Here is a 57,196-nt window from a genome sequence, read left to right as displayed (position 1 = left end):
GGCCAGCGCGCCGTGACCGTCTTCATCCGGGTATAGAAGCGAACCCCGTCCGGCCCGTGCATGTTGAGCGGCCCGAAGATGGAGCGCTTCCAGCCGCCAAAGCTGTGAAACGCCATCGGCACCGGAATGGGAACGTTCACCCCTACCATACCGACCTGCACCCGCGCCGTGAAGTCCCGCGCGGTGTCGCCGTCACAGGTAAAGATGGCGGTACCGTTGCCGTACTCGTGCTCGTTGATGAGGCGCAGCGCCGTCTCGTAGTCCGGCACCCGCACAATCGAGAGCACAGGGCCGAAGATCTCCTCGCGGTAGATGCGCATCTCGGGGGTCACCTGGTCAAACAGGCAGCCACCGATAAAGTAACCCTCGTCGTGGCTCAGCGTGCGACCATCGACCCGCAGCGTGGCCCCTTCGGCCACCCCCTGATCCACGTAGCCGCGCACCTTGGCCAGATGTTCCTTGCTGATGAGCGGTCCCATTTCGTTCTCCGGGCTCTGGCCCAGCCCCGGGCCTACCCGCAGGTTTTCCACCAACGGCGTCAGCTTGGCCACCAGCGCATCGGCGGTCTCGTCCCCCACCACCACGGCCACCGAGATCGCCATGCAGCGCTCACCCGCAGCCCCATAAGCAGCCCCCATCAGGGCGGAGACCGCCTGATCGAGGTCCGCATCCGGCATCACCACCATGTGATTCTTGGCGCCGCCCAACGCCTGCACCCGTTTGCCATGGGCCGAGGCGGTGGCATAGATATACTGGGCGATGGGGGTGGAGCCGACAAACGACACAGCACCCACTCGCGGGTCGGTCAGCAGCACATCCACCACCTCCTTGTCACCGTTCACCACGTTGAGCACGCCGTCCGGCAGACCGGCCTCCTTGAGCAGCTCGGCCATCCGCAGCGAGAGGGAGGGATCCTTCTCGGAGGGTTTGAGAATAAAGGTGTTGCCGCAGGCAATGGCGACCGGGAACATCCAGAGCGGCACCATGGCCGGGAAGTTGAACGGCGTGATACCGGCGCAAACCCCCACCGGCTGCATCATGGAGTAGCTGTCTACCCCGCGACCGACGTTGAGGGAGTGCTCCCCCTTGAGCAGATGGGGGATGCCGCAGGCAAACTCCACCACCTCCAGCCCGCGGGTCAGCTCACCCTGCGCATCGGAGAAGACCTTGCCGTGCTCGCGACTGATGAGCTGGGCCAGCTCGTCCCTGCGCTGCTCCATCAACTCCTTGAAGCGGAAAAAGACCCGGGCACGCACCAGCGGCGGGGTTTGCGACCAGTCGGCAAAGGTGCGCTCGGCGATGGCGATCGCATCCTGACACTCGGCGGCGCTGGAAAGCCCCACGCACCCCTGCTGCTTGCCACAAGCGGGATTGAAGATGGCCCCCTGGCGCTCGCTGCGACTCTCCTGCGGTTGGCCGTTGATGAAGTTGCTGACCCTGTATGTCATGTATCCTCCGTGATGACTGATGTCGTGGTGGCGCAGCGCTCGTCAAAACGAGGCAACGCAAGGCCCCGCCAGAGCGGGGCCACCAAATGGGTTAGGGTTGGGCCTGCAGGGCATCCTGCAGCAGGGTGAAGAGATCGTCGATCTGACTGCGCTCGATAATGAGGGGTGGCGACAGGGCGATGATGTCGCCGGTCACCCGGATCAGCGCACCTTTCTCGAAGCAGCGCACGAACACCTCGTAGGCGCGCTTGCCCGGCGCATCCGGCATGGACTCCAGCTCGATGCCCGCTACCAGCCCGTAGTTGCGCACATCCTTCACATGCTTGCAGCCCTTCAGCGAATGGGCCGCCTCCTCCCAGTAGCCTGCCAGATCGGCGGCGCGGCTGAGCAGGTTCTCGTTGCGATAGATCTCGAGGGTCGCCAGACCCGCAGCAGCAGCCACCGGATGACCGGAATAGGTGTAGCCGTGGAACAGCTCGATAGCCCCCTTGCCTGCCGCCATCATGTCGTCATAAATGTGCTTCTGCACCAGCACCGCCCCCATGGGGATGGCGCCGTTGGTCAGCCCCTTGGCGCAGGTGATCATGTCGGGGATGACATCGAACTCCTGGGCGGCGAAGGGGGAGCCGAGGCGACCGAAACCGGTGATCACCTCGTCAAAAATCAGCAGGATGCCGTGCTTGGTGCAGATCTCCCGCAGCCGCTTGAGGTAGCCTTTGGGCGGCATCAGCACGCCGGTACTGCCGGCGATGGGCTCGACGATCACCGCCGCAATATTGCTGGCATCGTGCAGGAAGACGATCTTCTCCAGCTCGTCGGCCAGCGCCACATCCTCCTCGGGCAGCCCTTTGGTGAAGGCATTCTTGGCGATGTTGAGGGTATGGGGCAGATGATCCACCCCGGTCAGCAGGGAACCAAACCACTTGCGGTTGCCGGGAATGCCCCCCACGGAGATGCCACCGAAGCCGACCCCGTGGTAACCACGCTCGCGGCCAATCAGCCGGGTGCGAGTGCCCTGACCGCGCGCCCGCTGCCAGGCCAGCGCGATTTTGAGAGCGGTATCGACCGACTCGGAGCCGGAGTTGGTATAGAAGACGTGGCCAAAACCCTTGGGAGCAATCTCCACCAGCTTGTTGGCCAGCTCGAACGGCAGCGGGTGGCCCATCTGGAAAGTGGGGGCAAAATCGAGGTGGGAAATCTGCTGAGAGACCGCCTCGGCAATCTCGCGCCGACCATGGCCCGCGTTGCAACACCAGAGTCCGGCTGTGCCATCCAGTATCTTGCGGCCATCCTCTGAGTGATAATACATCCCCTCCGCCGACTTCAGGATGCGCGGCGCCGCCTTGAACTGCTGGTTGGCGGTGAACGGCATCCAGAAGGCGGACATGTCGGAGGGGGTATTAATGTCGCTGATCGGTTTCATGGTCACCTCATCCTTAAGGTGTTTAGCAACTATCGGCCATTGCCTATTAAATTAAACACCTAAATCCTTAAAAAAGGGCTCATTATGGCCCTATCTGATCTCACCCCAGCTAGCTGTGCTGAACGGGGTGGTATAAGATATTTAACACAAATTTAATAATAGTAAACAGTCAAGGAGTGTCTATCGATGGATATCGGCCACCGCCTCAAGGCGGTTCGCACCAAAGCCGGCCTCTCCCAGCGCGAGCTGGCCAAACGCTCCGGCGTGACCAACGGATTCATCTCCCAGATCGAGAAAAATCAGGTGAGCCCGTCGGTTGCCTCCCTGCGCAAGGTGCTGGAAGGGATCCCCATGTCGCTGGCCAGCTTCTTTACCGACGAGACCGAAATGGACTCCGAAGTGGTCTTTCGCGCCGCCGATATGCCGGATCTCGGCACCCATCCCATCAGTTACCGACTGGTGGGCCACAGCCGTGCCAACCGCGCCATCGGCATGATGCAGGAGATCCTGCCTGCCGGAGCCGACACTGGTGACGACATGCTGAGCCACGAGGGTGAAGAGTGCGGCATCGTCATCAAGGGCGAGGTTGAGGTGACCGTCGGCGAGCAGATCTACCTGCTGACGCCGGGCGATGGCTACTACTTCGACAGCCGTACCCCCCACCGTTTTCGCAACGTGGGCGAGCAGGAGTGCGTGCTGATTTCAGCCAACACCCCCGCCAGTTTCTAACTGACGGGCATCGGTTAAAAACGGCTCAATGTTTAATGAATTGTTACAGAATGGATTTACAAGCGGCAAGATGTTTAGCATATTGATACGCAGATAGTGACTTTTGCCGGTTCAAGGAGTGAACATGAGTGACCTGACCCTGGCCCAGTGGCAACACAAGGCCTCCCACCTGACTCTGCCCTCGCAAGCCTTTATCGATGGCAGCTACCGGGATGCCATCAATGGCGCCACCTTCGACTGCATCAACCCGGCCAACGGCAAGCTGCTGACCAAAGTGGCCGCCTGCGACGCCGCCGATGCCGAGTTGGCGGTACAGGCCGCTCGTGCCGCATTCGATGACAAGCGCTGGAGCGGCCTGCCACCGAAACAGCGCAAGCAGATCCTACAGCGCTTCGCCGAACTGATGCGTCTCAACAAACTGGAACTGGCGCTGCTGGAGTCGCTGGACATGGGCAAACCCATCGGCGATGCCATGGGCTATGACGCTCCGGCCGCAGCCAACTGCATCGCCTGGAACGCCGAAGCGATCGACAAGATTTACGATCAGGTCGCACCGGTCGAGGAGTCCGCTCTGGCGCTGGTGACCCGCGAACCACTCGGGGTCGTCGCCGCCATCGTTCCCTGGAACTTCCCGCTGGTGATGGCCTGCTGGAAGCTGGGCCCGGCGCTCGCCACCGGCAACTCGGTCATTCTCAAGCCTTCCGAAAAGTCCCCCCTGACCGCCCTGCGCATCGCGGGTCTGGCCAAGGAGGCGGGCATTCCCGACGGCGTATTCAATGTGCTGCCGGGCTTCGGTCACACCGTCGGCGAGGCGCTGGCCATGCACATGGATGTGGACTGCATCACCTTCACCGGCTCCACCAAAATCGGCAAGCATCTGGTGGAGTGCTCCGGCAAGTCCAACCTCAAGCGCGCCTTTATGGAGTGCGGCGGCAAGAGCCCCAACATCATTCTGGCTGACGTGCCCGATCTGGATGCTGCCGCCAGAAGCGCCGCAGGTGCCATCTTCTACAACCAGGGCGAGGTATGTACCGCCGCCTCCCGGCTGCTGGTGCAAAACAGCATCAAGCCGCAATTTATGGAGCGACTGCTGGCCCATGCCCGCGAGTGGATCTCGGCCAACCCGCTCGACCCCGCTACCCGCATCGGCGCCATGGTGGATCACATCCAGATGGAGCAGGTGCTGCGCTATATCGAAATTGGCAAACAGGAGGGGGCCAAGCTGCTGCTGGGGGGCAACCGCACCAACACAGTGAGCGGCGGCTTCTATATCGAACCCACTATTTTCGATGAAGTCACTCCGCAGATGCGTATCTTCCGCGAGGAGATCTTCGGCCCGGTGCTGGCTGTGACCGGCTTCGATACGCTGGAGGAGGCTATCGCGCTCGGCAACGACACCGACTACGGACTGGCCGCGGCAATCTGGACGGCGGATCTCAACAAGGCGGTCAAGGGCTCACGCGCCCTGCGCGCCGGCACCGTCTTCGTCAACAACTGGGATGGCGGCGACATGACCATGCCGTTTGGCGGCTTCAAACAGTCCGGCAACGGTCGCGACAAGTCGTTGCACGCGCTGGAGAAATATACCGAGCTGAAAAGTACCTGGATCCAGCTCGAATAAGGGGATAAATAGCCATCATCATCAGCAAGGGGGGAGAAATCCCCCCTTTTGCATTTCGGTCTTCCATCAGGCGGCACAATCGATATAATCATCAAATAAGCAAGCCATTAAATATAAAGACAAAAATGCTATTTTTTCTGGGAAGTGTCCTGTTTCTGGTGATCGGTTTGCCCCTGCTCTTCTTCGTGCTGGGGCACGGCGAGGCCTACGTGACCTGGGGCCCCTGGATCTCCGCTATCGCCCTGATGCTGTGGCTGCTGATGGATGTGGACAAGATCCGCCGCGGTAAAGGCTGATCCCTCTCCTCCGCCAGACTTCGCTTTATTCGCTTCTTTCCCCGCACAAGGATCGCTACACTGATTTTTTGCGATGTTTTTCCAACATCCGCACTCCAGTGAAGGCTATCCGCATGTCGCAACAGACCCAGCGCGAGGGGATCATCTACGCCCTGAGCGCTTACACCCTTTGGGGCATAGCCCCGATCTATTTCAAAACCATTGCCGCCGTGCCGGCCATCGAGATCCTCACCCACAGGGTGATCTGGTCCTGCGCCCTGCTGATGGTGCTGGTACTGCTGGGCCGCCAGTGGCACAAGGTGCAGGCGGTACTGCGTCGGCCGAAAGTGCTGCTTACCCTCGCCTTTACCTCCTTCACGGTGGGGGGCAACTGGCTGCTCTTCATCTGGGCCATCAACAATGGCCATATGCTGGATGCCAGCCTCGGCTACTACATCAATCCGCTGTTCAACGTGCTGCTGGGCATGCTGTTTCTGAGCGAGAAGCTGCGCCGCCTGCAGTGGTGGGCGGTCGCCCTCGCCTTTATCGGGGTGGCAATCCAGCTCATCGCCTTCGGCTCCCTGCCCTGGATCGCGCTGGTGCTGGCGTCGAGCTTTGCTCTATATGGTCTGGTGCGCAAAAAGCTGGCCCTTGATGCACTCACCGGCCTGCTGCTGGAGACACTCATCATGCTGCCTGCGGCCGCCTTCTACCTGTGGGGCATCGCCGACAGCCCGACCAGCCACATGACGGAGAACAGCTGGCAGCTCAACCTGCTGCTGATCGCCGCCGGCGCCGTCACCACGGCTCCCCTGCTCTGCTTCACCGCGGCGGCCACCCGGCTCAAGCTCTCCACCCTGGGTTTCTTCCAGTACATAGGCCCCAGCATGATGTTCATCCTGGCCGTCACCCTTTACGGTGAGGCGCTGGCAATGGACAAGCTCATCACCTTCGCCTGCATCTGGAGCGCACTGGTGATCTTTACCCTGGATGGACTGCGCAACGGCAAGGCACCTGCAGCGGCAAGCAGCATAAATCCTTCAAAATCAAACCAGTAGATAACAAAACCATCAGCAGCGAGATGCCGTTTGCTCGCTTCATTCTTTGCTAAACCGGTAGCCTTGGATTCAATGAGGGAATAGGATCCGCACTCCCTATTCTCCATCCAGCTATAAGGATTAACGGTTATGAATCGAAAATGGTCGCTCCCCATCGTGGCAATCGCGGGGGGAGCGTTACTCTGGCTCGGCAACACCTTTGGTATGAAATGGGCTTTGATGGCCCTGATCGGATTCGGCTTCGGCTTCACCCTCTCCTTCAGCCGCTTCGGCATCGTGTTCGGTTGGCGCGAGATGCTGACCAAGCGCAACAGCTACTATGTGCGGGTTCACCTGCTCACCATCGCCATCGAAATTCTGCTGTTCACCACCTTCCTCTCCTTTAGTCACGCCCTGTTTGGCGATGCCATGGTGGGTAACGTGATGGCTATCGGCATTCCTTTCATCGTCGGTGCCTTCCTGTTCGGCATCGGCATGCAGCTGGCTGGCGTCTGTGCCACCGGTACTCTTTATTGCTGCGGCGAGGGACAACCCCGCTTCTGGCTGGTGCTGATCTGCTACGGCATCGGCACCCTCATCAGCAACCAGTTCCGCCCCGAACTGGAGGCCACCTTCTCCAGCCATGTGGTGCTGGCCAAGGATTTGACCGGCAATATCTGGAGCGGCATGGTGCTCAACCTGGCGCTGGTCGCCGCGCTGTTCCTGCTGTTTCGCAAGAGCGAACTCAAGCGCACCGGCGAGCTCAAGCCCCTCTTCAGCGGCGGCAACCTGTTCTGGCGCGATGGCCGCTTCACCGTGCTGACCGGCGGCATCATCATCGCAGTGCTCAACTCCACTGTCGTCGCCCTGCACGGCTCGGCCTGGACCATCACAGGCGCCGTCTATGACATGGCGCTGCGCTGCGCCTCTCTGTTCGGCCTGTTCGAGGGCAACCCCAAGCTGGCCCAGCCACTCTTCATCAATCCCATGGTCGGCATGTTCTGGCTCGGCATTCTGGGGGCCATGCTGGCGCGTTGCATCAGCGGTGGCGGCAACTTCGCCCCGATGCGGATCGGCAACAGTCTGGCCTCCATCCTCGGCGGCCTGCTGATGGGGATGGGCGCCATGTACAGCGCCTGCAACCTCGGCGGCTTCTTCGACGGCACCGCCTCCGGCAGCCTGCACGGCTGGGTCTGGATGCTGATGGCCCTCGCCGGCAGCCTGATCGGCATCCGTCTGCGCCCGCTGTTCAAGCTCTAAGCCACAGGCCGGTACTCGCCAACAAGGGAGTCGGGTCACACCAAATAGAGAGAGCCAGTCCGCTTGCGCGGGCTGGCTCTCTTTTTTCTGTCGCGCCGGGATCACTCCGGCCTTTTTGCTAACTCCTCATCAGAACCACTGGCCGTGGCGCTTGATGTAGATGGTCTTGACGGTCTGGGTCAGCCCCATGTAGGCCAGCATGGTGATCACCAGCCACATGAAGTACTTGGGCCCATCCAGAGTGATGAAGCCGAAGTGCTCAGCCACAGGCGAGAAGGGCAGGTAGCAGCCGATGGCAATGGCGATCGAGGTGGAGAGTAGTACCGGCAGGGTAGCGGTACTCTGCAGGAACGGGATCTTGCGGGTACGCAGCATATGTACCACCAGCGTCTGCGACACCAGCCCCTCGATAAACCAGCCGGAGTTCATGATGGCCTGACCGTTGATCAGCGGATCCATGCTGCCGTTGGCGGTGGCATAGAGGGCACCGGCACCGAACACGAACCACATCAGGCAGTAGGTGCTGATATCGAACACCGACGAGGTCGGGCCAAGCCACAGCATGAAGCGCTTGATGTTGCTCGCCTCCCACTTGCGCGGCCGCTTGAGGAACTCGGGATCCATCTTGTCCCACGGCAGCAGCATCTGGGAGACGTCATACACCAGATTCTGGATCAGCATCTGCATCGCCAGCATGGGTGCCCAGGGCAGCCAGGCGGAAGCGACCAGCACCGAAAAGACGTTGCCGAAGTTGGAGCTGGCGGTCATGTTGAGGTACTTCAAGATGTTGCCAAAGGTCTCGCGCCCCTTGATCACCCCCTCCTCCAGCACCATCAGGCTCTTCTCCAGCAGGATGATGTCGGCGGTCTCCTTGGCGATGTCGGCACCGCTGTCCACCGAGATCCCTACGTCCGCATCCCGCAGCGCCGGCGCGTCATTGATGCCGTCACCGAGGAAACCGACGGTGTTGCCGTTGGCCTGCAGCGCCTTCACCACCCGCGACTTCTGCAGCGGGGTGAGCTTGGCGAAGATGGTGGTCTGTTTGACCGCCTCGCACAGCGCCACGTCGTCCATCCCTTCGATATCCTTGCCGAGCAGCGGCACACCGGGCTCCAGCCCCACATCGCGACACACCTTGCTGGTGATGATGGGGTTGTCGCCGGTCAGCACCTTGACCACCACGCCATAGTCGTTCAGCGCGCGGATGGCAGGAGCAGCCGAATCCTTGGGCGGATCGAAGAAGGTGAGGAAGCCGCGCACCACCAGATTGACCTCATCACTGGTGCGATAGCTCTGCTTGCGCTCGCCCGCCGGGATCTCGCGGGTTGCCACGATCAGCACCCGATACCCCTCGGCGTTGAACTCCTCGCTCTGGCGCAGCAGGGCATGGCGATCGGCGTCGGTCAGTGCGCGGATCTCCTTGCCATCGGCGATATGGCCGGAGACGGCCAGCATCTCTTCCACCGCCCCCTTGGAGACCATCAGCTGCTGGCCCAGATCGTCCTGCACAATGACTGACAGGCGACGGCGCACGAAGTCGAACGGCAGCTCGTCCACCTTGCCATAGTTGGCCGGCTTGCAGCTCTCACCCAGGGCATCGGCGTGTTCGATCACCGCGATATCCATCAGGTTCTTCATGCCGCTCTGATGAAAGCTGTTGAGCCAGGCCAGCTGCAGGATCCGGTCGTCCCGATTGCCACGCACGTCGTAGTGGTGCTCGAGGATGATCTTGTCCTGAGTCAGGGTGCCGGTCTTGTCGGTGCAGAGCACATCCATGGCACCAAAGTTCTGCACCGAGTTGAGCCGCTTCACCACCACCTTGCGTTTGGCCATCGCCACCGCGCCCCGCGCCAGGTTGGCGGAGACAATCATCGGCAGCATCTCTGGGGTAAGGCCCACCGCCACTGCCAGCGCGAAGGTAAGTGCCGACATCCAGTCGCCACTGCTGATGCCGTTGAGCATAAAGACGATGGGCACCATCACCAGCATGAAGCGGATCAGCAGCCTGGTGACGCTGTTTACGCCGCGATCGAAGCTGGTCTCGATGCGCTTGTGACTCACCACATTGCGGGCCAGCGAACCGAAGTAGGTATCACTGCCGGTGGCCACCACCACAGCACGGGCTGTACCGCTCACCACGTTGGTACCCATAAAGCAGATGTTGGGCAGATCGAGCATGCCGACATCGCCAGCACCGGAGCCTTCCGCCGACTTGCCGGCCACAGCGCCCAGAGTGTCGTACTTCTCGACCGGCAGTGCTTCGCCGGTCAGCACAGCCTGGCTGATGAAGAGATCGCGGGATTCGATCAGCTTGATGTCAGCCGGGATCATGTCCCCCGCCTGCAGGTGCACAATGTCACCGACCACCAGCTCGGTCATCGCCACCTCCTTGCGCTGGGGTGTCGCCCCCGGCGAGGGACGGCGCTGCACGGTGGCGGTATTGCGTACCAGTGACTTGAGCGCCTCGGCCGCCTTGGCGGAGCGATACTCCTGCCAGAAACGGAGCAGACCGCTCAGGCTGACCATCACGCCGAGGATAATCACCTTGACCCAATCCTCGTCACCCGGCTCGGCCATCAGTACATCCATGACGTAGCTGACCAGACCCAGCGCGATCAGCACCATTACAAAGGGGTTCTTGAACGCCTGCAGCAGCTGGATCAGCGCATGGGGCGGCTTGTCGTGATTCACCTCGTTGAGACCGAACTCGGCCAGCCGATTGGCTGCCTCGGTCGCGGTCAGACCGTCGATGTTGCTGCGCACGGCGGTGAGGGTGTACTCGAGGGATTTGTCGGCCTCGTCGAGCACCCGGGAGGAGATTTTCTCTCTCTGCGTGCCCGGCGCAACAAAGCCCTTCTGCTTGTGCCGGCTGGCGGTATGTTGTTGTTTCATGACTCTTTATCCTGATTTTTACGCGCAAGCGGGCCCCGTCGCGGGCTTGGCCTGGCGTCAGTACTGATATCGAAGGCTGTGAACCCAACACGCTGTCGATGCGCTCAATCGCCGCGCACGGGGCGGCCCGTCAGACAAATGTCTGCCGTCGCGCTAACCAGCATGGTTGGGTCAGATCAGGGGTCAGGACACCGCATCCCGTCCCCGCAGGGGGATCAGGAGTGGGGAGGCGTGGACCCCGAGGGTCGAGGTTTGGGCTCTTCGGTCATCGGTTTTCCTCCGAGTTTGCCAGGGCACATGGCCGGATACGGGTATCCGCCAGCAGTGCCAGTAAGTGATAACGAAAATCAGGATAACAATTGCGAACTACAAGATAATTGCGCGAGTCAAATAATGTCAGGCGTGTTTCATTTGGCCATTCACAGAAAAGTGACAGGCCATGAAATATATTTCGGCGGAAAATCAAAACCACCAAATATATATTTCACACACATCCAAGATATATTTATTCGCAACCACGCCTATCGAAAACAGAGCCGTTTTCAATATGGTGGAATTCATCTTGTTATTCGACGCCCGCTCGCGCCCCGGCTGCTCAACGGCCAGTCAGATGCTGCTCGACGGCAACACGGACTTGCGGCGCAACAGGGGCGACGATGAAGCGTGCGATTACATGATTCGCGAGGCGGTGCGGCTCGCAGATGAGCGGAACAATCCGGTTTGCAACGACAATCCCTGTTAAAACGGGGCTTTAGCTGTTGCGGGAGTCAGTGGTGACTCATTGAAATGCTGCACTCTAATGCTACGTTCGAGCAATCAGAGTGAGGAGGAAAAGAGAGAATATTCGGCCTCAGCTCTGGTAAACCCGCATCGCGATTTGCAATCGGCTACAACTGTCGCAGTCCATAATATTCATCCATCTGTTGATAACACGCAGGGATTCTAACCAAAAGGCTCTGCGGGAGCAAAGTTTAAATCGATATTTTTTCATCTATTTATTTCCCTCCCATATCACCGATATTTTCCATATCGAAAATATTCGCTGATTCATTGTCTTGCACGACCTGTTGTCCATAAAAAAACGGGAGGCCAGGCTTCCCGCTTTTCTTGTCATCTTATTGAGCCGGATGGGAAACCCCTTCCAGATGGACTTCGACCCGGCGATCCGGTGCCAGACAGGCGATCAGCGCCTGTTTGGAGTGGCTGGCGCAGTTGCTGCCGGTTACCGGATTGGCCTTGCCACGCCCCTCGACCCGAACCTTGTCGGCATAGAGTCCCTTGGCCACCAGATAGCTGGCCACACTCTGGGCCCGCTTCTCGGAGAGGGCGAGGTTGTAATTGTCTGAGCCGATACGGTCGGTATAGCCGATCACCGTTGCCACCCCGTCCTTCGGATTGGCTGCCACGATCTGGCTGAACAGAGCGTCGAGTGCCTCGCTGGCGGCCGGCTTGAGGGTCGCCTTGTTGAACTCGAACAGCACGTCGGAACTCAGGCTGAACTCCTTGGGTGCCACCACCACGGCTGGCGCCGGGGCGGCAACTACCGGAGCTGGAGCCGGAGCGGCCTCCCCTTGCTGGCCGAAACGATAGAGCATGCCGAACGCCAGCAAGCCGTTGTCCAGCTCGATGCCTGAACGATCGATGGAGGTGTCGCCCAGCGGGGTGGTGTATTGGTACTCCAGACGCGCCGCCCAGTTCTGGTCGATGGTGTACTCGGCCCCCAGCGCCCCGACAAAGGCGGCACCATGTTTCTTGCCGGTATAGCTCGATCCGCCAAAGCTGATCTTGCTATCCGTCCAGGCATAGCCGCCACCCAGGCGACCATAGAGATCAAGGGTACCGGTCGCCGGGAAGCTGATCTTCATAGTGGCCTGCACCAGCTGGCTCTTCGCCTCGCCATCGAGTGTCGTCACCCCGCTGCCGCCACTCATCTTGTACTTGCCGAGCCAATCGTAGCCCAGTTCAAAACCGAGATTGGGATTGAGCTGGTAACCGGCGAATGCACCCAACCCCAGATCGTTCTTGTCCTCACTGTTGTTGCCTACAGCATTGAAGGCACTGGCGATATCCTGGTTTTTATCTACACCGTAGTAGTTGGACCAACCGGCCTTGCCACCGGCATACCAGGTATTGTCCTGAGCAGCCGCCTGCACGGCGCCCGCAGCCAGCAATCCACCGACCAACACGGCAAGCATCGATTTATTCATGTTCAGCCTCTGCAATAAGTCGTTTAGGCGCCTGAATGCGCACTCTCCCTGTGTGAAGCCGTCAGGCGGCCTCGCCGCATTCAGGTTATCCCATCCACTGCCAGCCTCAAATGACCAAGCCATCAGGAGTGTGAGCTTGCCTGCATTATCTGCGCTAAAAACAGCCAGTTAGCGGCCTGCCAATAAAAAAGGGAGGCCAACGCCTCCCTCCTTCTTCATCGCGATCGTGCCATCAACTGGCCAGAAACAGCCGGTAGGCGGGGTCGTCGCTCACCTCTTTCCAGCCGTAGCCAATCTCGTGCAGGTAGTCGTGGAAGGCGGCCACGTCCTCGTCCGGCAGCTCGAAGGCACAGAGCACCCGGCCGTAGTCGGCACCGTGGTTGCGGTAGTGGAACAGGCTGATGTTCCAGCGGCAACCCAAGGTCTCGAGAAAACGCATCAAGGCGCCAGGCTGCTCCGGAAACTTGAAGCTATAGAGCCGTTCACCGAGGGGCCGGGCCGGGCGGCCGCCAATCATGTAGCGCACGTGGTTCTTGGCCAGCTCGCTCTCGGTCATATTGACTACCGGGTAGCCGTTGCCACCGAGCTGATCGATGATCTGCCCGAGCTCCTCGTCACCGCCGGTGAGGCGCACCGAGACGAACAGCGACGCCTGCTCGGCATCCGCATAGCGATAGTTGAACTCGGTTACCATGCGCGGCCCGAGCTGACGGCAGAAGTCGAGGAAGGCCCCCTTGCGCTCGGGGATGGTCACCGCCAGCATGCCCTCACGCTTCTCGCCAATCTCGCAGCGCTCCGACACGTAACGCAGGCTGTGGAAGTTGACGTTGGCACCGGAGAGAATGGCCGCCATCCGCCCCCCTTTGATCTGCTCCCGCTCGCTGTAGGCCTTGAGGCCGGCCAGCGACAGGGCCCCCGACGGCTCGGCGATGGCGCGGCAGTCATCGAAGATGTCTTTGAGCGCGGCGCAGATCTGGTCGTTGGAGACTGTCACCACCTCGTCCAGATACTGGTTGCACAGGCGGAAGGTCTCCTCGCCGATGCGCTTGACCGCCACCCCGTCCGCAAACAGCGAGACCCGCTCCAGATTGACCGGCTCGCCCGCTGCCAGCGCAGCCTTGAGGCAGGCGGAACCCTCCGCCTCCACCCCGATCACCTTCACATCCGGCAGCAGCTGTTTGATGTAGACCGCCACCCCGGCGGCCAAGCCGCCGCCGCCCACCGGCACGAACACGTGGGTGAGGTGGGTATCCTGCTCCAGCAGCTCTTTGCCGATGGTGCCCTGCCCGGCGATCACCTCGACGTCGTCAAACGGCGGGATCAGGGTGTAGCCCTCCAGCTCGGAGAGGCGGCGACTCTCGCCGTAGGCCTCGTCGAAGCTGTTGCCAAACAGCATGACGTTGCCGCCCTGACGGCGCACCGCATCGATCTTGATGTCCGGCGTGGTCTTGGGCATCACGATGATCGCCTTGATACCGAGCTTGGCGGCCGACAGGGCGACCCCCTGCGCGTGGTTGCCGGCGGAGGCGGCGATGACGCCGCGCGCCTTCTGCTCTTCGGTCAGGGTAGCGATCTTGTGGTAGGCACCGCGCAGCTTGAAGGAGTGGACCGGTTGCAGATCCTCCCGCTTCAGGCTGACGTGGTTGCCGAGCCGCTCGGAGAGTTTCTTCAGGGTTTGCAATGGGGTGACCCGCGCCGCCTCATAGACAGGGGAGAGCAGCACCTTGCGTAGATAATCAGCCGCAGAGACCATGATTTATTCCCCCAGCATCGAGCGATCGCGCACCGCGCCCTTGTCGGCGCTGGTGGCGAACATGGCGTAGGCGCGCAGGGCAAAGGAGACCTGACGCTGGCGATCGAGCGGCTTCCAGCCACGGGCCTCGACGGCGACGCGGCGGGCGGCCAGCACGCTGTCAGCCACCTCCAGCACCATGCTGCGAGCCGGGATGTCGATGTTGATGATGTCGCCATCCTCCACCAGACCGATAGTGCCGCCGGAAGCGGCCTCCGGCGAGACGTGGCCGATGGAGAGGCCCGAGGTGCCGCCGGAGAAACGGCCATCGGTGATCAGGGCACACGCCTTGCCGAGGCCCATGGATTTCAGATAGGTGGTGGGGTAGAGCATCTCCTGCATGCCGGGGCCCCCTTTCGGCCCTTCGTAGCGGATCACCACTACTTCACCTGCTTTCACTGTGCCGTCGAGGATGCCGTTCACCGCACTCTCCTGACTCTCGAATACCCGGGCCGGGCCACGGAAGGTGAGGTTCTCCTCATCCACACCGGCCGTCTTGACGATGGCGCCATTGACCGCGAGGTTGCCAGAGAGCACCGCAAGACCGCCCTCCTGGCTGTAGGCGTTGTCCAGCGAGCGGATGCACCCTTCGGCTCTGTCCAGATCCAGCTCCGGCCAGCGGCAATCCTGGCTGAACGCCTTGGTGGTGCGGATACCGGCCGGGCCAGCGCGATAGAAGTCCACCACCTCCTGACTGGGCTGGCGGCTGACATCATATTCATTGAGCTGTTCGACGAGGGAGCAACCCAGCACGGTACGGGCATCCCCATGCACCAGACCCGCTTTCTCCAGCTGGCCCAGAATGGCCACTACGCCACCGGCGCGGTGCACATCTTCCATATGATATTTCTGGGTGGAGGGCGCCACCTTGCAGAGCTGCGGCACCTTGCGGGACATGCGGTCGATATCGGCCATGGTGAAGTCGACGCCCGCCTCCTGCGCCGCTGCCAGCAGGTGCAGCACGGTATTGGTGGAGCCACCCATGGCGATGTCGAGCGCCATGGCGTTCTCGAACGCAGCCTTGGTGGCGATGTTGCGCGGCAGTGCCGAGGCATCGTCCTGCTCATACCAGCGCTTGGCCAGAGTCACGATGCGCTGACCCGCCAGCTTGAACAGCTGCTCGCGGTCGCTGTGGGTAGCCAGCATGGAGCCGTTGCCCGGCTGGGAAAGGCCGAGCGCCTCGGTCAGACAGTTCATGGAGTTGGCGGTGAACATGCCGGAACAGGAGCCGCAGGTGGGGCAGGCGCTGCGCTCCACCTGTTCGCTCTGGGAATCCGACACCTTGGGGTCGGCGCCCTGAATCATGGCGTCCACCAGATCCAGCTTGATGATCTGGTCGGAGAGCTTGGTCTTGCCCGCTTCCATCGGGCCGCCGGAGACAAAAATGACCGGGATATTGATACGCAGGGCCGCCATCAGCATCCCCGGGGTGATCTTGTCGCAGTTGGAGATGCAGACCATGGCGTCGGCGCAGTGGGCGTTGACCATATACTCCACCGAATCGGCAATCAGCTCGCGCGATGGCAGGGAGTAGAGCATGCCGCCGTGGCCCATGGCGATGCCGTCATCCACGGCGATGGTGTTGAACTCCTTGGCAACGCCGCCAGCGGCTTCAATCTCGCGCGCCACCAGCTGACCCAGATCCTTGAGGTGGACGTGACCCGGCACAAACTGGGTAAAGGAGTTGACCACGGCGATGATGGGTTTGCCGAAATCCTGATCGGTCATTCCGGTGGCACGCCACAGGGCGCGGGCCCCGGCCATGTTACGTCCGTGGGTGGTGGTGGCGGATCTCAACTTCGGCATGTCTCTACTCCCTGAATGCCCATATGGGCTCGATGCGTTATGCGGTGATGATACGAGTGGATCGGAATCGATCCTGGTGAAGGCTCCTCTGGGAAGCGCTCACCGGAAGCGACTCGGGGAGGCACTGCGCCTCCCCTCTCTCATCAGTCGTTGACGGGCGTCAGCCAGCCCCACTTGTCTTCGGTCTTGCCATTGAACAGGCCGAAGAAGGCGTTCTGCAACTGCTCGGTCACCGGGCCACGGCTGCCAGCGCCCACCTTCATCCGATCAACGGAGCGCACCGGGGTCACCTCGGCGGCGGTGCCGGTCATAAAGATCTCGTCTGCAACGTACAGCGCCTCACGGGGCAGCGCCTGCTCGCGCACCTCGTAACCCAAGTCACGCGCCAGCGTCATGATGGTGTCACGAGTGATGCCGGGCAGAATGGCGGCGGTAGCGGGCGGGGTAAACAGCACGCCGTTCTTCACCAGGAAAAGGTTCTCCCCCGCCCCTTCGCTCAGGTAGCCGTTCACGTCCAGCGCCAGCCCCTCGGCGAAGCCGTTGCGTTTGGCCTCGCGGCTGATCAGCTGGGAAGAGAGGTAGTTGCCGCCTGCCTTGGCGCCGGTGGGAATGGTGTTGGGAGCGAGCCGGTTCCATGAGGTGACGCACACATCCACCCCGTTTTTCAGCCCCTCTTCCCCCAGATAAGCGCCCCACGGCAGGGCAGCCACCATCAGGTCAGCCTTGGCATCCAGCGGCGGATGCAGCCCCAGCCCCACGTTGCCGACAAAGGCCAGCGGGCGCAGGTAGCCGCTCTTCAGGCCGTTCTCGCGCACCACAGTGCGGCAGGCTTCATTCACTTCGGACTCGCTGTAGGGGACGTCCATCCAGTAAATCTTGGCGGAGTCGAACAGGCGGCGGGTGTGCTCCTGCAGACGGAAGATGCAGGTGCCCTTGGGGGTATCGTAGGCGCGTACCCCCTCGAACACCGAGGAGCCGTAGTGCAAGGCGTGGCTCATCACGTGCACCTGGGCATCCTGCCAAGGCACCAGTTTGCCGTTGAACCAGATGTATTGGGGGTGAGTGGCGGATTGGGAAGGCTGTGACATTGGCTTGGCTCCTTAAGCTCTGATCCGGGGTTGCTGTTCCAGTGCATCGACCCGGGAGACGTCCACCAGCTTCACCAGCTGGCTCCACAACTGCTGGATGGGACGCACCGACTCGACAGTAACCGTGATCCGCAGCTGTTGGCAATCCTGCTCCATATTCAAGGCGCAGAGATTGAAGCCGCGGTGGCGCACCACCCGCAACACCCGCTCCATCACTTCGGGTCTGGGCTGGGCGTGGATATGCAGGGTGTGCTGTGCAAATGCTGGCTGGGCAAGGGTGTGCGGGTTCATGGGCGTTGCTCCATCATCTTGTGGTTGGCGACTCCCGGCGGAACCAGGGGCCAGACGTTTTCTTCCTCTGAAATAGCCACATGCAGCAGATAGGCGCCTTCGCTTGCCAGCAGGCGATCGAGGGCACCGGCTATCTGCTCCTTGCATGTGATGGTTTCGCCGGGGATGCCGAAAGCAGCAGCCAGGGCGACGAAATCGGGGTTGTCGGAAAGGATGGTCTCGCTGTAGCGGCCGTCGAAGAATAGTTCCTGCCACTGGCGCACCATGCCGAGGCGCTGGTTGTCCAGCAGCACCATCTTCACCTTGAGTTGGGCGCGGCGGATGGTGCCGAGCTCTTGCACGTTCATCATGAAAGAGCCATCACCGCTCACCAGCACCACTTCATCCTCCGGGCGCGACATCTTGGCCCCGATGGCGGCCGGCAGACCGAAGCCCATGGTGCCGAGACCGGCGCTGGAGAGGTGGTTGCGCGGACTGGTGAAGCGCATGTGCTGGGCGACCCACATCTGGTGCTGACCCACGTCGCAGGCGACCACGCTGCTCTCCGGCAACTTGGCAGATAGCTGTTTGAGCAAAGCCGGAGCGTAGATGGCCTGACCCGGATGGTCGTAGCGAAAGGCATATTCGCGGGCCATGGCGGCGCAGTGTCCACGCCAGGGGACGATGTCGAGAGTCATGGCGAGGCGTGGCAACACCTGCTTGAGATCCGTGGTGATACCCACCTCGGCGGCGCGGCGCTTGCCAAACTCGGCGGCATCCACATCGAGATGGATCACCTTGGCCTCGGGGGCAAACTCCTCCAGCTTGCCGGTCACCCGATCATCGAAACGGGCGCCCACCACCAGCAGCAGATCGCACTGCTGCACCGCATAGTTGGCCGCCTTGGTGCCGTGCATGCCGAGCATGCCCAGATAAACGGTACTGTCGGGGTCGAGCGCGCCGATCCCCTTGAGAGTGGTGACCGCTGGCATGCCGGTGGCGGCGGCAAAGTCACGCAACTGCTGCTCGGCATTGGCCATGCCTACTCCGCCACCGACGTAAAGCACCGGACGCTCGGCGGCAGCCAGCAGGGTGCGGGCTGCGGTCAACTCCGAGAGGTTGAGCGCCTCCGGCTCCTCCACCGCAAACAGCGGGCTCTGGGGCGGCACGGCGGCCAGCTGCACATCCTTGGGGAGATCGATCAGCACAGGCCCGGGGCGCCCTTCGGTGGCGATGGCAAAAGCTTCTGCCAGCACCCGCCCCAGATCGGCGGCATCGGTCACCATGAAGGAGTGCTTGGTGCAGGAGAGGGACATGCCGAGCACGTCGACCTCCTGAAACGCATCGGTGCCGATGGCGGAACAGGGTACCTGCCCGCTGATGGCCACCAACGGCACCGAGTCGAGCAGCGCCTCCGCCAGACCGGTCACCAGATTGGTGGCGCCGGGGCCGGAGGTAGCAATGCAGACTCCCACCTGACCGGAGGCGCGGGCATAACCCACCGCCGCCATGGCGGCACCCTGCTCGTGGCGACAAAGCTGATGGGCCAGACCACCGTCATACAGGGCATCGTAGACCGGCATGATGGCCCCGCCCGGGTAACCAAACACCTGGGTCACCCCCTGTTTCTTGAGAGCCTGTACCAAAAACTGCGCGCCGTTCATGTGGAAAATCCTGTCCTTTGGTCGAAAAAAAACCCCCGGGCTGTAAGGCTCGGGGGTCGCTTGTTTCGTTCTGTCCGGTGGTGGGTCTATCCCTTGTTCCGTGCAGCTAAACGAGCCCCGAGCGGTGAGATAATAATCACCACTAGGACCACAATAATGCTGACGAAACGGGAGGCCATGTTCATAGTTACAACCGGAAATCCTGTGAAATTGGGGCGGTTTCTACCGCGAATGGCTATTAGAACTAGCACGGTGATTTTTATTGGGCAAGCCTTTTTTCTGTGACAACCCACTGATTTTGGCTATTCCCCAGCCGGAACTCTGGAATAAAAAACCAACAACAAGCAGTTAGTCAGAACATATATCAACTCAAGGACGGGATTTATGTCATTAGCTGTGGTTTATAGCCGTGCCAGCCTCGGGATCGCGGCCCCGCAAGTTACAGTGGAAGTTCACCTCTCCAATGGCCTGCCCGCCTTCAACATGGTCGGCCTGCCGGAAACCTCGGTGAAGGAGTCGCGGGATCGGGTGCGCAGCGCCCTGCTCAACGGCAATTTCGAGTTTCCGAGCAAACACATCACGGTCAATCTGGCCCCCGCTGATCTACCCAAGGAGGGGGGCCGTTTCGATCTGGCCATCGCCATTGGGATTCTCGCTGCTTCCAAACAAATACCTGCAAAATACCTGCTCGATCACGAATTTTTAGGCGAATTGGCCCTGACCGGCGAAATTCGCCCCGTGCTCGGGGTGCTACCCGCCGTGCTCGCCTGCCGCGATGCGGGACGCACCCTGCTGGTACCGCGGGAGAACGGCCCCGAAGCCTCCCTGATTCAGGATGCCGAGGTGCGCACCGCCCACCAACTGCTGGCCGTCACCGCCTGGCTGGCCGGCCAGTACGAGCTGCCACTGCCGGCTCAACTAAGCGCGGAGAGCCTGCCCGATGTACCGGATCTGCAGGATGTGATCGGCCAGTCACAGGCCAAGCGGGCGCTGGAGATCGCAGCCGCCGGCAGCCACAACCTGCTGTTCATCGGCCCGCCCGGCACCGGCAAGAGCATGTTGGCCAGCCGTCTGCCCGGCATTCTGCCGCCGCTGAACGAGCAGGAAGCGCAGCAGACTGCCGCCATCCACTCCATCGGAGGTCTCACCCCGCGCGCCGGTCACTGGCACCACAGACCCTATCGCACCCCGCACCACAGCGCCTCGGCGGTGGCGCTGGTGGGCGGTGGCAGCCACCCGCGGCCCGGCGAAATATCGCTGGCCCACAACGGAGTACTGTTTCTCGACGAGCTGCCCGAGTTCGAGCGCAAGGTGCTCGACTCCCTGCGCGAGCCACTGGAGACGGGCCATATCACCATCAGCCGGGCCGCCCGTCAGGTGGATTTCCCCGCCCGCTTCCAGCTGGTGGGCGCCATGAATCCCAGCCCCTGTGGCCACTATGGCGATGGCCAGACCCGCTCCAGCCCGGATCAGATCTTGCGCTACCTCGGCAAACTCTCCGGCCCCTTTCTCGACCGCTTCGACCTGACGGTGGAGGTGCCACTGCTGCCCAAGGGGAGTCTGACCGGCAAGGCGGAGCGGGGGGAGTCGAGCCGGCAGATCCGTGATCGGGTGCTGGCGGCACGGGAGCGGATGCTGAGCCGCAACGGCAAGCTCAACAATCTGCTGGATAGCCGCGAGATAGAGGATATTTGCCGACTATCACCGCAAGATGCCGAATTTTTGGAAGGTGCCATCCAGAAGCTGGGGCTCAGTATCCGGGCCTGGCACCGCATCCTGCGGGTATCTCGTACCATCGCCGATCTGGCCGGGCAACCCGCTATCGGCAAGGAGCATCTTATCGAGGCGCTCGGCTACCGTGCCATGGATCGGCTGCTATCGCGACTGCGCAGCAGCTGACAGAAGGGAAAGGGTGAGTCCAACCCCGTAACGGCTCTGAATGGTCTCACGGGCCATCGGCTGATATTATGGCCACAGATCTGACCACTTGATGGCCCTTTATCGACAGCAAGACGGACCCGACTCATGCCCAACAAGCTGATAGAGCGACTGCGCGGCAGCCTCTCCACCCTGCTCTATTTTTTCAACACCCTCTTCTGGTTTGTTCCCATCTTCTCGCTGGGTCTGCTCAAACTTCTGCTCCCCATCAAGGGGTGGCGTACCCTCTGCAACTGGCTGCTGGATGGCTGTGCCAGCTGCTGGATAGGTTTCAACAATCTGATCCAGAAAACCATCATCAGAACCCCTTTCGATGTGGTCGGAGTGGACAAAGGGTGCCGGAATGAGTGGTATATGGTGATTGCCAACCATCAATCCTGGGTCGACATACTGGTACTGCAGCGGGTTTTTAACCAAAAAATTCCCTTCCTGAAGTTTTTCCTCAAGAAAGAGCTGATTTGGGTACCTTTTCTCGGTCTGGCATGGTGGGCGCTCGACTTCCCCTTCATGCGGCGATATTCCAGGAAATTTCTGGAAAAGCATCCCCATCTGAAGGGAAAAGACATAGAGACAACCCGTAAAGCCTGTGCCCGGTTCCGCCACATTCCAGTGAGTGTGATGAACTTCGTCGAAGGCACCCGCTTCACCAAGGGCAAACATCAGAAGCAGGGTTCGCCCTATCGTCACCTGCTCCATCCGCGCGCAGGCGGCATCGCCTTTACTCTGGCCGCCATGGGTGACCAGTTGCATCAACTGGTGGATGTCACCATCGCCTACCCGGACGGCATTCCCAGCTACTGGGATTTCATGTGCGGCCGGGTCGGGCAAATCAAGGTTCAGATCCGCTATTTGCCGATCGACCGCAAACTGGTGGGGGATTACTTCAATGACCCCGAGTTCCAACAAGAGTTTCAGCAGTGGCTGAACGGGATCTGGCACGAGAAGGACCAGACCCTGAACCAGCTGCTGGCAACCAAGGCGCAGTAAACACTCATGTTATCCATGCTTCCCGGCCCGCTGGTGCTGCTCATCAGCGCCGGCCTGACCATTCTCTTTACCGCCTTGTGCGCCAGCCTGATCCTGCTGGTTTCGCTGGCCAAACTGCTGCTGCCGGTGCCAGCCTTTGGCCGCGCCTGCAGCCGCCTCAACAACCGCTTCATGCGCCTGTGGCTGGCCTGCAACGCGCTGGTGATCCGCCTCACCACCCGCATCGACTGGCAGGTGGAAGACAGCACCCGGCTGCGCAAGGATGGCTGGTATCTCATCATCAGCAACCACATGAGCTGGACCGACATCGTGGTGCTCGGCCACCTGTTCCGGGATCGGCTGCCGGTGCCCAAGTTCTTCATGAAGCACGAGCTCATCTACATCCCGCTGCTGGGGCTCGCCTGCTGGGGGCTCGATATGCCCTTTATGCGCCGCTACTCACGGGAATTCCTGCTGCGCAACCCGCACCTGCGCGGCAAGGATATCGAGACCACCCGCAATGCCTGCGAGAAGTTTCGCCACATCCCCACTACCGTCATCAATTTCGTGGAAGGGACCCGTTTCACCGAGCAGAAACGGGATGCGGCCCGCTCCCGCTATCGTCACCTGATGCCGCCCAAAGCGGCAGGACTGGCCTTTACGCTGGCCGCCATGGGCGAGCAGTTTGACAGCTTGATCAACGTCACCATCCGCTATCCGGACAACGCCGAGACCCCGTTCAAGGACTTCCTGATGGGGCGGGTAAAACGCATTCAGGTACGGATCGAGGAGCTGCCGGTGGATGAGGCGCTGATAGGGGATTACTTCAACGACAAGCAGTTCAAGCGCGGTTTTCAGGAGTGGCTAAACCAGCGCTGGCAGGAGAAGGACGAGGTGCTGGAGGGATGGCAGAACGGTCAGGCGCCGCTGCCGGTGGCCGCCAAATCCGGGGATGAATCCAAAGAGAGCGCAGAAGCCAACTCGGCCAACTGATCCTCGGAGAACACTGCAATACCGTGGCGGCGCAGCAGGGCGGTGGTCTTGCCCTCACCCGCCACAGAAACACCTTCGAAGCGGCCGTTATAGATACGGCCGCTGCCACATGAGGGGCTCCCCTCTTTCAGCAGGGCGAAGCGAATACCCTGCGCCTGACAGATTTCCAGCGCCAGCTCGGCGCCGCGGTCAAACTCTTCAGTCACATCCAGCCCGCTCGCCGTCACTACCCGATCGCCCTGCCGCTCGGCAGGAGGGCGCGGGGTCGGCAGACCGCCCGCCACTTCGGGGCAAAAGGCCAAGACCCGCCCCTCGGCACCCAGCTCACTCAGCCAGTCGCTGACGATCCCCTTGCTTTGACCATCGTAGCGCACCGGCTGACCCAGCAGACAGGCGCTTACCAGCACTCGAACAGGGGATGCGCTCATGCTTCCGCTCCGTGCATCACCTGATCGAACATCACACAGCAGGGGCTTTCCATCCTGTAGAGAATGGCGGGGCGCTGTTTGCCGGTACGCTTGCGGCCGGTATCCACCAGAATGTCGGCGCGATGGATCCGCTTGCGAAAGGCGGCCGTATTCATGGGGGTTTGCAGGATGATCTCGAAGGCACGCTGCACCTCGGAGAGGGTGAATTCGGTGCCAAGCAGTTGCAGCGGCAGGGTGCTGTAGCGGCTCTTGATGCGCAGTCGCTCCAGCCCCTTGGCGATGAGCTGGAGATGGTCGAAGGCGAGGCTCATGCCCGGCAGGGTCGAAACCGGATGCCAGCAACCGTGGCGGGTCTCCACTTCAGGCGCCACCAGACAGAGGTAAACCAGGGTGGTGGACCAGCCACGGGGATCCCGCTCCAGATTGCCGAGAGTACAGACCTGCTCGCTGTAGCAGTCACCCAGCCCCCACTCCGCCAGCAGGCGGCGCTGGGCGGCGTCCAGATCCCGGTCCAGCGTCTCGTCGATACGGAGGGCAGGCAGTTGCCAGCAGTTGGCAAAAGGGGGGCGATCGCGGGTCTCGAGCAGCAGTTCGAGCCGCTCCTCATGCAACCGCAGCACCACCATATCCAGACTCATTCTCAGCATCCCGATCGCCCTGCTCGCCTTCCATTAATGTTTGGTAGATAATATCACACGAATAGTATGTGCAGGAGCCAATCATGGGAACCGTCGCCAGTCTGGATATTGATGCGCAGAAGGGCTTTACCCCTCTCTGCCCGAACGAACTGCCCGTCGCGGGCGGGGATGATATTGTGGCGGCCCTCAACGCTCAGGCCACCCTCGCCAGCCTGCGCATCGGCAGCAAGGATGCCCACCCCGCCAATGCGGTCTGGGTGGCCAGCGAGCCTGCTACCATGCTGCAACCGCTTGATTTTCCTAACGCCGATCTCACCTGGCCGGTACACTGCGTCCCCGGCAGCAAGGGATTCGAGCTGCTCGACGGCCTGCCCGCCCCTATCGATTACGACTTCTTCATCTGGAAGGGAGTCGAGCCTGACCTGCACCCCTATGGCACCTGTTTCCACGATCTGGCCGAGCGCCGCAGTACCGGCCTCATCGAATTCCTGCAAGCCCGTGGTGTCACCACTGTGCTGGTCGGCGGCCTCGCCACCGACTACTGCGTCAAGACCAGCGTGCTGCAACTGCGCCGCGCCGGTTTCCGGGTGATCGTCCACCTCGATGCCTGCCGTGGCATTGCGCCCAAGACGATTGCCAGCGCCCACACCCAGATGATCGAGGCTGGCGCCGAACTGGCCCAGACCCTGACCGATGTTCAACGCCTGCTGGACGCCTGATATGCCCCCTATCCTAACCAGCCTGCTCGACACCGACGCCTACAAGCTGCACATGCAGCAAGCGGTGTTTCATCGCTATCCGGATGCCGAGGTGGTGGCTGAATTCCACAGCCGCAACGAAGAGGACCTGCTGCCCATGATGGGGCAGATCGAGGAGCAACTGCGCCTCGCCGGCTCCCTGCGGCTGACCAAATCCGAGCACCACTTTCTGGCCGAGCGCCCCTTCTTCACCCCTGACTACCTCGACCATCTGCGCCGCAAGCCGCTCGACGCCTCCCTGCTGAAGGTGTTCGAACAGGATGGCCGCATCAATGTGCGGGTCGAGGGGCCGTGGCAGGATGTGATCCTGTGGGAGATCCCGGTGCTCGCCATCATCAGCGAGATGCGCAACCGCTTCCGCTACCCCCAGTTTGGCGTCAGCCACGCGCTGGAGCGGCTAGATCAGAAGCTCGACAAGCTGGAGCGAGAGCTGAGTCGCGACGAGATGAGCGAGTTCAACCTCATCGACTTCGGCACCCGCCGCCGCTTCTCCCACGCGGTACAGGATGCCGTGGTGGGTCGCCTCAAGGAGCGGCTGCCGGCATTTCGCGGCACCAGCAACTACATGCTGGCCCAGAAGTACCAGCTGCCTGCCGTCGGCACCCAGGCCCACGAGTGGTTCCAGGCGCACCAGCAGCTCGGCTTCCCGCTGGAGCACAGCCAGCGCGCCGCCCTCACCAGCTGGCTGGACGAGTTCACCGACCATCTCGGCATCGCGCTGACCGACTGCATCACCATGGATGCCTTCCTGCGCGACTTCGACTTCGAGCTGGCCAGCCGCTATCAGGGCTTGCGCCACGACTCCGGCGATCCTGTGGTATGGGGCGAGAAGGCGATCAGCCACTATCAGCGCCTCGGTATCGACCCTGCCGAGAAGACCCTGGTCTTCTCCGACGGCCTCAATCTCGACAAGGCGGTCGAACTGTTCCGCCACTTCCGCGGCCGAATCAACACCAGCTTCGGCATCGGCACCAAGCTCACCTGCGACCTGCCCGGCGTCAGCCCGATGAACATCGTGTTCAAGCTGATCGAGTGCAATGGCGGCCCGGTTGCCAAGATCTCCGACAGCCCGGGCAAGACCCTCTGCCGGGATGCGGAGTTTATCCGCAACCTCAAGCAAGCGTTCCACGTCGGGGTCTGACCTGCCAGATTGCCAGAAAACAAAAAGCCCGCCGGTTTGCACCGGCGGGCTTTTTATCGATTCAAGAGTGATCAGTCTTTCTTGGCCAGCAGGAATTTCACCAGCTGGTTGAACTGCTCCTGAGAGGAGATGGATTCAATTTTGATCATGTACTTGCCGTTCACCAGGAAGGCAGGTACGCCACGGATGTTGTAGCTCTCCATGTTGCGATCGAACTGGGAGACCATGCCGGACACGGCGAAGCTGTCGACGGCGCCGTCAAACTCTTCGGCCGGTACACCGTTAGCGACGAAGAGCTGCTTCACGTCATCGCGGCTCATCGGCGGCTGACGCTGAACATGGATCTTGTTGAAGATGGCCGGGGTCAGCTTGGCTTCGGCGTTGAGCAGGCTGGCAACGGCGTAGGCACGCTGCATCTCCGGGCCCATTTCACGGCCGAGGAAACCGACCGGGTTCTTCTTCAGGGTGACACCCTTGGGCAGCTCGGCTTTCATCTGCTCGACGATCGGTTCAAAGGTGGCGCAGTGCGGGCAGTAGTAGGAGAAGAACTCCATCACTTCCGGCTGGGCGGTACCAGTCTGTTTCACCACATCGTAGTTGACGCCTTCCTTGAACTCGGGGGCGGCGTGAACCATGGGGATCATCAGCATGGCAGCAAGGAAAAATAGGATTTTTTTCATGATGTTTCCTGTTAAGGGATCACTGTGAGGCACGCCCGGCGAACCGAAGCAGTGCCAAGCCTATTGCGTCACCTCTGCCCAGTCAATGGCCAGAACAGGAGATTGAGTCCCTCTTGCCGCTCATTTCCTCCCCTCGCTGCCGACCGGTGATCAGGAGCGGCGACAGCCCGCGCATAACCGCTGCTGACTCATCCCTCAGCCACTCCGGCCAGCTGGCTCACCAGCCGGGCGTCAGGGTGAGCGGCGGAGCCTTGAGCGCCTCCAGCTGGTCGTGCAGGGTCGCTATCTGCTGACGCCAGTAGTGATCGGTATTGAACCAGGGGAAGTGACGGGGGAAGGCCGGGTCTTCCCAGCGCCGTGCCAGCCAGGTCATGTAGTGGACGATGCGCATCGCCCGCAGCGGCTCGATGAGCGCCAGCTCGCGCGAATCGAACTCCATGAACTCCTCGTAGCCAGCCAGCAGGGTGTCGAGCTGGATCAACTGCTCGTTGCGCTCGCCATTCAGCATCATCCAGAGATCCTGAACGGCAGGGCCGGTGCGGCAATCATCGAGGTCGACAAACATGGGGCCATCGCGCCAGAGGATGTTGCCCGGGTGGCAGTCACCATGCAGGGAGATCTGCGCCACATCGAGGGTCATGGCGTCGCTGACATGCTTGATCAGCTCGTCCAGCACCCCGAAGAACTGCTTGGCCAGCCCGCTTGGCAACCACTCGCCAGACGCCAGCAGCTGACGCGGCTCGTGCAGCATGCTATCCACGTCGAGACGAACCCGGTGGTGGAACGGCTTGCTGGCTCCGAGTTGATGGATGCGGCCAAGATAGCGCCCCACCCACTCCAGCTGGTCGAGGTTGTCCACCTCGAACTGGCGTCCCCCGACGCTCTGCCAGATGGCAAACGGGTAGCCCTCATGCTCCAGCAGGGTCTCGCCGGCAAAGGCGAGCGGCGCGGCGACCGGGATCTCCTCCTCACAGAGGCGGGCGGCAAACTCGTGCTCTTCGAGGATCTGGGCCCGGCTCCAGCGGCCGGGTCGGTAGAACTTCACCACATAGCGGCGACGATCCTCATCCTGAAACTGGTAGACCCGGTTTTCGTAGCTGTTGAGCTCGATAAGACCGGAGTCGAGCCGCAGACCGCTGAGATCCAGCGCATCCATGATGAGGTCGGGAGTGAGATCGGAATAGTTGAAACGCATGTCATCCACCATAAGAAAGGGGCGCCGTTGCGCCCCATTCTATCACTACTGCCCGCCATTGCCGTGCATGGCGGCAGGCCAGACCGTTACAACCGGCCGATAAACTTGCTGCCCTGACGCAGGTTGCCCTTGCTGTCATCAGGGGCGGCCCCTTCCCGCTTGAGCACGAACTGGATATCCAGCGTCGGCCGCTTCAGGTTGTAGGGATCCACCGCCAGACTGACCGGCAGGGTGTAGATCTCGCCCGCCTTCAGAGTCACTTCACGGGGGCCGAACCACTGATACTCGGGCAGCCCCTCCACATCCAGCTGGTAGGTCTGGGGTTGCAGGGTCTTGTTGAGGATCTTGAGGGTATAGGTGTTCTCGATAAGCCCGTCGTTGTTCTCGCGGAACAGCTGGTTGCGATCCCGCAGGATATCGAGCCCCATCGGCATGATGGACATGGCGTTGTAGGCAAACACCCCCAGCATGGTGGCCATCACCAGGCCATAACCAATCAGCTTGGGCCGCGCCACATGGGTAGAGTCGTTGGCCAGCTTGTGCTCGGTGGTGTAGCTGATGAGCCCCTTCGGATAACCCATCCGCTCCATGGTCTGGTCACAGGCGTCGACGCAGGCGCCGCAGTTGATGCACTCGTACTGCAGACCGTCACGGATATCGATACCGGTCGGGCAGACCTGCACGCAGAGGTCGCAGTCGATGCAATCACCCAGCCCCAGCGCCTTGTAATCGGCCTTGCGCGAGCGGGCACCGCGGGTCTCGCCCCGCTTGGGGTCATAGCCGACGATGAAGGTGTCCTTGTCGAACATGGCGGACTGGAAGCGGGCATAGGGGCACATGTGGATACACATGATGGCGCGCATCCAGCCGGCGTTGCCGTAGGTGATGATGGTGAAGAAACTCACCCAGAACAGCACCCAGCCGCTTGCCTTGAGGGTCAGCACATCCGGCACCAGCCGGGTCACATCCTGGAAGTAGGCGACAAAGGTCAGGCCGGTGACCAGCGAGATGAGCAGCCAGGCCAGATGCTTGGCCCCCTTGCGAGCCAGCTTCTCGCCGCTCCAGGGGGCTTCGTCCAGCTTGCGCCGCTTGTTGGCCGGCCCCTCCAGCTTCTCTTCGAACCAGATGAACATGAAGGTCCAGACCGTCTGCGGGCAGAGATAACCACACCAGACCCGACCGAGGAAGGTGGTAATAAAGAAAAGCCCGAAGGCGGCGATCATGAAGAGCCAGGCGAGCAGGGTCAGATCCTGCGGCCAGATGGTGGCACCAAAGACGTGGAACTGCTGATGGCCGAGGTCGAACAGCACCGCCTGTCGCCCCTCGTAGCGCAGCCAGGGCAGCAGCACGAAGAGGGCAACGAAGAACCAGCCCATCCCTTTGCGCACCCGCTGCCAGTAACCGGTCTGGGCCCGGACGTAGATACGGTTGCCGGGGTTGAATCTGTCATCGCTGGCTTTGAACGTATTGGGGTTGAAAGTCCCGGTTACGCTCTTGTCGGTGACATCCTTGATATCGATTTTCTCGTGATCGGCCATTACAAGACATCGCTCCCTTATTTGTTATGGAGCGGATTATATCTTAAACAACCTGCTAATTGTGTGGATTAGATGTATCTAATATTGGGGTTGGATCGCAAATTTCGGCAACAAAAAAGCACATCACCTTGCGGTGATGTGCTTCTGTTAAAGATTCACTTGATTCCGCGCGCCTTGAGCAGTGCCTCTTTGAAATCGGGCACATGATCCTTGGCCAGACCCGGGATCATCGCTTGCTTGTCGGATTCCCGCATCTTGAGGTGATAGATCAGCATGTCGTCGGTCAGCTCGGACAGGGGACCTTCAAAACCCGCTTCTTCGGCCAGTTTGGCAACAAACTGCACCAGGCTGAGATCCTGTTCCTTGATCCAGGCAGGCTGCAACAACTCCAGCAGCTCTTCGATACGATGACATTGCATAGACAACCTCTTTAATCTGTCTGTATTAACTCAGGCAACCTTACCCATCAAGGCTACTTCGATTCGATCCCGCCCATTATGCTTGGCCTGATAGAGGGCCGCATCCGCTTTTTGGATCAAATCGGCGATTTTCATGCTGTTGTCCGGTATCAGAGTGGCAACACCAAAGCTACATGTGACCCGACCGGAGACCAGTGATTTCTGGTGCGGGATGGCCAGCTCCTTGAGGGATTGCCGCACATTGTCCGCCACCTGCAGCGCCCCCTGCATGCCGGTGCAGGGCAGCAGCAACGCAAACTCCTCGCCACCGTAACGGGCCGCCAGATCGTCCTCGCGCCGCTCCACCTCGGCCAGCAAACCAGCCACCTGTTGCAGGCAGTCATCCCCCAGCTGGTGACCATAGAGATCGTTGAACTGCTTGAAGTAATCCACATCCACCAGCACCAGTGACAGCGGTGCCCGGGCCCGGTGGCAGCGGCGCCAGGCGCGCTCCAGACAGTCGTCGAGATGGGCACGGTTGGCGATGCCGGTCAGGCCGTCGAGACGGGAGGTGAGGCGCAGATGTTCGGAAACCGCTTTCAGCTCTGCCACCAGTTCGGCGTTGGAGAAGCGGTGGTGGAGCGAGGCGATCTGATCCCGCCGCAGACGGCGCAGCAGGGTCGGCAAGAAGACGAAGAGGTAGCCCGCCAGCATGCAGGAGACAATCCGCTCCTGCTCATTGCCCGCCCCCAGCTCGAACAGCATGGCGCACCCGAGCGGCAACACGGCACCGTAGAGCGAGCGGCGACTGCCAAACAGCATGATGGCGCTGCCGGTGAGGATCAGGCTGGTGAGCATCATCATGGCCGCGCGATAGGTGTCGGGCAGCTTGTCCATGTAGAGCAGCACACCCAGCGCCCAGCTGATGGAGGTGATGGTCACCCCGATAAAGAGCTCCCGCTCCAGCAGGGGCAGCGGCGTCTGGTGCAATCTGGGCTGGCGCCAGCGCAGATGCCAGCCACGGCACAGCAGCAACAGCAACACCCCGACCAGCCACCCGAGCGCTTCACTGGCGGGCAGGTAGTCGTGAAAAAGCAGACTCCAGCCAAACGCCAGCAAGCCCAGACAGGGCAGACTGAACGAAGCATGGGTGTAGAGCTGGACCATGATGGCCTGCCTGACCTGACGTGTCACACTCTGGGTCAACTGAGTACTCCTGTACAAGAGCCAAGCAGTCTACCACTACCCCTCATTGAGCAACAATAAAGCGTTTTTTATTAAGCAGTTACTCAACCGCGCTCCAGCTCGTCGAGGATCGGGCACTCGGGGTTTTCATCCCCGTGACAGCAGCAGACCAGCCCCTCCAGCGAGCTGAGCATGGCCTGCAGCCCGGCGATGCGAGCCCGCAGATCGACGATCTTCTCCTGAGCCAGCTTCTTCACCTGGGCACTGGTTCTGTGCTCGTCACGGTAGAGCGCCAGCAGCTCCTGACACTCCTCCAGATTGAAGCCGGTCTCCCGCGCCCGCTTGACGAAACGCAGCTCGCGCAGGGCCGATTCGGTGTAGCTGCGGTAGCCGTTGTCGCTGCGCACCGGCGCCGAGATGAGGCCGATGCTCTCGTAGTAACGGATGGTTTTGGCGGTCAGTCCCGTGGCCTTGGCTACCTTGCTGATGTTCATGGATGACTCCTTAACGGTTCGATTCAGTGCTGACATTGTGGCTGACCTGGGCAAGTGCCCGTGGCTGCCAGCGTTTCAGTAACAGGGAATTGCTCAAAACTGTGATGCTGCTCAGGGCCATGGCCGCCCCCGCCAGCTCGGGGCTGAGGTAACCCAGTGCCGCCAGCGGAATGCCGATGATATTGAACACGAAGGCCCAGAACAGATTCTGCTGGATGGTGCGCCAGGTCGCCGCCGAGATATCGATGGCATCGGCCACCAGCCGCGGGTCGGATCGCATCAGGGTGATTGAAGCGGTCTCCATCGCCACATCGGAGCCGGAGCCCATGGCGATGCCGACATCCGCCGCCGCCAGCGCCGGGGCGTCGTTCACCCCGTCCCCCACCATGGCCACCAGCCCGCGGGTTTGCGCCCGCAGCGCCGCGACCTTCTCCACCTTGCCGGCTGGCAGCACGGAGTCGAAGGCCCCGTCCAGCCCCAGCTTGGCGGCGATATGGGCCACCGGCGCCGGTGCATCGCCGCTCACCAGCCAGCTGGCGATGCCGCGCTGGCGCAGGGTGGCGATGGCTTCCGGGCTCTCGGGGCGCAGGGTATCGGCCAGCGCCGCGATGCCGGCGACCGTGCCATCAACGGCAACCCAAACCCGGGTCGCGCCGTCGGCGGGCTGTTCATCCTGTTGCGGCTGCTCAATACCGAGCTGGGCCAGCAGGGAGCCATTGCCGATGGCGACCCTGTGGCCGGCGACCTGCCCCACTATGCCAGCACCGACCCGCACCTCGACAGCTTCTGGCTGGGGCAGCACTCCCTCCTCACCGACTGCCTCACGCATCGCCAGCGCCAGCGGGTGTTCACTCGCCTGCTGCAGGGCGGCGGCGAGGCGCAGCTGCTCGTCATTACCGCTCCAGCTCGCCAGCACAGGTTTACCCTGAGTGAGCGTGCCGGTCTTGTCGAAGATGAGCGCCTTGATGGCGTGGGCCTTCTGCAGGGTATCCACATCCTTGATCAGAATGCCGTGGCGCGCCGCCACCCCGGTGCCAGTGACGATGGCCGCCGGTGTAGCCAGCCCCAGCGCACAGGGGCAGGCGATCACCAGCACCGCCACCGCTGCCAGCAGCGCCTGACCGAAGTCGTTGCTGATGGCGTACCACACCAGCAGGGTGAACAGGGCGATGGCCATCACCACCGGCACGAACACGGCGGAGACCTTGTCCACCAGCTGTTGTAGCGGGGCCTTGCCCATCTGGGCACTCTCCACCAGTGCGATGATCTTGCTGAGGCTGGAGTCCTCCCCCACCGTAGTGGCTTCAATTTCCAGCACGCCGGAGCGGTTGATGGCACAGCCCAGCACCTTGTCGCCCGCACTGCGCGGCACCGGCAGGCTCTCGCCGGTGAGGATAGACTCATCCAGCTCGCTGGCGCCGCTCACGATTTTGCCGTCCACCGGCACCCGCTCTCCCACCAGCACCCGCAGCCGATCGCCGCGCAGCACCTCGTCAATGGCGACGCTCTGCCAGCTCTCGCCACGCCAGACGGTGGCGGTTTCCGGCCGCAGCGCCATCAGTTCGCGAATGGCGGACTGGGTGCTGCGTCTGGCCCGAGCTTCCAGCAACTTGCCGAGGGAGATCAGGGTAATGATGATGGCGCTCGCCTCGAAATAGAGCTTGCCGCTGGCAGCCATCCCCAGCGTCAACAACAGATAGAGACTGTAGAAGTAGGCCGCGCTGGTGCCGGTTGCCACCAGCACATCCATATTGGCGGCGCGGTTCTTGATGGCGAGCCAGGCGCCGCGATAGAAGCGGGCACCGATCCAGAACTGCACCGGGGTGGCGAGCAGCAGCTCCAGCCAGGCGGGCAGATGCCAGGGGAACAGTCCGGCCATGGCAAGCATCCCCACCAGCAGCGGCAGGGTCAGCAGGGCCGAGACGATGACCCGGGTTTGCGCCTGACGGGCAGTGGCGGCCTCCTGCGCTTCTCGCTCCAGCAACTGCTGGCGGCGGCCGCTGGCCGAGCCTTGTGCCAGCTGGGCGCCAAAGCCGAGCGCTTCGACCTGCTCGCGCAAAGCGGCCGGGGTCTGCATCCCGGGGACCAGCACGATCCGGGCCTGTTCGATGGAGAAATTGACCTCTGCCGAGATAACGCCGGGCAGCGCGGCCAGCATCTTGTTCAGTCGAGCCGAACAACCGGCACAAGTCATACCGGTAATTTGAAACAAAAAGGTCTCGCTGCCGTAGTCATAACCCTGACTTTTGATGCTGTCGAGCACCGCAGGCAGACGGTCGGGGCTGGCCAGCTCGATGGCCGCCTGCTCCAGCGCGAAATTGACGGTGGCCGATACCCCGTCGAGTTTGTTGAGACTGGTCGCGATACGGCCTGCGCAGTTGGCGCAGCTCATGCCGCTGAGCGGCAACTGCAGATGAATGGGTAATTGAAGATGAGTGGTCATGTTGTTCCTCCCCGGAACCCGTCGGCACCACAAAACGCCGACTTGCAAACCCTAACCTTTACTGTAAGGGCAAGCTCAAGCCACATGATCCACTTTTTGCAGATGAAAAAAACGGCGCCCGTTTGCTGCCAGAGAACAAACGGGCGCCGCATTCAGCTATTGCGCGGTGTGAGCGGAACTCAGATACCGTACTGGGCGCGGTAAGCCTTCATGGCCGCCAGTTGCGCCGCCAGCTCCGGCTGTTCGGCCTGCTTCTCTTCCAGATACTGGATCAGGTCGCTCATCTGGATGATGGCGATGATGTGGGCGCCGTAGTCACGCTCCACCTCCTGAATGGCGGAGAGCTCGCCCTTGCCCTTCTCCTGACGGTCCAGCGCGATCAGCACACCCGCCAGGGAGGCGCCGTTGGCCTGGATCAGATCCATGGATTCGCGGATGGCGGTGCCGGCGGTGATGACATCGTCCACCAGCATGATGCGCCCCTTGAGCGGACTACCCACCAGATTGCCGCCCTCGCCATGATCCTTGGCCTCCTTGCGGTTGAAGCACCAGGGCACATCCACGTCATGCTGCTCCACCAGCTGCACCGCGGTGGCGGAGGCGATGGGGATCCCTTTGTAGGCCGGGCCAAACAGTACATCGAACTCGATACCGGCATCCATCAGGGCGGCGGCATAGAAGCGGCCGAGACGGGCCAGATCGCGGCCGCTGTTGAACAGACCGGCGTTGAAGAAGTAGGGGCTTTTACGACCGGATTTCAGGGTAAATTCACCGAATTTGAGAACCTGTTTCTCCAGGGCGAACTCGATAAATTGACGCTGGTAGGCTTTCATTCTGGCTCCTTGCTTGGCTTGTCGTTGTCTTGTGTGGGGGTATAAAAAAACGCGGTCAATGCCGCGTTTTTAAAATCAGGAGAGCGACTGCTTCTGCAGCGCAATGATGTCGGCGATGCCGCCCTTGGCGAGCGCCAGCATCTCCAACAACTCTTCATGGGTGAAGGGCTCGGCCTCCGCGGTGCCCTGCACCTCGATGATGCGACCATCTTCGGTCATCACCACGTTCATGTCGGTCTCGGCGGCGGAGTCTTCGATGTACTCCAGATCGCAGATGGCTTCGCCCTGATACATGCCGACGGAAACGGCGGCGATCATCTGCTTGAGCGGGCTCTGCTTAATCATGCCCTTCTCGACCATCCAGTTCAGCGCATCCACCAGCGCCACACAGGCACCGGTAATGGAGGCGGTACGGGTGCCGCCATCGGCTTGCAGCACATCACAGTCAACTGTGATGGAGTGCTCGCCAAGGGCGGTCAGGTCTACCGCCGCGCGCAGGGAGCGTGCGATCAGCCGGGAGATCTCCAGAGTACGGCCACTCTGCTTGCCGGAGGCCGCTTCGCGGTTCATCCGGGAGTGGGTGGAGCGCGGCAACATGCCGTATTCGGCGGTGACCCAGCCCTGATTCTTCCCTTTCAGGAAGCGCGGCACGCTGGTGTCGACGCTGGCGGTGCAGAGCACGCGGGTGTTGCCGAATTCCACCAGCACGGACCCTTCAGCATGCTTGGTGAAGTGGCGGGTAATGGTGACCGGACGAAGCTGCGCGGCAGTGCGATCGCTTGGACGTGACATGGGACGGACCTCTGGGCTGGCTGAATTGGCGCAGGAGTATAAGCCATCGCGGCCCAAATATCAGCCGCTAAAACCAACACTTCGGCTGACGCACCAGCCCCCGCTGGGTATAATCCAGCCACACTTCATCAAGCCCGGAACAATCAATGATTCACAGCATGACCGCCTACGCCCGCAAGGAACTCAAGGGCGACTGGGGCACAGCCGTTTGGGAAATTCGTTCGGTCAACCAGCGTTATCTGGAGACCTACATTCGCCTGCCGGAGCAACTGCGCAGCCTGGAGCCGGTTCTGCGTGAGCGTTTCCGCGCCAAACTGCAGCGCGGCAAGGTGGAGTGCAACCTGCGCTTCGAGGCCGCTCAGGCCGCAGCCAGCCAACTCCATATCAATGAAGAGCTGGCCAAGCTGATTATCGACAGCGCTAGCTGGGTAATGAAAGAGGCGGGTCAGGGCCAGCTCAATCCGGTCGATGTACTGCGCTGGCCGGGCGTCATGGCTGCCGCCGAGCAGGACATGGACGCGGTTGCCACCGAACTGATGGCTGGTTTCGACCTGACCATGGAAGATTTCCTCGCCTCCCGCGCCAGCGAAGGGGCCAACCTCAAGACGCTGATCGAACAGCGTCTGGCCGGCATTCAGGTGGAAGTGAAGAAGGTGCGCGTCCATCTGCCGCAGATCATCGAGTGGCAGCGCCAGAAGCTCACCGACCGGCTGGCCGAAGCCAAGGTTGAGCTGGATCCGGCCCGTATCGAGCAGGAGATCGTCATGCTGGCCCAGAAGATCGACGTTGCCGAAGAGCTGGATCGTCTGGAGATGCACATCAGCGAAACCAACAAGATCATGAAAAAGGGTGGCGCCTGTGGCCGTCGTCTCGACTTCATGATGCAGGAGTTCAACCGCGAGTCGAACACGCTCGGTTCAAAGTCGATCAACGCCGAAGTGACTCAGTCCGCCGTCGAGCTGAAAGTCCTCATCGAGCAGATGCGCGAGCAAATTCAGAACATCGAGTGATGGGTCGCTGACTATCCGGTTGTTACCTGCAAAAGAGCCCCTGATTTCTCAAGGGCTCTTTTATTTTCAGGCCATGGGGTTTGCCGCCTGTGAGCCAACGAGCAAGAGAAGCCCTAGCCTATCGGCATCACCAGCGCCGGTTGGTGCGGGTCGCTCAGCCGTTCGGCCAGATAGTCCACCAGCAGTCGCACCTTGGGGGAGAGGTGACGGTTGTGGGGATAGAGGGCCCAGATCCCCTCTGCCGGAGCCCGCAGTTCGGGCAGCAGCTCGATCAGCTCCCCCCGGGCCAGATGGTCGCTCACGTAGTAGTCTGGCAGCTGGATGATGCCGATCCCCTTGAGCGCTGCATCCAGCAGGGCGTGGCCGCTGTTGCACTGCAACAGGCCGCGCACCCGCACGCTGTGGGGGCGGCCATCCAGGGTGAAGTGCCACTCGTCGCTGTTGCCCACCAGACAGGTGTGGCGGGTCAGCTCGGAGAGGCTGTTGGGGATGCCGTGGCGGGCGGTATAGGCCGGTGAGACACAGACATAGGGCACCCGCTGCGCCAGCTTGCGCGCCACCAGCGTCGAATCCTTGAGATGGCCGAGCCGCAGCGCCAGATCGTAACCCTCGTGCACCAGATCCAGCAGCTGGTTGGTCAGGTTGAGGGTCACCTCCAGCTGGGGGAAGCGCACCATGAAGTCGTTCACCAGCGGGGCTATGCGGCTCTCGCCGTAGGAGACGGGGGCCGTGATGCGCAGCGACCCTTGCGGCACCGCCTGATGACGCCCCACCGCCAGCTCCGCCTCGTAGAGGTTGTCGAGCAGCTGGCGGCAGTGGCGATAGTAGATCTCGCCAAGCTCGGTGAGCCGCACCTGACGGGTGGTGCGCAGCAGCAGCTTGGCCTGCAGCCGATCTTCCAGCTGTGCCACCTGACGGCTCACTTGCGCCACCGACACCCCCAGCTTGCGCGCCGCCGGGGTAAAGCCCCCCTGCTCGGCCACGCTGACAAATTCACAGATCCCTTCCCAGCCGAACATTATTACCTGTGTGTAAAAGTGATTTGAGATTTGCCCTCATTATCACCAAATCGGCGGGAAACTACACTGAATGCCCGAACTCATCTCTGTTCACCCTGCTCAACAAGAAGGATGTCATTCATGGCACAGGTTCAAAGCATCAAGTGTAAAGCCGCCATCGCCTGGGGCCCGGGTCAGCCCCTCTCCATTGAAGAGATCGAGGTCATGCCGCCGCAAGCGGGCGAGGTGCGGGTGCGCATCGTCGCCACCGGCGTCTGCCACACCGATGCCTTCACTCTCTCCGGTGAGGATCCGGAAGGGGTCTTCCCCTGCATTCTCGGCCACGAGGGGGGCGGCATAGTCGAATCGGTCGGCGAAGGGGTCACCAGCGTCAAGGTGGGCGATCACGTGATCCCGCTCTACACCCCCGAGTGCGGCGAGTGCAAGTTCTGCAAATCCGGCAAGACCAACCTCTGCCAGAAGATCCGCGCCACTCAGGGCAAGGGGCTGATGCCGGACGGCACCACCCGCTTCTCGAAAGATGGCCAGCCCATCTATCACTACATGGGCACCTCCACCTTCAGCGAATACACGGTACTGCCGGAGATCTCCATCGCCAAGGTGGATCCGGCCGCCCCGCTGGAAGAGGTCTGCCTGCTCGGTTGCGGCATTACCACCGGCATCGGCGCCGTGATGAACACCGCCAAGGTGAAGGAGGGTGAGAGCGTCGCCATCTTCGGGCTGGGTGGCATCGGCCTCTCGGCGGTGATCGGTGCCCGTTTGGCCAAAGCCGGTCGCATCATCGCCATCGACATCAATGAGAGCAAGTTCGAACTGGCCCGCAAGCTGGGCGCCACCGACTGCATCAACCCGAACGACTATGACAAGCCCATCCAGGAGGTGATCGTCGAACTGACTGACGGCGGCGTCGACTTCTCGTTTGAATGCATCGGCAACGTCAAGGTGATGCGCGCGGCGCTGGAGTGCTGCCACAAGGGCTGGGGCGAGTCGGTCATCATCGGCGTGGCCGGTGCCGGCCAGGAGATCAGCACCCGTCCGTTCCAGCTGGTCACCGGTCGGGTCTGGCGCGGCAGCGCCTTCGGCGGGGTGCGCGGTCGCAGCGAACTGCCGAGCTATGTGCAGCGCTACATGCAAGGTGAGTTCCGCCTCGATGACTTCATCACCCACACCATGCCGCTTGAGCAGATCAACGAGGCGTTCGATCTGATGCACCAAGGCAAGAGCATCCGCACCGTCATCCACTACTGAGCATGATCACCCCGCCCGCCATCGTGGGCGGGGTGCAGGAGTCCTTCGATGAATCTGGAGATTATCAGCAGCAACAAGAGCTTCGGCGGCTGGCACAAGCGCTATCGCCACAGCTCCACCGTGCTCGGCTGCGAGATGAATTTTGCCATCTATCTGCCGCCCCAGGCTCTCACCGGCCAGAAGGTGCCGGTGCTCTACTGGCTCAGCGGCCTCACCTGCACCGATGAGAACTTCATGCAGAAGGCGGGGGCCCAGCGTATCGCCGCCGAGCTGGGCATAGCACTGGTGGCGCCGGACACCAGCCCTCGCGGCGACGGGGTGGCCGACGATCCCGGTTATGACCTCGGCATTGGAGCAGGCTTTTACGTCAATGCCAGCCAGAGCCCCTGGCAGGCGCACTACCAGATGTATGACTACGTCACCCGCGAGCTGCCTGACTTGATAGAGACCCACTTCCCGGTCTCGACCCACCGCGCCATCAGTGGCCACTCCATGGGCGGTCACGGTGCGCTGATCGCCGCGTTGCGGGAGCCCGGTCGCTACCGCTCGGTCTCGGCGTTCAGCCCGATCTGTCACCCGAGCCGCTGCCCCTGGGGCCAGAAGGCGCTCGGGGCGTATCTCGGCAGCAATCCTCTGCTGTGGCAGGAGTGGGATGCCTGCCAACTGCTGCGCCACCAGCCGGTCACGCCGCTACCAACCTTGGTAGATGTGGGGCTGGATGATCCCTTCCTCGCCGAGCAGTTGCATATCGATGCGCTGGCCGAGGTGGCGGCCAGCAAAGGGTGGCCGCTGGAGCTCAACCGCCACGAGGGCTATGACCACAGCTACTACTTCGTGGCGAGCTTTATCGAGGCGCACCTGCGCTTTCACGCCCGCCACCTCTGATCAACACAGGCCCGTAACGGGCCTGTTTCAGTTAGTGTTGTGGTGATCGGACAAGATCCGCCTTGCTGCTCGTGGTAACGGCATGCCAGAGCATCAGTGGCAGCAGCCTCCGCATAATACCGGCTTGCCCTGGCCAAGGTCGGCCGATTACCCTTGAGAATTGCGATGGAGGAGGTATCCCGTGAACTACGACGTTTCGTTGTTGGAGATAAAGCTGTTTCTGATGACCACCCGGTTTGGCAGCTTTTCAGATGTGGCGCGTCGGCAGGATATGACCCCTTCGTCCGTCTCGCGCAAGATGGCGCAGTTGGAGGAAAAGGTGGGCTCCAAGCTGCTGCACCGTCATACCCGCTCCATCTCCCTCACCGAGGAGGGGGTCGCCTTTGCCAAACAGTGTGCCGAGATCCTCCAGCAGTATGAGCGGGTAGTCGGCCAGATCGAGCAGCGGGCGGATACCCCGAGAGGCACCATCCGGATCAGCGCGCCGGTCGCCTTTGGCCGGCTGCATATCGCCCCCTATCTGACCGAGCTGCTGGAGCGATACCCCCTGCTCAAGGTCGAGCTGCAACAGACGGATCACTATGTCGATCCGGCGGCCGAGTCGATCGACCTGCTGATCCGCATCGGGATCTCGCAAGACTCCTCCCTGCGAATGAAGCAGTTTGGCCAGCAGCACTACGTGATGGCGGCCAGCCCGGACTACCTCAATCGCCATGGCGAACCGGTCAGTCCGGATGAGCTGGCGCAGCACAACTGTCTGGTCTTCAAGGGGAGCAATGGCCTGCAACGCTGGTTCATCGGCCAGGAGCAGCTGCAACCCTATGAGGTGAGCGGCACCCTCTACAGCAACAATGCCGATACCCTGGTTGCCGGCGCGGTGGCGGGTGCCGGGATTGTGGTGTTCCCCACCTGGCTCATCGGCGAGGAGCTGAAAACCGGGCGGCTCAAGCCGATCATGACCCGGTTCACCGTCTCCACCAGCGTGGAGCAGCAGGTGATCAGCGCGCTCTATCTGGAGACCGACCAGCTCGCCGCCAAGGTGAGGGTGGTGATCGATTTTCTGGCGGGAAAATATGGCTCTCCCTGCTACTGGGATGCCAGACAGGTTTAGCCAGACAGCCTGCCGGTCAGCTTGTGCAGCGCCGGCAGCAAGACAAAGACGACGCAGGCCACGATCACGCTGTCGATGAGCAACACTGCGACTGGTGCGGCGGGGTCGAGCTGCCATCTCGCCAGCAGCGGCGCCATCCAGCGCGGGATCAGCAGTGTCAGCGGAAAGATGATGGCCAGCACGTGCAGGTATTCGCCAAGCTGTTTTTTCATAAAGCCTCTGATGTTGTGGCAGCCAAGCCAGTGGCAAGAGTGGTATCCCCTTCACCACTGGCGAGCCAGCTACAGCGTGGTGATGTCCCGGGTGCAGATAAAGTGGGCATCCGTGGCAAAGGTTTCGAATTGACGGATCACCTGCTGCATCTGCGCACTCTGGATCTCCTGCAGAAATTGCGTCTCCGACTCGATGTGGATCACTTCGAAGTAGTCCCACGGCGACACACTCTGCTGCCCCAGCATCTTCAGCCCCTTGAACACCTCGAACGAGGTGACGCTGTTGAGCCGGTTCACGGTGGGCAGATCGACCTCCCGTGCCCACGCCAGATAATCCGCCTCGTTCGCCCCCGGTTTGAGATTGAAAAAGACCATCAGGGTTGTTGCCTGTTCACTCATTCACTTGTTCCTGTTGTCGGTTCGCCAGATAGATGCAGAGCAGCGCCGCAGCGACGGCCATCATAGCGACAAGGCGCCAGTAGTTGAGGGGGATGGGGGCATTGCCCAGCCAACCCATGGTATCGATCACCAGACTCATCACCATCTGGCCCAGAATGGTGGCCACAGTGGCGATGGCGACCCCTACCCGTGGAATGGCCGCGACCATCACCACCATGTAGACAATGCCGAACAGGGCACCGGCCAGCTGCCACTTCGGCACGCTGAGCAGGGTCGCCTGATAGGGCGGCTCAAAGAAGAAGATCAGCAGGGCGGTCACCACAGTGCCCATGGTGAAGGTGAGCAGCGAACTCTGCACCACTCCAACCCGTGATCCCAACTGACCATTGATCGCCGCCTGGGCGCTGAGCGCCATGCCGGAGACGATGGCCAACACGATAATCAGCACCATCAGTTTGCTCCCAGATAGGTAAACAGCAGCGCCAGCGCGATGCAGCCAAGTGCCACCAGCCGCAGAGGACGGGTTGCCCGTTTCGGCATGCCAAACCAGCCGAAGTAGTCGATGGCAAAGCTCTTGGTCACCTGCCCCAGCAGGACGCAGATCATCGTCATCGCCACCCCCAGCATGGGGGTCGAGAGAGTGAGTGCCACCACATAGACGGGGCCGAGCAAGCCACCGATCAGCTGCCATTTCGGCACCCCATGCCACCCTGTGGATGGCCCCCGCACCGTGAAGAAACGGATCAGCCAGAGCAGTGCAGCCCCCACACCGAAGATGCTCAGGGTGGCCCACAGATGACCCACCTGTTCACCAAGCGGGCCCAGCAGGCCCGCTTCGAAGGAGAGGCCCATGCCGGCCATCACGATTAGCAAGACAGAGAGCGCGTTCATCGTGGATCAAACAAGGCGACGGGTGATTGACGGCTATAGGCCTTACCCTGCGGATAGGAGACCAGCTCCAGCTGCATGCCCCATGGCGCAAGAAAATAGACCCAGGACTCCCCTGCGGTCGGCCCCTCCGTCATGCAGGTCGGCTCGCCCAGCACGGCGATCCCCTGCTCTTTCAGGTAAGCCACCGCCGCAGCCATGTCATCCACATAGAAGGCGAGATGGTGGCCACCGATATCGGCGTTGTTGGGAGCCTTGAGGTTGCGCTCGATATTGCTGGCGTACTCGAAGATCTCCAGATTGATCCCTTTGGCATTCATCACCGCAATGCGGGTGATCTCGGCGCGGGCATTCACGTTGAGGTGCTCCGCCATCCAGTTGTCACTCGCCACAAAGGGCCCGAACTCATAGGCGAGCTCGAAATCGAAGTGGTCGCGAAAAAAGGCGATCGCCTCTGCCAGATTGGGCACGGTAAAGCCGATATGATCGGGCTTTTTCAGTCCTGGAATGGCCATCAGATATCCCCCCGCTCGTGGCGCAATTTGTTGAGCGCCCCCATGGTGGTCGCCCCCTTGTTGAAGCCGGTATAGATGGATGCAAAGACGATCAGCTCTTCAAGCTCCTGCCAGGTCGCCCCCTGCTTGAGTGCCATATCGACATGGGCTGCGAAGGGGTTGCCTTCACCGCTGACGTTGAGGGCCATCTGGTCGATAGCGATGGTGATGAACGCCTTGCTCTTCTGGTCGAGCAGCGGCATGCCCCAGGCTTCACCCGCCACGCGAACCGTCATGTCGCCCCAGGTCGGGTGAATGGATTTGAGCCCGCTGACCAGAGCCTGATCATCGAGCACGGCATTTGCAAAAGGTAATGATGTTGTCATCAGTGACGCCTCAGTAGTTGATAGGTTCGCCGTAGCGGATGAGGCGCATTATAGGGAGCGGGATATATTGAAAAACCGGCGGGCTGGAACATCACTTATGCAGGATCTGCACAAATGGCACGGGGAGTCGCGCCATGTTGGAAAAAGCAAAACAGGCCCGTTGCGGGCCTGTTTCAGTTATGGTGATCGGTTGGCTTCAGCTGCCCGCGCGGGTCACCCCGCCGGAGCCCACGATCTGCTGCTCCACCTCGGGGTCACCCCAATAGGTGATGTTGCCAGTGCCTGCGATGCCGATCTTGAGCGTTTTCTGGGCCCGCACCTCCACATCACCGCTGCCGGCGATATTGACCTCGACCTCGTTGCCACGCATTTCGCTGCCCAGCACATCGCCAGCACCGGCAATGTTCAGCTCGATGCTAGTGGCAGAGCCGCTCCCCAGATCCAGGCTACCTGCACCAGCGATATTGCCTTTCAATCGCTGTACCTCCAGCTGGCTGGCGACGATACCACCGGTTCCCGCCACTGACAGCTCCAGCGCCTCACCCTTGAAGCCACTCAGATCGCCGTTGCCGGTACCTGCCAGCGCCATTTCACTGAGCTCTGGCAGGGTGATGGTGATCTCCAGCGGTTCGGTAGGCCGCAGTCGGTAACCATCCTTCACCTCGATCTCCAGCTTGCTGCCGCGCTCGGTCAGCTCCAGATAGGGCAAGAGATTTGCCTGCCCCTTGATCAGGATGCCGCGCTGCTCCCCCGCCACCAAATGGAGGGTAGCTGGAGTTCCCGCCAGCACCCGGGTCACCCGCTCGCCCAGTGCCTGCTGGCGCTCGACCGGGACACCTTCCCCCTTGATCTCGGTGTCGGCAAAGACGTTGCAACCTCCCATCACCAACGCCACCAAGACGCCAATCATCCACCGCATAACTGTTCTCCTTTTTATTTATTGATAAGCCACCTGACAGGCCCTGTTCGAAACCACAAAAATAGAGGCCGTATGAAACCACAGATAGCAATGGCCATGCCAGAAGCTAACTATATGATTTTCAATAAAAATGAAATCAACAGTAAGAAGTGGTACGCATTAAAAAGAGCCATTTAGACCACCATTTGGCGAATCTGACCATCCCCTAACAGGCAGGTGGAGAGCTGGCTGACAAGCCGTTCGCGAGGTCGCTACGCTGACAAGCCGTGGAAGTTTTGGATTGCCCTGCCGGTCTGTTGAGCCAATAGTGGTACTTCGTGCGTACCAAGCTCTCTATTGCGGTAATGTCATTACCACTGTCTTGTCAGTCTTCACTGCCAACAAGGAGTCAGAGCGTGACCCAAGCAAGCCCTCTCTATTCCACTGCCACCGGTCTGCCGGAGCCGACTCGCACCCCGCTGCTGACCGGCAGCGATCCCGAGCAGAAGCGGCGCGAGCTGCTCGCCTACTTCTGCCAGACCTTCGATCTCTACGACTCGCTGTTCGACTGTCTGGCCGATGAGCGCGCCTGGTTCAACAAGGCGATCCCGCTGCGCCACCCGCTCATCTTCTACTACGGCCACACGGCCGCCTTCTTTATCAACAAGCTGCTGGCGGCGCGCCTGATCGACCAGCGGCTGGATGCCCGCATCGAGGCTATGGTCGCCATCGGGGTGGACGAAATGAGCTGGGATGATCTGGACGAGACCCACTACGACTGGCCCAAAGTTAGCGAGCTGCGCAGCTATCGGGCCAAAGTCCGTTCGCTGGTGTGCGATTTTATTCGCCAGATGCCGCTCACTCTGCCCATCGACTGGCAGAGCCCGGCCTGGGTGATCCTGATGGGGATAGAGCACGAGCGCATCCACCTCGAGACCTCCAGCGTGCTGATCCGCCAGTTGCCACTCGCCTGGGTGCGGCCACAGCCTTATTGGCCCGCCTGTACCGAAGCCCGCCACCGAATTGATCAGGTGCCCGCCAACAGCCTGCTGCCGGTGGCCGGCGGCAAGGTGCGCCTTGGTAAGCAGGACGCCACCTACGGCTGGGACAACGAATATGGCGAGCGCCAGATCGAGCTGGCCCCGTTTCAGGCCAGCCGCATGCTGGTGAGCAATGCCGAGTACCTCGCCTTCGTTCAGGCGGGCAGCTATGGCCAGCAACAGTGGTGGGATGAGGAGGGATGGGGTTGGTGTCAGTACGCCAAGGCGCAGATGCCCACCTTCTGGGTGGGTGACCCCGCCGAGCCCGAACAAGTGCAACTGCGGCTGATGACCGGGCAGATCGCCATGCCCTGGGACTGGCCGGTCGAGGTGAATCAGCTGGAGGCGGCTGCCTTCTGCCGCTGGAAGGCGGCCCTGACCGGACTCCCCATCCAGCTGCCGAGCGAGGCGGAATGGATGCTGCTACGTGAGCAGCTACCCGGCGATCAGCCGGACTGGACGGAGGCCCCCGGCAATATCAATCTGGCCCATTTCGCCTCCTCCTGCCCGGTGGATGCCTGCCCGCAAGGGGAGTTCTTCGATCTGGTGGGCAATGTCTGGCAGTGGACCAGCACCGCCATCGACGGCTTCGACGGCTTTAAAATCCACCCGCTCTACGACGACTTCTCCACCCCCACCTTTGATGGCAAGCACACCCTGATCAAGGGCGGCAGCTGGATCAGCACGGGTAACGAAGCGCTCAAATCATCCCGTTACGCCTTCCGGCGTCACTTCTTCCAGCATGCGGGTTTCCGCTATCTGGTCTCCCGTTATCAGGAACCCGTTATCGTGAATCCCTATGAAACCGACACGCTGGTCGCTCAGTACCTCGACTTCCAGTACGGCCCGAGCCACTTCGGGGTAGCCAACTACGCCAAGACGCTTGCTGATCTTGCTGGCGAGCTGTGCAGCAACCACCAGCGGGCGCTGGATATCGGCTGCGCTACCGGCCGCGCCAGCTTCGAGCTGGCCCGCTACTTCCAGCATGTGGACGGGGTGGACTACTCGGCCCGCTTCATCGATGTGGCGCTGGCCCTCGCCAGCCAGGACAGCTTCCGCTACGCCATTCCGCTGGAGGGGGAACTGGTGGAGTATTGCGAGGCACGCCTGTCGAGCCACGGGCTGGGGGCGAGTCAGGCTGAGCGCATCCACTTCAGTCAGGGGGATGCCTGCAACCTCAAGCCCAAATATGACCACTACGATCTGGTGCTCGCCTCCAACCTCATCGATCGGCTGCGGGAGCCCGCCCGCTTCCTGCGGGATATCGCCCCCCGGCTGCGCAGCGGGGGCCTGCTGGTACTCACCAGCCCCTATACCTGGCTGGCGGAATATACCCCGCCCGCCAACTGGCTCGGCGGCATTCGCGAAAACGGCGAGGCGCTCACCACCTATCAGGCGCTGCAACGGCTGCTGGCGGCGGAGTTCGAGGAGCACTGCCCGCCGCGGGATGTGCCCTTCGTCATCCGCGAGACCGCCCGCAAGTACCAGCACACGGTGGCGCAGCTCACCGTCTGGCGCAAACGCTAATCCGCCGATCTGCATGCAGATGAAAAGAGGGAGGCCAACGGGCCTCCCTCTTGTTATGGCAGTCAAAACGGCGCGAGTATCACTCTCCCTGCTCGTGATAGCGGCGCGCCAGCACGGCGCAGACCATCAGCTGGATCTGGTGGAAGATCATCAGCGGCAGCACCATCACCCCGACGCTGGCGGCGGGGAACATGACGTTGGCCATCGGCACCCCGTTGGCGAGACTCTTCTTGGAGCCGCAGAAGACGATGGTTATCTCGTCCGCCTTGTCGAAGCCGAGGCGGCGGCTGATCCAGACGTTCCAGCAGAGCACCAGCGCCAGCAAGACACAGCTCAGCAGCACGATACTGGCCAGATCGTACCAACCTACTTGGTGCCAAATCCCCTGCACCACCGCCTCGCTGAAGGCGACGTAGACCACCAGCAGGATGGAGCTCTGATCCAACTTGCCGATGAGCGGACGGTGGCTGTCGACCCAGCGACCAATGAGCGGGCGCGACAGGTGGCCGACCACAAACGGCAGCATCAGCTGCATCATGATGGACTGAATGGAGTGCCAGGTGTCGATCCCCTCCCCCTGCACGTGGATCATCATCCCCACCAGCACCGGCGAGAGGAAGATACCGAGGATGCTGGAGGCCGAGGCGCTGCACACCGCCGCCGACACATTGCCCCCCGCCATCGAGGTAAAGGCGATGGCCGACTGCACGGTGGCTGGCAAAGCGCAGAGATAGAGGAAGCCGAGGTAGATAGCCGGACTCAGCCAGCTCGGTACCAGCGGGGTGAGCAGCAGCCCGAGCAGCGGAAACAGCACGAAGGTGCTGAGCATCACAACCAGATGAAGCCGCCAGTGACCGAGGCCCGCCAGCAGGTTCTGGCGCGACAGCTTGGCGCCATGCATGAAGAACAAGAGCGCCACCGCCAGCTTGGTCAACAGACCGAACCAGACGGCTGCCTGCCCCTCGCAGGGAAAGAGGGAGGCCAGGGTGACCACCGCAATCAGCACAACAGTAAAGGGATCCAGACGCACGAAAGGTCTCCATCAGAAGGGCATCCTGCAGCCATGGCGACAGTCAGGATTGGGGAGGACAAGAAACAGAGCGGGAGATGTCTGGCACCTCCCGCTAAAACGAACCTCCAGCTTACCCCGATAACGGAGAGGCGCAAAGTTGAGCGGCGAATAATTGTTCATCAATGCTTAACGCCGTCGCCATATCGAGCAGCAAAAGTTGACGATGAAACGGCCCTGACAGCTCCCCAACGGCGAAAAATGGATAAAAAAACGGGCGACCAAGGCCGCCCGTTCCGTTTTTTCACTCAGCCGATCAGCGCTGGCTGGCCAGCGTGCCGTTGCCGCTTTTCTTCTCATTGCCGCCGAGCATGCGGGCCTGCCGCTTCTCGAAGCGGGAGATCCACCAGTAGGCCAGCGCCGAGAAGACCGCGGTCATAAAGACGTTGATGAAGAAGGCGCGCACCAGATCCACCCCGGCCGGGAATGCGGAGGCGCTCATGCTCACCACGAAGATGGCAATCAGCACCGACACCACGCCCATCCCGAACTTGCGCGACCCCATGCGGAAGTCACGGGGGGTGTCGTCATGTTTCCAGCGAAACACGAAGTAGGCCACCATGATGAAGATCGGCGGCAGCATGGCGGTACCGGCGGTGAGGTTGATGGCGGTGTTCATCATCTGCTGTACCGACTCGGAGCCGAAGCCGTTGACCACCAGCATCGCGAACACGAAGACAAACTGCCACCAGGCGGCGCGCACAGGCACGCCGTGCTCGTTGAGCTGGGTGGTCTTCTCGCCGTAAACCCCCTGCGGGATCTCGGAGAAGTGGATCTTCACCGGCGCCGAAGTCCACATCATCATGGAGCCGAACATGGCGATGAACAGCACCACGCCGACGAAGCGGCCCACCAGCGCCTCGGAGAGTCCGAAATACTGGGCCATGCCGGTGAAGATCTCCACCATGCCGCCGGCATAGGTGAGGCTCTCGCGCGGCACGAACACGTTCACCAGCAGGGAACCGACCGCATACATGGCACCGATGACGATGCCGGCACTGATGATCACCTTGATGAAGGACTTCTGACCGCCCTTCACGTCATTGAGGTAGGCCGCTGCGGTCTCGGCACCGCCCGCAGCCTGGAAGATCCAGCACATGATGCCAAGCGTCGCCCAGTTGACGGTGGGAGTCATCGCCTCCAGCGTGATGGGCTGGGCCGGCACATGATCGCCACTCAGAGCCATCAGGGCACCCAGCACATAGATGGCGAACAGGGCAAACACTCCGTAGGCCACGATCTCCGCAATCTTGCCGAGCCAGCTCGCCCCCTTGGTGGAGATGTGGGTCGCAGCCGCAAACAGCACGATGGAGATGATCGAGGTGACCATGGGCGAGAAGCTGTACTCATAGCCCAGCATGGCGTAGGAGGCGTAGGCGATGACGTTGGGCAGCAGGGAGACGAACCAGAACAGGTTCACGAACCAGTAGAGAAACGAGCCCAGATAGGCCATCCGGGTGCCGAGCGGTTTTTTCAGCCAGTCGTACATCCCCGACTCGGAGTTTTTGTTGGCCGAGACGAACTCGGCGATGATGAAGACGAACGGGATGAAGTAGACGATGGTCGCCAGCAGGAAGATGGGGGCGGAGCTGAGCCCCAGCTCGATGTTGTTGTTGACGATGTTGCGGACGTTGAACACGGCGGCAAAGGTCATCGACAACAGGGCAAACTTGCCTATGGTGCCGCGTACGGATTCAGACATGGTGTCCTCCAGTGGACTCGCGTTCCCTGCGGGTAACGCTGTGACTCTGTGATGTGTTCGGCCAGGGTCTGTCGGCCCCGCCCTTTACTCTCTTGTTATGATCGGGCCGCGTGGACGGCCTCGTTGGTGAACCGGTGCCGTCTCCCGCACCGGCTCGCAATACCAGTCAGACGATCGGGGTGCCCGGCGCCATCGGCACCCGCGGTTGCAACAGTACGCTCTGGCTCTCGTCCGGGGTCTCGGCACAGAGCAACATGCACTCGGAGCGCTCACCGCGCATCCTGGTGGGCTTGAGGTTGGTCAGTACTACCACCTCGCTACCCATCAGCTCCTCTTCGCTGTAATAGGGCACCAGACTGGTGACGGTCTGCAGCGGCCGCTCGCCACCCACGTCGATCTGGACGATGTAGAGTTTGTCTGCCCCGGGGTGGCGCACCACCTCCAGTACCTTGCCCACCTTCATCTCGACCCGCTTGAATTCGGCAAACTCGATCGTCTCGCTCATTCTCTTTTCCTTTTCTGGTTCAAAGGTTTGCGGGTGGCCAACGGCCACCCGGTTTGATTGGGATTCAATGCAGTGCCTATGGCGTCTGCATGGCAACCTGCGCCGTCGGCTGGGCCTCTTTGGCACGCGCTTCGGCGCTGAGGGAGGCCTCGTATCTGTTGTATTTCCACCAGGCGAAGCCGAGGAAAATCACGATCCCGCCGACGTTGTAGAAGATGATGGTCATGATGTCCGCGCCGGTCGGAAAGGTGGAGGCGAGGAAGCCCACCGAGAAGATGGCGATCAGCACCGAGACCACGGCGATGCCGGTGGTGCGCGAACCCATCTTGAAATCCCGCGGCAGGTGGTCGAGCTTCAGACGCAGATTGAGGTAGGCCAGCATGATGAACAGCGGTGGCAGCATGGAGGCCGCAGCGGTCATGTTGATGACGGTGTTCATCAGATCCTGCGCGGTGTTGGAACCCAGGGTCGGGATCACCATCAGCGGCAGCACGATGAGGTACTGGATCCAGGCTGCACGGGCGGGCACGCCGTTCTCGTTCAGCTCGACCGTCTTCTTGCCGAAGATGCCGGCCGGGATCTCGGAGAAGAAGATCTTCACCGGGGTCGCGGTCCACATCAGCAGGGAACCGAACATGGCGGTGAAGGAGACCAGACCCACGAAGCGGTTCATCAGGATCTCCGGCAAACCGAAGTAGGCCGCCAGCCCTTCAAACACCTGCACCGAGCCGCCGGTATATTTCAGGGTGTCGCTGTGGACGAAGACGTTGATCAACAGCGATGCGATGGAGTAGAGCACGCCGATAAAGATCCCGGCGACGATGATCACCTTCACGAAGGACTTGGAGCCGCCCTTCACGTCATTGACGTAGACCGCCACCGACTCGGCGCCACCGGCTGCCATAAAGATCCAGGTAGTGATGCCGAGGAAGGCCCAGCTGAAATCGGGGACCATGGCCTCTACCGTGATGGGGTCAGCCGGTTGCACGCCGCCCACCAGTGCCGCACCTGCCAGCAGGATGTAGGAGAGGGTCAGCAGCAGCATCAGGGACGAGGTCACCGAGGTGATGGGGCCGAGCATCTTGGCGCCGTTGGTGGAGACGTAGGTGGCAAAGGCGAACAGCACCATGCTCAACGCCGTGGTCGCCACCGGGGTGAGAATGTACTCGTAGCCGAGGAAGGCATAGGAGGCGTAGGCGATAACCCGCGGCAGCAGCGAGGTGAAGAAGAAGAGGTTCACGAACCAGTAGGTGTAGGCGGAGATAAAGGCCCAGCGACCGCCGAGGGAGCTCTTCACCCAGGCGTAAACCCCCGCTTCGGAGTTTTTGTTCAGTGACACAAATTCCGCAATGATCAGGCAAAACGGAATGAAGTAGAAAATGGTGGCCAGAAAGAACATCGGGGCCGAGGCCAGACCGATTTCGATGTTGTTGTTGATGACGTTGTTGAAGCTGAATACCGCCGCGAAGGTGAGCGACAGCAGACCAAACTTGCCTATCGTATTGCGTTTGGAATCAGACATGGTGCATCTCCAGACCTGTAGTTATCTAGCGAAAGAACGGGGCATGATTTGTAGGGTGAGCCCCGCCCTTCCGGCTTTTGTCAGTGCAGAACCGGCGGCTTGTTATTTGTTCTTGAAGTAGCCGCCTTCGACGGTGACCTTGATGATCACCTTGCGCACCGGCGCATCACCGACGAAACGGTAAGCCTCGTCGTTCTCGAAGATCACCACCTGACCGTTGCCGACTTTCTGGCGCTCACGCACCTCGCCAGCCAGCCACTCGCGGTCGGTGGTGTCGTCATAGGCCTGCTCGACCACCAGCTCGCTCTTGGCAGCCAACTCCACCGTCTCTTCCCCTTCCAGGTAGTAGTGAACGTCGAAGTAGCGGCGCTGCCCCTCGAACAGGGAGGTGGCCGGGCTGGCCCCCTCCTGCAAGCGGTAGGTGAGGGAGTCTCCGATGGAGTGGCAGATGCCGGGCTTGAGGTTCGGCAGGTTGTTGATGGCCTCCACGCAGCGGCCCCACTTCTTGCCCTCCCGGTAGATGTTTTTGAACAGGGTCAGGTTGTCCAGGGTGATCATGCGAGGTTCCTCCCGCCGTTGATGGTGAGATCGAGCCCGGCCAGCGCAGCCGGATTGAGGTTGCCACGGGCGATGGGCAGCAGGGTCAGGCCGAAGCTGAATGGCTCGAAGCGCACCCGCCAGGAGTCCAGCACCTCGGAGCCCCAGGAGTTGGAGCCTAGCCCCAGAACCTTGTGATCCAGATTGAGGGTGAGATAACCGCTCGGTTCCAGCTCGTTGATGTGCTGCGCCGCGTGGATATGCTCCCAGCTGTAGGGCCAGACGCTCAGGTTGATGGGGGCATCGGGTCGCACGTAGAGACCGGCGCCGTGGCGGTTGGTCAGGGTCGCCCAGCGCACCTGCTGGCGGTTGCCGTTGTCCTGCGGGAAGGGGTAGTGCTCCCACATCTCGCTGACTGTGCTCTGGAAGCTGTCGATCCAGTTGCTCTGGCGGCTGTCCTGATAGTTTTCGCCCGGCCCCATGCCATAGTAGTGCACCCGGTCGAGATCCTGACGAATGCCCAGCTCGAAGCCGATCTTGGGGATGATGTCGTCGTAGCCGCCGTAAGGCTGACCAGAGAGCGCCACGTGCAGCTGACCGTTCGGGCTCAGGGTGTAGACGTAGCGGCAGCGCATGCCGAAGTCGAACACCGGCGGCGCGATCAGGCTCTCGACCGTCACCTCGACCGCCTCGCCCAGCTGACGCCAGCTCAGGGTGCGGAAGTGCTCCTGCATGATCTGCAGGTGGTTCGGGTGCCACAGGCTCTCGTACTCCTGCTTGTGGTTGTCGATCATCGGCTTGAAGAAGGTGAGGCGCGGCGCCCGCTCGATGAGCTCGATACCATCCTGCTGCCAGCTCACCAGCTTGCCGTCGAGACGCGAGAAGCGCAGGGCGAAACCAGTGCCGCTCAAGGTCAGCGCGAGGCGCTCATCGGCAATCTGCAGCGCGGTGGCGTTGGGGTTGACGAAGGGTTGCAGCTGGCCAGTCGCCTCTTTCAGCTGGAACTGGTACTGGCCCAGCTCGTGCTCCGCCACGCTGTAGCGGGTAGCGGTGGCCTTGATAACCCGCAACTGGACGAAGGTTTCCCGCCCATCGAGGGATGGCAGTTCGAGCTGCAACTCTGTGGTGGCACCGGGGGCAACCCCTTCCAACCGGATTTGCTGGCTGGCCAGCAGCTCGCCCTCGGCCTTCACCTCGACCAGCAGGCGGATATCGTCGAGAGTGGAGAACCAGTAGCGGTTTTCCAGCTCAAGCCGGCCGCTCGCCAGATCCAGCGCCCGCACCTTGACCGGGCAGATCACCTGCTTGTATTCACGCAGGCCCGGCCCAGGGGTCTGATCCGGATAGATGAGGCCATCCATGCAGAAGTTGTAGTTGTTGGGGTAGTCGCCGTAATCGCCGCCGTACTTGTAGACGGGGCGGCCCTGCTCGTCCTGATCCAGAATGCCGTGATCGCACCACTCCCAGATGTAGTGACCCTGAATGTGGGGATGGCGGTCAAACACCTGCTGGTATTCGCTCAGGCCACCCGGGCCGTTGCCCATGGCGTGGGCGTATTCGCAGAGGATACGCGGCTTCTCCATCGGGAACTCGCCGAAGCAGTTCATCTGGGAGACGCGCGAATACATGGTGCTCACCACATCCACCACCTCGGCATCGCGATCCTCTTCGTAATGTACCAGCCGAGTCGGGTCGATCGCCTTGCAGCGCTGGTACATGGCTCTGATGTTGCAGCCGTAGCCGGACTCGTTGCCGAGCGACCAGATGATGATGGAGGGGTGGTTCTTCTGGGCGTGCACGTGGCGCTCGATGCGATCCACGAACACCGGCTCCCAGAAGGAGTCGTCGGTGATGCGGCTGAGATCGCCGACGTTGGCAAAGCCGTGGGTCTCCACGTCGGTCTCCGCCATCACGAACAGGCCGTACTGATCGCACAGCTCGTAGAAGCGCGGGTCGTTCGGGTAGTGGGCGGTGCGCACCGAGTTGAGGTTGTGCTGCTTCATCAGCACGATATCGCGTTCAACACGGTCCATACCGACTGCGCGACTCTTGAGGTGGTCGTTGTCGTGGCGGTTCACCCCGTGCAGCTTGAGGTAGTGACCGTTGACGTAGAAGAGGCCATCTTTGACCTTGATTTCACGCACCCCGACCCGCTGCGGGATCACCTCCAGCAGCTCACCCTGACCGTTGTAGAGGGAGAGTTGCAGCTGATAGAGGTAAGGGTCTTCGGCACTCCACAGATGGGGGTTGGCCAGATCCAGCGTGAAGCGGCAATCACACTTGCCGTCGATGGCGAGATGGTCGAGCGAACCGCTGGCGATCTCGCGGCCCTGATCCAGCAGCGACCAGACCAGACGGTGATCACGGGCTGCCGCCCCCAGATTCTCCAGCTGAATGTCGCAGCTCAGGGTAGCGCTTTGATTGTCATCAGCCAGCGCAGTGCGGATGAAGAAGTCCTGCACATGGGCGGCCGGTTTGCCCACCAGATAGACGTCGCGGAAGATCCCCGCCATCCACCACATATCCTGATCTTCGATATAGGTGGAGTCAGCCCACTGCATCACCCGCACTGACAGCAGGTTCTCGCCAATGTTGGCGTAGGCACTGATATCGAACTCGGCGGTGAGACGGCTGCCCTTGCTGAAACCGACGTAGTAGCCGTTCACATAGACCTCGAAGTAGGTCTCCACCCCGTCAAACTTGATGATTACCTGCTCGCCGTCCCAGGCCGGGCTCAGCGTGAAGCTGCGCTGATAGGCACCGGTGGGGTTGTTGGTCGGCACGAAGGGCACGTCGATGGGGAAGGGAAAACCTTCGTCGGTGTACTGCAGCTGACCATGTCCTTCCATCTGCCACATGTTGGGCACGGTGATCTGGCCCCACTCGCTCATGGGGCTGTGATAGAAGGCCTCCGGCACCTGCAGGGGGTGGTCGAAGTAGTGAAACTGCCACTGGCCGCCAAGGCTCAGAAAACGGCGGCTCAGCTCGCGCTGCATGGTGGCCGCCAGCGCGTGGTCGGCATAAGAGAAGAAGTAGGCGCGCGGGGCCAGCCTGTTTTCACCAACGAATTGGACGTTTTCCCAGTTATTCACATGTCCTCCCGGAACAAGGCAACGTTAACTGAGTAAACCTTAGATAAACATTTACTAAATATCAGCTTTGGATTGGTAAAGTTTTAACCTGATCACAATGAACAGATGGTTTTGTGAGCGAGATCAGAAGCGGGAGATAAAGGAGGGCAAGATATGGAGGAGTGGCATGGATGTTGATAACAGTTGGCTGACTAGCAATAAAATCAACTATAAAACAATATGATATGAAGTTGTTGGATGATATGGGAAAGAGGTTTGCTTGGGAGATGTGTCGCACCACCGCAAGATGGTGCGACTAAAAAGCAGAATATTTTACTAAAATCAGCGAGTGGTGCCGCGCAGGGTCAACTTGCTCGGTACCAACACCCGGAGTGGAATATCCCGCTCGTCTCGCAGCCGCTCAACCAGCAGATTGACCCCCTGGGTGCCCATCAACTCGGAGTGGATCCGCACCGTTGAGAGCGGCGGGAAGGTGAACTTGGCGGTCGGGATATCGTTGACGCTGATAAGCTCGATCTGCTGGGGAATCGCCAGTCCCTTCTCGTGAATGGCACGCAGCACACCAATGGCGATGGAGTCGGAGGCGACGAACAGCGCCTTGGGCCAGTCGCCGGTCAGCATATCCTTCGCCAACTGGTAGCCGGAAGCGCTGGAGAAGTCCCCACGATAGAGATCGCTCTCCTGCACCACCCCCAGCCGCTGGCCATAATCGAGGAAGGCCAGTTCACGCAGGTCCGGGGTCTCATCCTGGCCACCGATATAACCGATGCGCTGGTGCCCCTGCGCGATGAAGTAATCGACGACCTGCTGGCTGATCAGGGCGAGATCCACATCGACCGAGTCGAACTCTCCCTGTGAACGGCAGTCGACAAACACCAGCTGGCTGGAACAAGCCCTGAGCTGGGCCAGACGCTCGGCTGTGAGGGTACCGACCACCAGAATGCCATCCACGGCGCTCAGTTCGCGCCCTTCACCGCAGTTGTAGAGATGGGTCAGTTCGATATTGAGGCGGGCACTCTGGGTCTCGATGCCATAACGGATAGCGAGATAGTAAGGGTCGTTGACCTCGGTACTCTGGGGATAGGCATAGACCACCAGAAAGTGCAGCTTGCTCTTGTGTACCCCCTTGCGGGCGCTGCTGGTCTTGTACTCCAGCCGTTCGGCAATCTCGAAGATCCGCTGCTTGGTCTCTTCCTTGACGCTCAGGCTGGGATCCTCGTTCAGTACCCGGGATACCGTGGCGAGAGAAACCCCCGCTTCCTGTGCAATTTCCTTCAACGTAGCCATCAATACCTCGCTGGCAGCATCACGTGTTAATCGGTAACGGCTAAAGAGTAACGGGCAATCCCTTGATAGCCCAGCACTTTTACTAAAATGCCGGCGGCGGTACAGATTTTTGGAACGCAGAAATGCAAAAAGGCCTCCCGAATGGGAGGCCTCTTCTAAATAGGTGCCTGACAGTGTCCTACTCTCGCATGGCGAATGCCACACTACCATCGGCGCTACCGCGTTTCACTTCTGAGTTCGGCATGGGATCAGGTGGTTCCACGGCGCTATTGCCGTCAGGCAAAAGCTTTTAAAACTAACTTAAAGATGGTGCTGATACCCAGAATCGAACTGGGGACCTCATCCTTACCAAGGATGCGCTCTACCGACTGAGCCATATCAGCACACTAACCGGTAAAGACCACGCTATCCGCGTAATCTAAAATTGGGTGCC

Annotated in this window: 51 protein-coding genes, 1 tRNA gene and 1 rRNA gene (1 of these 53 cut by a window edge); 16 read left to right on the top strand and 37 right to left on the bottom strand. The window is 61.1% G+C overall.

Annotation, left to right across the window (positions count from 1 at the left end):
• Both AAHA41_RS15295 and AAHA41_RS15290 read right to left on the bottom strand, forming a co-directional pair.
• A protein-coding gene (locus AAHA41_RS15295) for a CoA-acylating methylmalonate-semialdehyde dehydrogenase (RefSeq protein ID WP_323069980.1) crosses the window boundary here: on the bottom strand, nt 1–1,448 show its 5' portion. Its footprint begins 49 nt before the window's first position; the window shows 1,448 of its 1,497 coding nt (coding positions 1–1,448); its start codon is at nt 1,446–1,448; its stop codon lies off the left edge, out of view.
• 91 nt (nt 1,449–1,539) lie between these two features.
• Nucleotides 1,540–2,871: an aspartate aminotransferase family protein gene (locus AAHA41_RS15290; protein ID WP_005357473.1), complete on the bottom strand. Its 1,332-nt coding sequence runs from the start codon at nt 2,869–2,871 to the stop codon at nt 1,540–1,542.
• A 186-nt stretch (nt 2,872–3,057) separates the two neighbouring features.
• Here AAHA41_RS15290 and AAHA41_RS15285 point away from each other — a divergent pair, with 186 nt between their 5' ends.
• The 5 genes from AAHA41_RS15285 to AAHA41_RS15265 all read left to right on the top strand — a co-directional run bounded on the left by AAHA41_RS15285 (nt 3,058) and on the right by AAHA41_RS15265 (nt 7,793).
• Nucleotides 3,058–3,600 carry a cupin domain-containing protein gene (locus tag AAHA41_RS15285; RefSeq protein WP_041209486.1) on the top strand — a complete coding sequence of 181 codons (543 nt, stop codon included), beginning with the start codon at nt 3,058–3,060 and terminating at the stop codon, nt 3,598–3,600.
• A 124-nt stretch (nt 3,601–3,724) separates the two neighbouring features.
• Nucleotides 3,725–5,221 (top strand): aldehyde dehydrogenase, encoded by a 1,497-nt coding sequence (locus AAHA41_RS15280; RefSeq protein WP_323069981.1) that lies wholly within the window; start codon nt 3,725–3,727, stop codon nt 5,219–5,221.
• Between the two features lie 125 nt (nt 5,222–5,346).
• Nucleotides 5,347–5,517, top strand: coding sequence for a hypothetical protein (locus AAHA41_RS15275; protein WP_005341999.1), 171 nt, complete (start codon nt 5,347–5,349; stop codon nt 5,515–5,517).
• 113 nt (nt 5,518–5,630) lie between these two features.
• Nucleotides 5,631–6,554, top strand: coding sequence for an EamA family transporter RarD (gene rarD / locus AAHA41_RS15270; RefSeq protein ID WP_323069983.1), 924 nt, complete (start codon nt 5,631–5,633; stop codon nt 6,552–6,554).
• Nucleotides 6,555–6,683: 129 nt separating this feature from the next.
• Nucleotides 6,684–7,793, top strand: a complete 1,110-nt coding sequence (locus tag AAHA41_RS15265; protein WP_323069985.1) for a YeeE/YedE thiosulfate transporter family protein — start codon at nt 6,684–6,686, stop codon at nt 7,791–7,793.
• Nucleotides 7,794–7,922: 129 nt separating this feature from the next.
• Here the strand turns inward: AAHA41_RS15265 and mgtA are convergent, their stop codons facing one another.
• Nucleotides 7,923–10,685, bottom strand: coding sequence for a magnesium-translocating P-type ATPase (gene mgtA / locus AAHA41_RS15260; RefSeq protein WP_323069987.1), 2,763 nt, complete (start codon nt 10,683–10,685; stop codon nt 7,923–7,925).
• Between the two features lie 439 nt (nt 10,686–11,124).
• On the opposite strand from mgtA, the gene AAHA41_RS15255 reads away from it, so the two are divergent.
• Nucleotides 11,125–11,427, top strand: coding sequence for a hypothetical protein (locus AAHA41_RS15255; protein WP_323069988.1), 303 nt, complete (start codon nt 11,125–11,127; stop codon nt 11,425–11,427).
• 373 nt (nt 11,428–11,800) lie between these two features.
• On the opposite strand, the gene ompA is transcribed toward AAHA41_RS15255, so the two are convergent.
• The 6 genes from ompA to ilvG all read right to left on the bottom strand — a co-directional run bounded on the left by ompA (nt 11,801) and on the right by ilvG (nt 19,512).
• Nucleotides 11,801–12,892: a porin OmpA gene (gene ompA / locus AAHA41_RS15250; RefSeq protein WP_323069989.1), complete on the bottom strand. Its 1,092-nt coding sequence runs from the start codon at nt 12,890–12,892 to the stop codon at nt 11,801–11,803.
• A gap of 232 nt (nt 12,893–13,124) precedes the next feature.
• Nucleotides 13,125–14,645, bottom strand: coding sequence for a threonine ammonia-lyase, biosynthetic (gene ilvA / locus AAHA41_RS15245; RefSeq protein ID WP_156854220.1), 1,521 nt, complete (start codon nt 14,643–14,645; stop codon nt 13,125–13,127).
• A gap of 3 nt (nt 14,646–14,648) precedes the next feature.
• Complete coding sequence (ilvD, locus tag AAHA41_RS15240; RefSeq protein WP_323069990.1) at nt 14,649–16,490, bottom strand: dihydroxy-acid dehydratase; 1,842 nt, start codon at nt 16,488–16,490, stop codon at nt 14,649–14,651.
• 143 nt (nt 16,491–16,633) lie between these two features.
• A complete protein-coding gene (locus AAHA41_RS15235; protein ID WP_040067634.1) occupies nt 16,634–17,578 on the bottom strand; it encodes a branched-chain amino acid transaminase in 945 nt (314 codons plus the stop codon).
• 12 nt (nt 17,579–17,590) lie between these two features.
• Nucleotides 17,591–17,869 carry an acetolactate synthase 2 small subunit gene (ilvM, locus tag AAHA41_RS15230; protein WP_005342011.1) on the bottom strand — a complete coding sequence of 93 codons (279 nt, stop codon included), beginning with the start codon at nt 17,867–17,869 and terminating at the stop codon, nt 17,591–17,593.
• Nucleotides 17,866–19,512, bottom strand: coding sequence for an acetolactate synthase 2 catalytic subunit (gene ilvG, locus AAHA41_RS15225; RefSeq protein ID WP_323069992.1), 1,647 nt, complete (start codon nt 19,510–19,512; stop codon nt 17,866–17,868). The genes ilvM and ilvG overlap by 4 nt, the downstream gene beginning before the upstream one ends.
• A gap of 384 nt (nt 19,513–19,896) precedes the next feature.
• Between ilvG and AAHA41_RS15220 the strand changes: the two genes are divergently transcribed.
• From AAHA41_RS15220 to AAHA41_RS15210, 3 genes are all read left to right on the top strand, one after another.
• The gene (locus tag AAHA41_RS15220) at nt 19,897–21,411 is read left to right on the top strand and encodes a YifB family Mg chelatase-like AAA ATPase (protein WP_323069994.1); all 1,515 of its coding nucleotides are present in this window, start codon (nt 19,897–19,899) and stop codon (nt 21,409–21,411) included.
• A 126-nt stretch (nt 21,412–21,537) separates the two neighbouring features.
• Entirely contained in the window at nt 21,538–22,437 is a 900-nt protein-coding gene (locus tag AAHA41_RS15215) for an acyltransferase (protein ID WP_323069996.1), read from the top strand.
• Nucleotides 22,438–22,443: 6 nt separating this feature from the next.
• On the top strand, nt 22,444–23,409 hold the full coding sequence (locus AAHA41_RS15210; protein WP_323069997.1) for an acyltransferase: 966 nt from the start codon (nt 22,444–22,446) through the stop codon (nt 23,407–23,409).
• Here AAHA41_RS15210 and AAHA41_RS15205 read toward each other — a convergent pair.
• Together AAHA41_RS15205 and AAHA41_RS15200 are read right to left on the bottom strand one after the other, a co-directional pair.
• On the bottom strand, nt 23,334–23,837 hold the full coding sequence (locus AAHA41_RS15205) for a DUF523 domain-containing protein (protein WP_323069999.1): 504 nt from the start codon (nt 23,835–23,837) through the stop codon (nt 23,334–23,336). The two genes, AAHA41_RS15210 and AAHA41_RS15205, sit on opposite strands and share 76 nt — an antisense overlap.
• Nucleotides 23,834–24,484, bottom strand: a complete 651-nt coding sequence (locus AAHA41_RS15200; protein ID WP_158113487.1) for a DNA mismatch repair protein MutT — start codon at nt 24,482–24,484, stop codon at nt 23,834–23,836. The genes AAHA41_RS15205 and AAHA41_RS15200 overlap by 4 nt, the downstream gene beginning before the upstream one ends.
• A 74-nt stretch (nt 24,485–24,558) precedes the next feature.
• On the opposite strand from AAHA41_RS15200, the gene AAHA41_RS15195 reads away from it, so the two are divergent.
• Both AAHA41_RS15195 and pncB read left to right on the top strand, forming a co-directional pair.
• Nucleotides 24,559–25,194: a nicotinamidase gene (locus tag AAHA41_RS15195; RefSeq protein WP_323070000.1), complete on the top strand. Its 636-nt coding sequence runs from the start codon at nt 24,559–24,561 to the stop codon at nt 25,192–25,194.
• A 1-nt stretch (nt 25,195) separates the two neighbouring features.
• Nucleotides 25,196–26,374: a nicotinate phosphoribosyltransferase gene (gene pncB, locus AAHA41_RS15190; RefSeq protein WP_041209470.1), complete on the top strand. Its 1,179-nt coding sequence runs from the start codon at nt 25,196–25,198 to the stop codon at nt 26,372–26,374.
• Nucleotides 26,375–26,445: 71 nt separating this feature from the next.
• Here pncB and AAHA41_RS15185 read toward each other — a convergent pair whose 3' ends face one another.
• The 9 genes from AAHA41_RS15185 to rph form a co-directional block, all read right to left on the bottom strand.
• Nucleotides 26,446–27,054, bottom strand: a complete 609-nt coding sequence (locus AAHA41_RS15185) for a thiol:disulfide interchange protein DsbA/DsbL (RefSeq protein ID WP_041209469.1) — start codon at nt 27,052–27,054, stop codon at nt 26,446–26,448.
• Between the two features lie 217 nt (nt 27,055–27,271).
• Entirely contained in the window at nt 27,272–28,261 is a 990-nt protein-coding gene (locus tag AAHA41_RS15180; RefSeq protein ID WP_323070001.1) for a serine/threonine protein kinase, read from the bottom strand.
• A 74-nt stretch (nt 28,262–28,335) separates the two neighbouring features.
• On the bottom strand, nt 28,336–29,787 hold the full coding sequence (ccoG, locus tag AAHA41_RS15175) for a cytochrome c oxidase accessory protein CcoG (RefSeq protein ID WP_042031955.1): 1,452 nt from the start codon (nt 29,785–29,787) through the stop codon (nt 28,336–28,338).
• A 155-nt stretch (nt 29,788–29,942) separates the two neighbouring features.
• Nucleotides 29,943–30,206: a YihD family protein gene (locus tag AAHA41_RS15170; protein ID WP_005306857.1), complete on the bottom strand. Its 264-nt coding sequence runs from the start codon at nt 30,204–30,206 to the stop codon at nt 29,943–29,945.
• A 30-nt stretch (nt 30,207–30,236) separates the two neighbouring features.
• Nucleotides 30,237–31,391, bottom strand: a complete 1,155-nt coding sequence (locus tag AAHA41_RS15165) for a diguanylate cyclase (RefSeq protein ID WP_041209466.1) — start codon at nt 31,389–31,391, stop codon at nt 30,237–30,239.
• An 83-nt stretch (nt 31,392–31,474) separates the two neighbouring features.
• Nucleotides 31,475–31,864, bottom strand: a complete 390-nt coding sequence (gene cueR / locus AAHA41_RS15160; protein WP_041209465.1) for a Cu(I)-responsive transcriptional regulator — start codon at nt 31,862–31,864, stop codon at nt 31,475–31,477.
• Nucleotides 31,865–31,874: 10 nt separating this feature from the next.
• Nucleotides 31,875–34,307, bottom strand: coding sequence for a heavy metal translocating P-type ATPase (locus AAHA41_RS15155; protein ID WP_323070003.1), 2,433 nt, complete (start codon nt 34,305–34,307; stop codon nt 31,875–31,877).
• Nucleotides 34,308–34,486: 179 nt separating this feature from the next.
• Nucleotides 34,487–35,140, bottom strand: coding sequence for an orotate phosphoribosyltransferase (gene pyrE, locus AAHA41_RS15150; RefSeq protein WP_010676102.1), 654 nt, complete (start codon nt 35,138–35,140; stop codon nt 34,487–34,489).
• A gap of 75 nt (nt 35,141–35,215) precedes the next feature.
• A complete protein-coding gene (gene rph / locus AAHA41_RS15145) occupies nt 35,216–35,932 on the bottom strand; it encodes a ribonuclease PH (RefSeq protein WP_026080315.1) in 717 nt (238 codons plus the stop codon).
• A gap of 146 nt (nt 35,933–36,078) precedes the next feature.
• Here rph and AAHA41_RS15140 point away from each other — a divergent pair, with 146 nt between their 5' ends.
• Nucleotides 36,079–36,942: a YicC/YloC family endoribonuclease gene (locus AAHA41_RS15140; RefSeq protein ID WP_323070004.1), complete on the top strand. Its 864-nt coding sequence runs from the start codon at nt 36,079–36,081 to the stop codon at nt 36,940–36,942.
• Between the two features lie 113 nt (nt 36,943–37,055).
• Here the strand turns inward: AAHA41_RS15140 and AAHA41_RS15135 are convergent, their stop codons facing one another.
• A complete protein-coding gene (locus tag AAHA41_RS15135; RefSeq protein WP_139426484.1) occupies nt 37,056–37,961 on the bottom strand; it encodes a LysR substrate-binding domain-containing protein in 906 nt (301 codons plus the stop codon).
• A 120-nt stretch (nt 37,962–38,081) separates the two neighbouring features.
• On the opposite strand from AAHA41_RS15135, the gene AAHA41_RS15130 reads away from it, so the two are divergent.
• The 3 genes from AAHA41_RS15130 (at nt 38,082) to AAHA41_RS15120 (ending at nt 41,205) form a co-directional block, all read left to right on the top strand.
• Complete coding sequence (locus tag AAHA41_RS15130; protein WP_323070006.1) at nt 38,082–39,209, top strand: S-(hydroxymethyl)glutathione dehydrogenase/class III alcohol dehydrogenase; 1,128 nt, start codon at nt 38,082–38,084, stop codon at nt 39,207–39,209.
• A 48-nt stretch (nt 39,210–39,257) separates the two neighbouring features.
• Nucleotides 39,258–40,094: an S-formylglutathione hydrolase gene (gene fghA / locus AAHA41_RS15125; protein ID WP_323070008.1), complete on the top strand. Its 837-nt coding sequence runs from the start codon at nt 39,258–39,260 to the stop codon at nt 40,092–40,094.
• Between the two features lie 181 nt (nt 40,095–40,275).
• Entirely contained in the window at nt 40,276–41,205 is a 930-nt protein-coding gene (locus AAHA41_RS15120) for a LysR family transcriptional regulator (protein WP_323070009.1), read from the top strand.
• On the opposite strand, the gene AAHA41_RS15115 is transcribed toward AAHA41_RS15120, so the two are convergent.
• The 7 genes from AAHA41_RS15115 to AAHA41_RS15085 all read right to left on the bottom strand — a co-directional run bounded on the left by AAHA41_RS15115 (nt 41,202) and on the right by AAHA41_RS15085 (nt 44,503).
• Nucleotides 41,202–41,417, bottom strand: a complete 216-nt coding sequence (locus AAHA41_RS15115) for a hypothetical protein (RefSeq protein ID WP_323070011.1) — start codon at nt 41,415–41,417, stop codon at nt 41,202–41,204. The two genes, AAHA41_RS15120 and AAHA41_RS15115, sit on opposite strands and share 4 nt — an antisense overlap.
• 69 nt (nt 41,418–41,486) lie before the next feature.
• On the bottom strand, nt 41,487–41,816 hold the full coding sequence (locus AAHA41_RS15110; protein WP_208737538.1) for a hypothetical protein: 330 nt from the start codon (nt 41,814–41,816) through the stop codon (nt 41,487–41,489).
• A complete protein-coding gene (locus AAHA41_RS15105; RefSeq protein ID WP_323070012.1) occupies nt 41,809–42,267 on the bottom strand; it encodes a DMT family transporter in 459 nt (152 codons plus the stop codon). Before AAHA41_RS15105 ends, AAHA41_RS15110 begins: the two co-directional genes overlap by 8 nt.
• The gene (locus tag AAHA41_RS15100; RefSeq protein ID WP_101530354.1) at nt 42,267–42,707 is read right to left on the bottom strand and encodes a DMT family transporter; all 441 of its coding nucleotides are present in this window, start codon (nt 42,705–42,707) and stop codon (nt 42,267–42,269) included. The genes AAHA41_RS15105 and AAHA41_RS15100 overlap by 1 nt, the downstream gene beginning before the upstream one ends.
• Complete coding sequence (locus AAHA41_RS15095) at nt 42,704–43,219, bottom strand: VOC family protein (protein ID WP_042010294.1); 516 nt, start codon at nt 43,217–43,219, stop codon at nt 42,704–42,706. Before AAHA41_RS15095 ends, AAHA41_RS15100 begins: the two co-directional genes overlap by 4 nt.
• Nucleotides 43,219–43,584, bottom strand: coding sequence for a carboxymuconolactone decarboxylase family protein (locus tag AAHA41_RS15090; protein ID WP_323070014.1), 366 nt, complete (start codon nt 43,582–43,584; stop codon nt 43,219–43,221). Before AAHA41_RS15090 ends, AAHA41_RS15095 begins: the two co-directional genes overlap by 1 nt.
• Before the next feature lie 196 nt (nt 43,585–43,780).
• Nucleotides 43,781–44,503, bottom strand: a complete 723-nt coding sequence (locus tag AAHA41_RS15085; protein WP_041209455.1) for a head GIN domain-containing protein — start codon at nt 44,501–44,503, stop codon at nt 43,781–43,783.
• Between the two features lie 395 nt (nt 44,504–44,898).
• Here AAHA41_RS15085 and ovoA point away from each other — a divergent pair, with 395 nt between their 5' ends.
• Nucleotides 44,899–47,049: a 5-histidylcysteine sulfoxide synthase gene (ovoA, locus tag AAHA41_RS15080; protein WP_323070016.1), complete on the top strand. Its 2,151-nt coding sequence runs from the start codon at nt 44,899–44,901 to the stop codon at nt 47,047–47,049.
• A 79-nt stretch (nt 47,050–47,128) separates the two neighbouring features.
• Here the strand turns inward: ovoA and AAHA41_RS15075 are convergent, their stop codons facing one another.
• From AAHA41_RS15075 to AAHA41_RS15035, 9 genes are all read right to left on the bottom strand, one after another.
• Nucleotides 47,129–48,079, bottom strand: a complete 951-nt coding sequence (locus tag AAHA41_RS15075) for a bile acid:sodium symporter family protein (RefSeq protein WP_179902792.1) — start codon at nt 48,077–48,079, stop codon at nt 47,129–47,131.
• A 295-nt stretch (nt 48,080–48,374) separates the two neighbouring features.
• Entirely contained in the window at nt 48,375–49,820 is a 1,446-nt protein-coding gene (locus AAHA41_RS15070) for an amino acid permease (RefSeq protein WP_323070018.1), read from the bottom strand.
• Nucleotides 49,821–49,986: 166 nt separating this feature from the next.
• Entirely contained in the window at nt 49,987–50,325 is a 339-nt protein-coding gene (locus tag AAHA41_RS15065; RefSeq protein ID WP_026080427.1) for a tRNA-binding protein, read from the bottom strand.
• Nucleotides 50,326–50,401: 76 nt separating this feature from the next.
• Complete coding sequence (locus AAHA41_RS15060; RefSeq protein WP_323070020.1) at nt 50,402–51,847, bottom strand: amino acid permease; 1,446 nt, start codon at nt 51,845–51,847, stop codon at nt 50,402–50,404.
• Nucleotides 51,848–51,949: 102 nt separating this feature from the next.
• Entirely contained in the window at nt 51,950–52,405 is a 456-nt protein-coding gene (locus tag AAHA41_RS15055) for a beta-galactosidase subunit beta (RefSeq protein ID WP_323070022.1), read from the bottom strand.
• Nucleotides 52,402–55,476: a beta-galactosidase subunit alpha gene (gene ebgA, locus AAHA41_RS15050; RefSeq protein ID WP_323070024.1), complete on the bottom strand. Its 3,075-nt coding sequence runs from the start codon at nt 55,474–55,476 to the stop codon at nt 52,402–52,404. Before ebgA ends, AAHA41_RS15055 begins: the two co-directional genes overlap by 4 nt.
• Before the next feature lie 321 nt (nt 55,477–55,797).
• Nucleotides 55,798–56,763 (bottom strand): transcriptional regulator EbgR, encoded by a 966-nt coding sequence (gene ebgR, locus AAHA41_RS15045; RefSeq protein WP_323070026.1) that lies wholly within the window; start codon nt 56,761–56,763, stop codon nt 55,798–55,800.
• A gap of 165 nt (nt 56,764–56,928) precedes the next feature.
• Nucleotides 56,929–57,043: ribosomal RNA gene (gene rrf / locus AAHA41_RS15040) — 5S ribosomal RNA — on the bottom strand.
• A 27-nt stretch (nt 57,044–57,070) separates the two neighbouring features.
• A tRNA-Thr gene (locus tag AAHA41_RS15035) sits at nt 57,071–57,146 on the bottom strand.
• Nucleotides 57,147–57,196: the final 50 nt, after the last annotated feature.

Origin of the sequence: Aeromonas sp. SER (assembly GCF_038739615.1) — a bacterium.
Classification (GTDB): Bacteria; Pseudomonadota; Gammaproteobacteria; order Enterobacterales; family Aeromonadaceae; genus Aeromonas; species Aeromonas jandaei.
Note: the sequence above shows the minus strand (reverse complement) of the source record. Positions and strands in the feature narration are given on the sequence as shown.

Bases quoted from the DNA above. Each gene is read 5' to 3' on its own strand.
- AAHA41_RS15290 (WP_005357473.1), bottom strand. From the start codon at position 2,871: ATGAAACCGATCAGCGACATTAATACCCCCTCCGACATGTCCGCCTTC.
- AAHA41_RS15285 (WP_041209486.1), top strand. From the start codon at position 3,058: ATGGATATCGGCCACCGCCTCAAGGCGGTTCGCACCAAAGCCGGCCTC.
- AAHA41_RS15280 (WP_323069981.1), top strand. From the start codon at position 3,725: ATGAGTGACCTGACCCTGGCCCAGTGGCAACACAAGGCCTCCCACCTG.
- AAHA41_RS15275 (WP_005341999.1), top strand. From the start codon at position 5,347: ATGCTATTTTTTCTGGGAAGTGTCCTGTTTCTGGTGATCGGTTTGCCC.
- rarD (WP_323069983.1), top strand. From the start codon at position 5,631: ATGTCGCAACAGACCCAGCGCGAGGGGATCATCTACGCCCTGAGCGCT.
- AAHA41_RS15265 (WP_323069985.1), top strand. From the start codon at position 6,684: ATGAATCGAAAATGGTCGCTCCCCATCGTGGCAATCGCGGGGGGAGCG.
- mgtA (WP_323069987.1), bottom strand. From the start codon at position 10,685: ATGAAACAACAACATACCGCCAGCCGGCACAAGCAGAAGGGCTTTGTT.
- AAHA41_RS15255 (WP_323069988.1), top strand. From the start codon at position 11,125: ATGAAATATATTTCGGCGGAAAATCAAAACCACCAAATATATATTTCA.
- ompA (WP_323069989.1), bottom strand. From the start codon at position 12,892: ATGAATAAATCGATGCTTGCCGTGTTGGTCGGTGGATTGCTGGCTGCG.
- ilvA (WP_156854220.1), bottom strand. From the start codon at position 14,645: ATGGTCTCTGCGGCTGATTATCTACGCAAGGTGCTGCTCTCCCCTGTC.
- ilvD (WP_323069990.1), bottom strand. From the start codon at position 16,490: ATGCCGAAGTTGAGATCCGCCACCACCACCCACGGACGTAACATGGCC.
- AAHA41_RS15235 (WP_040067634.1), bottom strand. From the start codon at position 17,578: ATGTCACAGCCTTCCCAATCCGCCACTCACCCCCAATACATCTGGTTC.
- ilvM (WP_005342011.1), bottom strand. From the start codon at position 17,869: ATGAACCCGCACACCCTTGCCCAGCCAGCATTTGCACAGCACACCCTG.
- ilvG (WP_323069992.1), bottom strand. From the start codon at position 19,512: ATGAACGGCGCGCAGTTTTTGGTACAGGCTCTCAAGAAACAGGGGGTG.
- AAHA41_RS15220 (WP_323069994.1), top strand. From the start codon at position 19,897: ATGTCATTAGCTGTGGTTTATAGCCGTGCCAGCCTCGGGATCGCGGCC.
- AAHA41_RS15215 (WP_323069996.1), top strand. From the start codon at position 21,538: ATGCCCAACAAGCTGATAGAGCGACTGCGCGGCAGCCTCTCCACCCTG.
- AAHA41_RS15210 (WP_323069997.1), top strand. From the start codon at position 22,444: ATGTTATCCATGCTTCCCGGCCCGCTGGTGCTGCTCATCAGCGCCGGC.
- AAHA41_RS15205 (WP_323069999.1), bottom strand. From the start codon at position 23,837: ATGAGCGCATCCCCTGTTCGAGTGCTGGTAAGCGCCTGTCTGCTGGGT.
- AAHA41_RS15200 (WP_158113487.1), bottom strand. From the start codon at position 24,484: ATGCTGAGAATGAGTCTGGATATGGTGGTGCTGCGGTTGCATGAGGAG.
- AAHA41_RS15195 (WP_323070000.1), top strand. From the start codon at position 24,559: ATGGGAACCGTCGCCAGTCTGGATATTGATGCGCAGAAGGGCTTTACC.
- pncB (WP_041209470.1), top strand. From the start codon at position 25,196: ATGCCCCCTATCCTAACCAGCCTGCTCGACACCGACGCCTACAAGCTG.
- AAHA41_RS15185 (WP_041209469.1), bottom strand. From the start codon at position 27,054: ATGAAAAAAATCCTATTTTTCCTTGCTGCCATGCTGATGATCCCCATG.
- AAHA41_RS15180 (WP_323070001.1), bottom strand. From the start codon at position 28,261: ATGGTGGATGACATGCGTTTCAACTATTCCGATCTCACTCCCGACCTC.
- ccoG (WP_042031955.1), bottom strand. From the start codon at position 29,787: ATGGCCGATCACGAGAAAATCGATATCAAGGATGTCACCGACAAGAGC.
- AAHA41_RS15170 (WP_005306857.1), bottom strand. From the start codon at position 30,206: ATGCAATGTCATCGTATCGAAGAGCTGCTGGAGTTGTTGCAGCCTGCC.
- cueR (WP_041209465.1), bottom strand. From the start codon at position 31,864: ATGAACATCAGCAAGGTAGCCAAGGCCACGGGACTGACCGCCAAAACC.
- AAHA41_RS15155 (WP_323070003.1), bottom strand. From the start codon at position 34,307: ATGACCACTCATCTTCAATTACCCATTCATCTGCAGTTGCCGCTCAGC.
- pyrE (WP_010676102.1), bottom strand. From the start codon at position 35,140: ATGAAAGCCTACCAGCGTCAATTTATCGAGTTCGCCCTGGAGAAACAG.
- rph (WP_026080315.1), bottom strand. From the start codon at position 35,932: ATGTCACGTCCAAGCGATCGCACTGCCGCGCAGCTTCGTCCGGTCACC.
- AAHA41_RS15140 (WP_323070004.1), top strand. From the start codon at position 36,079: ATGATTCACAGCATGACCGCCTACGCCCGCAAGGAACTCAAGGGCGAC.
- AAHA41_RS15135 (WP_139426484.1), bottom strand. From the start codon at position 37,961: ATGTTCGGCTGGGAAGGGATCTGTGAATTTGTCAGCGTGGCCGAGCAG.
- AAHA41_RS15130 (WP_323070006.1), top strand. From the start codon at position 38,082: ATGGCACAGGTTCAAAGCATCAAGTGTAAAGCCGCCATCGCCTGGGGC.
- fghA (WP_323070008.1), top strand. From the start codon at position 39,258: ATGAATCTGGAGATTATCAGCAGCAACAAGAGCTTCGGCGGCTGGCAC.
- AAHA41_RS15115 (WP_323070011.1), bottom strand. From the start codon at position 41,417: ATGAAAAAACAGCTTGGCGAATACCTGCACGTGCTGGCCATCATCTTT.
- AAHA41_RS15110 (WP_208737538.1), bottom strand. From the start codon at position 41,816: ATGAGTGAACAGGCAACAACCCTGATGGTCTTTTTCAATCTCAAACCG.
- AAHA41_RS15105 (WP_323070012.1), bottom strand. From the start codon at position 42,267: ATGGTGCTGATTATCGTGTTGGCCATCGTCTCCGGCATGGCGCTCAGC.
- AAHA41_RS15100 (WP_101530354.1), bottom strand. From the start codon at position 42,707: ATGAACGCGCTCTCTGTCTTGCTAATCGTGATGGCCGGCATGGGCCTC.
- AAHA41_RS15095 (WP_042010294.1), bottom strand. From the start codon at position 43,219: ATGGCCATTCCAGGACTGAAAAAGCCCGATCATATCGGCTTTACCGTG.
- AAHA41_RS15090 (WP_323070014.1), bottom strand. From the start codon at position 43,584: ATGACAACATCATTACCTTTTGCAAATGCCGTGCTCGATGATCAGGCT.
- AAHA41_RS15085 (WP_041209455.1), bottom strand. From the start codon at position 44,503: ATGCGGTGGATGATTGGCGTCTTGGTGGCGTTGGTGATGGGAGGTTGC.
- AAHA41_RS15070 (WP_323070018.1), bottom strand. From the start codon at position 49,820: ATGTCTGAATCCGTACGCGGCACCATAGGCAAGTTTGCCCTGTTGTCG.
- AAHA41_RS15065 (WP_026080427.1), bottom strand. From the start codon at position 50,325: ATGAGCGAGACGATCGAGTTTGCCGAATTCAAGCGGGTCGAGATGAAG.
- AAHA41_RS15060 (WP_323070020.1), bottom strand. From the start codon at position 51,847: ATGTCTGATTCCAAACGCAATACGATAGGCAAGTTTGGTCTGCTGTCG.
- AAHA41_RS15055 (WP_323070022.1), bottom strand. From the start codon at position 52,405: ATGATCACCCTGGACAACCTGACCCTGTTCAAAAACATCTACCGGGAG.
- ebgR (WP_323070026.1), bottom strand. From the start codon at position 56,763: ATGGCTACGTTGAAGGAAATTGCACAGGAAGCGGGGGTTTCTCTCGCC.